Raw genomic sequence first — 57,671 nt, 5'->3', positions numbered from 1 at the left:
TCGCCGTTGACCAGCAGGTTGGTGGGCTCTTCGTCAGGAACTGCTTCAACAGTCAGATTGATGTCCGCTTCAGTCTCAACATAGCCGTCGCTCACAGTGTAGGTCAGGGTCAGTTCGCCGGTAACGCCTTCGTCAGGAGTAAAGGTCCAGGAGCCTTCGCCGTCGCTTTCCAGTTCGCCGTCAAGACCTTCGGCGCTCACAGAGACTACGCTCAGCGGGTCGGTGTCCGCATCACTGGCATTGGCCAGCAGTTCATCTTCGGTGAAGGTGATGGAGCCGCCTTCCTCAACGGTGTAGGTTCCGTCTGCAACTGTCGGAGCTGCGTTCGGATCAATGCTGATGACATCTTCACTGGTGGTGTCTGTAGTGACCGTAACGTCGGTGTCAGTGGTGGTCGCGGTTTCTCCGAAGACGACCTGTTCGCTGCCGTCCTCAAAGACGTTGGTGGTAACCGGAGTCGTTTCGGTTGTGGTGGTCTCGGTCGTGGTGGTCTCGGTGTCCGTAGTAGTCGTAGTGGTGGTGACAAAGTCGCCGGTCTCAACGTCACGGACGGTGTCACTGGTCACGGTGGTGTCCACGCCGGTGACTGCGCTATCCGTTGTGACAGTGGTTTCCACGCTGTCTTCAGTGGTGCTGCTGACCAGATCGGTCATGTCATCGTTGACAGTCAGGCTGATGACCGCGGGATCGGATTCCACGAAGCCATCGGTCACGGTGTAGGTCAGCTCGACTTCGCCGTTCCAGTCTTCGGCCGGAGCGTATGTCCAAGTGCCATCCTCATTGTCAGTAAGCACGCCATTCAGATCTGTGCCGCTGACAGATGCCACGCTCAAGGTGTCGTCGTCAGCATCGGCAGCGCCTGCCAGCAGGGTGGCTGCGGTGATGGTGAAGACGGTGTCTTCGGTGAAACTGCCGGACTTGGCTTCTGCCGTCGGGATAGCATTAGGATCGACGGTGATGACATCTTCACTGGTGGTGTCGGTGGTGACCGTTACATCGGTATCTGTCGTTGTCACGGTTTCGCCAAAGAGGACCTGTTCGCCGCCGTCCTCAAAGACGTTGGTGGTGATCGGGGTGGTATCGGTTGTGGTGGTTTCGGTCGTGGTGGTCTCGGTGTCCGTAGTGGTCGTAGTGGTCGTGACAAAGTCGCCGGTCTCAGCGTCACGGACGGTGTCGCTGGCAACGGTGGTGTCCACGTCGGTGACTGCGCTGTCAGTAGTGACAGTGGTTTCTACGACGTCTTCAGTGCTTGTGCTGACCAGGTCGGTCATGTCGTCGCTGACGGTCAGGTTGATGGCCGCGACGGTCTCGGCCGTGCCGTCAGAGACGGTGTAGGCCAGACTGAGATCGCCGTTCCAGTTATCTTCAGGAGTGAAGGTCCATGTGCCGTCTTCATTGTCCACAAGCTCGCCGGGGAGGTTTGTTCCGACTACGGATGTGACGCTAAGGGCGTCGACATCCACGTCGCGTGCGCCTTCAAGGAGCGTGTCTTCGGTGATGGTGAAGGAGGTGTCCTCTGTGAAGGTGAAGGACTGGTCGTCTGCTTCGGGGGTATCGTTGACGGGTTCGACATCAATGGTCACCTGCGCAGTGGCGGTGTCGCCGTCACTGTCGGTAACGGTGTAGTCAATGGTTGCGGTTCCGCTCGCATCAGCTGCCGGGGTAAAGGTGATGTTGCCATCGCTGTCAAAGCCGACCTCGCCTTCAATTTCGCTATCTTCGGCAAGGTTCGCGTCGGTCAGTTCGCCACCGAACAGGCCGGTGTCGGCATCGCCACTGTCAAAGACATTGTAGGTGACAGAGGTGTCTTCAAGCACTTCAGTCAGGGTGATGTCGCTCGCGATCGGCCCGCTGTCGGTCAGGGCAATGGAGAAATCGCCGGTAGCCACGTCGCCGTCGCTGTCAGTCGCTGTAGCGGTGACGTTAACGGTGAACTCTTCGCCTGCCGCCGTATTCACTGCCTCGACCATGGGCGAGTTCTGAGTGAACAGGTAGCCGTCGTCAGTGAGCTCGATGTCCCAACTGCCGTCAGAGGAGACGAGGATATTGTAGTAGCTGTCCCAGTGTGCGCCTTCAGCGGACAGTTCGACAGTACTGCCTTCGCTGTCTGCGCCAAAGTCAGCAGTAATGGTGCCGCTTGCAGTCATTACGCCTGCAGCTTCGACGCCAGTGGCGTCAGTCGTTTCGAGCACCGGCTCGGAGTCGGGTGCCAGAGTAAGGGACACCTGAGAAGTGGCGGTTTCGCCGGTCTCGTCTTCGATCGTGTATTCGATCACGACGGTTCCTTCCTCTCCAGGAGTCGGGGTGTAAGTGATGTTGCCTTCGGTTTCGAACTCAAGATTACCATCATGAGGCTCATCGGTTTCGACGATTTCCGCCTCGACCATTTCGGCCTCGACAAGAGTTGTCCCGTCGGGTTCGTCAGCGAGGACGTTGATGGTTACCGGTTGATTCTCGCCAGCTTCGCTCTGCTCAACAACGACAGGCTCGGCAGGGGGAGTTGCCGTGTCGTCGACGGGGGCGTCATCGCCAGTGGGGGTGTCCTCGGACTGATCGTTCTGTGCGCCGAATTGTACGCCTTCTCCTTCGTTGGAGTCGGTTTCATTGCCGTACGGATCGTAGGTCACGCTAACAACAGGATCGAACTCTTCGGCTTCGCCAGTGCCTGCACCGGGACCAACGCCCGGGCCGGCTGCGGTTTCCAGTTCGAGGAGGGCTTCGATTTCTTCTTCGCTGAGTTCGAATTCCTCCTCGTCGAACTCTTCTTCGTCACTGTCCTCCTCGGCGTACTCCATTCCAACGCCGGGCTGGTATTCGCCAGTCTGGTTGTCGATAGTTTCGTAGAAGTCAGGGGGAATGACATCCTGCGGGGTGCCGGGCTCACGGGGAGAGTCGCCCAGGATGGTCAGCGGAGCTGCCTGAACGATGGACTGGATGAAGTTGGAGGGCATTTCGTCGGGTGCGATCAGACTTCCGTCGAAGTCGACACCGGAGAACATGCCGGCCTTGTCGATGACGATCTGGTTGAAGGCGTTGCCAATGAGTACGGTGTGACCTTCGCCGAGCTGGTCGACACCGATGAATTCACGGCCCTGGTCAACCTGAATCATGACCTCGGTGCCGCGGATACCAATGGTAGCCAACGGCGTGCTCAGGTTAAACCCTTCAGGATTCGCCTTGACAATTTCACCGGAAACGACACGCATGACTCCCTTGACCATGTGGAAGTCAAGCTGGTTGTCCTCTTCGGTAAAGACGTAGTCGTCCAGTCGGACGGCTGAATCCTCACCCTGACCAAGGACAGTGTCGTCGGAGAACTTGATTTCGACGTTACTGTCGGATTCTGTGATGATTTCTTCGCCTTCAAAAACAGGCGAGCCTTCCGTCAGCAGGCGCTGATCTGCGCCATTTACGGCCCATACCGAACCAGTCATGGAAATAACGCTTCCAATCTGTTCGCCTTGTATCGTGGTATCAGCCATGATGCCACCTCCCCCAGGCTATAAACTGGTATATTCTTCCTATTAATAGAGTAGTCACTATATGGCCACTAGCAAGACGATTGTTCGGAAAATAACGGGAAAGGGCTTGACAAAAATAATCAATAATTATGGTTAATTATTTGTTATAATTACTACACTTTGAAGAGGGGAATAGCGAAATAATTGGTTTAAAATGATTATTGTTCGGCGTTATGTTTTGCGGGGCATAATTATGGTGTAAACCAGGGGTGGCGTATTTTGCTGCACTTTGGTATAAAAGACTCACGATCATCGTTGTTTGTGGGTTAAACCTCTTCTGGAGATACACTGCGTGACCCCGACCGGACTTCCTCAGGACATACCGCTCGAATCAGTGCTTGATTCTGTGCCGGAAGGTATCTTTACCGTTGACCTGGATTGGAACATTACGTTCTTCAATCAGGCTGCGGCTGAGATTACTGGTGTGCCGTCAGGCGAGGCGGTAGGCCAAAAGTGCTGGGAAGTGTTGGCTTCTAACGTATGCGATGGTGGATGCCCCATGCAGCCATGCCTGAAAGAGGAGCAGGCTGTGGTGGGCAAGTCCGGATTTGTCCTGCGGGCAGACGGTGAAAAGGTCCCCATCGGGATTAGTTCGTCACCGCTGCGTGACAAGAGCGGCAAGATTGTCGGCGGGGTGGAGAGCTTTCGTGATCTGTCGTCAATTCACCAGCTTATGCAGAAAGTGGAAGAACGATATTCGGTGGAGGACATCCGGACCAATAATCCGCACATGATCAAGACCCTCCAGATCCTGCCTCCCATTGCCCAGTCCACCTCCACTGTTCTGCTGCTCGGCGAGTCCGGTACGGGTAAGGAATTGTTCGCCCGCGCCATCCACAATCTTTCTTTGCGCAAAGACGAACCGTTTATCGCGGTGAACTGCGGCGCACTCCCCGGAAATCTGCTGGAATCAGAGCTCTTTGGTTATAAGGCCGGAGCCTTTACTGATGCCAAAAAAGACAAGCCGGGCCGAATTGAACTGGCGCAGGGCGGTACTCTCTTCCTGGATGAAGTGGGTGATATGCCTTTGCCGCTTCAGGTCAAGCTTCTGCGTGTGTTGCAGGAGAAAGTGTACGAGCCTTTGGGCGGCGTAGAGCCGCAGCATGCCGATGTTCGCTTTGTTGCCGCTACCAACCGCGATCTTGAGGAAATGGTCCATAAGGGCGAATTCCGGCAGGACCTTTATTTCCGGCTGAATGTTGTCCGTATGGACATCCCTCCCTTGCGCGAGCGTACCGAAGATGTCCCGCTTCTTATCAATCATTTCATACGGATGCAGAATAATCTCAAGGGGAAATCCGTGCGTACGGTTTCCGAGAACGTGAACCGTATCCTCTTGAGTTATGATTATCCCGGTAATGTGCGCGAGTTAGAGAATATTATTGAATACGCCTTCATCCTTTGCGCAGGGGAAATGATCGAGACCAGCCACCTGCCGAGCCATTTGCAGCCCGGTAAGGATGAGTCTGAGCCGGAATGTGGTCCGGGCGCCATCAAGCTCAAATCCGGCATGGCAGGGCACAAACATCAGGCTGTGCTCATGGCTTTGGAACGTCATAATGGCAATAAAAGCGCGGCGGCGCGTGAGCTTGGTATTTCACGTGATACGGTTCGGCGCATATTGCAGCGAAGTGCAGCAAAATAATGCAATTGAGGTGCACAAAGTGCAGCAAAATGCGTCGAAAATAACGAATTTTAGCGGTATGAAATTGCGACAACTTGTCGTAATAAATGGATAAACAAATGTTTGGAACGGACTGTGCGTATACAAGTGTGTCGCCTGTCCGTGAAATTGAATCGGCCTAGGAAGCAAACTCAGGAATTATGGATATCTGTATTGCTGGCTATCAAAACCGGGTGGCGACCCTGCTGGAAACAGCAACGGAATTGAGGTTGTACACGCTCGAAGAAAGGGATGTGGTCCGCAGCGGCATGACGGCCATGCCGGTGGCAGGCGCCGCCGCCCTTCCGAGCTACCTCAAGGCCATGGGTGTCGAAATCGTCATCTGCGGCGGCCTGGGAAAGGCCGTTAAAGACGGGTTTGAAGCCATGGGCATACAGGTCATCCCCTGGGTTAAAGGTCCGATTGAAAGCGTTCTCTCCGCTTATCTAGAAGACCGCATGGACTCGATGATCATGCCCGGTCGCAGAGGATAGTCTCTCCGCACGATACGATTCCCGACCCCTCGTTGAAGAACGGTTCGTCATTTCGGCGAACACGCAACCCAAGGGGGTGTTATGGGTAAATCCAACTGGGATTGGGAGGTCGGCCAAAAGACGGTCGTCGAGTCTCTTTCCCCAATGCAAGGGCATGGCTGGCAGGAAGAGCCGTACGTCTCTGACGACGGTGAAAAGCTGGCCGCTATCGTCCAGGTAGACGAAGGTGAATTTTCCATCCGCGTTAATGATGGCGTTTGGGAAAATACCTTCGAAAAAATCTGGTATCCGCGATTTTCTCCCGACGGCAGACTTACCGCACTGTGTCAGCAGGACATGGAGTGGGGTATGGCCGTGGAAGGCGAAATGGTTGGCGAAACAACCGATTACGTCTGGGATACCAAGTTCAGTGAAGACGGCTCCGTCATAGCTAACATGCACAAGGGCATGGAGCAGTACGGCGTAGCCATCAACGGCGAGCCGTGGGAAGAGCTCTTCGAAAATGTCAACCAGTATGCGATCACTCCTGACGGTAAGCACTCCGTTGGCGTGGCGCAGGTCGAGTCTCTCGGACAGGCTGACATCGAAGGGTTCAAGAAGGGCGTCTACACGGTCGTCGTCGATGGTAAGCGTTGGCCGGGCAAGTACCTCAACGTATGGGCTCCGACTTTCGACAAGACCGGGCTTCGCGTGGCCGCACAGGTCCGCACCGCAGTACACGACTACACCATCGCCGTAGACGACCAGCCGTGGAACGAAATCTTCAACCAGGTATGGGAACCAGTCTTCCATCCCAGCGGCCAGTACGTGGTCGCTCCGGTCCGTGTTGCGGGCAAGTGGGGCGTGGCACGCGACGGCGCAATGGCATGGAAGCCCCGTTATCTGCAGTGTCTGAATCTGACCTACTCTCAAGACGGCGAAAAGTTGTGGGCCATCGTTGCCACCAGCTACGGGCAGTTCACCGCCTGTTGTAACGACGCTCCCTGGGGTGAAACCTGGCCTGTCGTCACCGACCTCGTGGTCAGCCCCGACGGCAACCGCGCAGCAGTCCTCGCCAACAAGGCCAACGCCGATTTCCGTATCGTGGTTGACGGTACTCCCTGGTCCGGCATCTACGACATGGCGTGGCCAGCTACGTTCTCCGCAGACAGCAAGAACGTCGCAGCCATGGTCGAGCAGGGTGGTCGCTACAAGATTCTGGTCAACGGCAAGGAATTCAGCCGCGACTTCGATCGCTGCTGGTCCCCGATCTTCAGCGAAGACGGCACCAAGATCCTTATCCGTGCCCTCGAAAACAACAGCTATGTCCGCATCGTGGCGGATGTGGCCCAATTCTAGGCGGAGGGAGACGCTATGATCGAATTGTATAATCTCGTCAGCGGTCCTTTGGCCTGGGTTGCCTGGGGTATCTTCATCATCGGTTCCATCTACCGACTGGTGACCATGTATTCTCTGGCAAAGGCCAAGGACGGTTCCTCCCTCGCGTACATGAGCCTGCCTTTTGGCCTGCGCTCCATCTTCAACTGGATGATCCCGTTTAACACTCAGGGCTGGAAGTCTGATCCGCTCATGACCGTGGCCACCTTTGCCTTCCACATCGGCTTCCTGCTGGTCGCCGTGTTCCTGGGCGCACATGTGGTTCTCTGGGATACCGCCTTCGGCATCGAAATCCCGAGCCTGCCCACGCAGGTCGGCGACATCATCAGCTTCATCGTCATCGCTGGCTGTCTGGTTTTCGCCTACCGCCGTCTGGCTCTGCCCCACGTCAAGGGCGTTACCAAGACCAAGGACTGGTTCGCACTCATCCTCGTGGCTGCTCCGTTCATCACTGGCGTACTGGCCTACCACCAGGTTGGTCCGGTGCTCCTGATGACGATCCTGCACATCCTTGCAGGCGAAATCCTGCTCGCGCTGATCCCGTTCACGCGCCTGAGCCATGCTTTGTTCGTCCTCTTCACCAGGGCGTACATGGGTTCCGAGTTCGGTGGCGTTCGCAACGCCAGGGACTGGTAGGCCACAACATTCACTAACGCGAGGTACGAACAATGAGTCGCATAGCTGACAGAATAGTATCAGATCCCGGGCTCGAGAACGGAGTCGCCGGCCTGACTACGGAGAAGATCCAATCCGTTGTCACCCGGATGCTCAAGGGCGAAACCGGGGCAAAACTCAAGGCATATCAGGAGACGTGCATGCGTTGTGGCCTGTGCTCACAGGCATGTCACTTCTACCTGTCTCACGACAACGATCCGAGCTACTCCCCGGTCAACAAGGCCACGGAGACCATGTATGAGCTCATGGACAAGAAGGGCAAGGTGGAGCCCCAGCGCATCTACGAGATGGCGCAGATGGCCTTCACCGAGTGCAACCTGTGCAAGCGTTGCGCCCACTACTGCCCCATCGGCGTGGACACCGGTTACATCATGTCCATGGTCCGTCGCATCTGCTACCTGCTGGACGTTGTTCCGCAGTACATCCGCGACACCTCCCACTCTCATGCTTCCACCATGAATCAGATGTGGGTCAAGGACGACGAGTGGATCGACTCCCTGCAGTGGCAGGAAGACGAAGCCCGCGACGAGTTCCCGGGCCTGCGCATCCCGCTCGATAAGGAAGGCGCGGACGTCTACTACTCGGTTATCGCACCCGAGCCCAAGTTCCGCACCCAGCTCATCTATCAGGCTGCCGCCATCATGCACCATGCGGGAGTGGACTACACCATGCCGTCACACGCTGGTTGGGATAACTCCGACATGTGCATGTTCATCGGTGACTATGAGAACATGGGGCGCCTGAAGCGGGCACACTTTGAATCTGCTCAGAAGCTGCGCGTCAAGCGCATCGTCATGGGCGAGTGTGGTCACGCATTCCGCTCCGTCTACGACATGGGTAACCGCTGGCTTGGCTACAAGGACTGGCCCGTTCCCGTCATCCACGCTGTGGAATTCTACTGGGAGCTCATCCAGCAAGGTAAGCTCAAGATCACCCACAAGTTTGAAAAGCCGGTCACCATTCAGGATCCGTGCAACATCATCCGAGGCAAGGGCCTCATGGATAAGCTGCGCGATGTCGTCCACTTCCTCTGTGAAGAGGTGATCGAAATGACCCCCAACCGCGAGCACAACTACTGTTGCTGCGCCGGTGGCGGCATCATCAACTGCGGTCCGCCGTTCAAGGCCACCCGCATGGAAGGCAACCGAGTAAAGGCCGAACAGCTGGCAGCTACCGGCGTCAAGGATATCATTATTCCTTGCCACAACTGCCACGGCGGTCTGGAAGACATCATCGGTCACTATGATCTTGGAATGCACGGTAAATTCATCGGCGACATTATTTATGAGCTGATGGAAAAGCCGGAAATGTAAGGAGCTTGTGATGAAGAAGAAACAGAAGATTCAGCTCCTGGCCTTCATGGCGATGATTGCCGCCCTGATGGTTGTCTACATGGCACCCGTCGCCTTTTCCCAGGATGACATGACACAGGTACCGGTTGATGCCTTCGGCAAACTGGAGCGACCGCAGGTCGCATTCGAGCACGATGCTCACAATGAAAAAGCCGAACTCGAAGATTGCGTGGTCTGCCACCACAGCAAAACTGACGACGGCAAACGCGACATGGAGAACTCCAGCGAAGGCGAGACCTGTGAATCCTGCCACGCTGTGAAACGCTCCGACGGCGGCACCCCGCTGATGCGCGCTTACCACCGTCAGTGCATCGATTGCCACAAGAAGTCCCTCAAGGGACCCGTGGCCTGCGGCGAATGCCATAAGAAGTAACCAAGGGGAAGATGATGAACACCACGCTGCTCGCACGAAACGGAATGCTGCTCAATGATTTGGAGCAGGAAGTGGCTCGTCCGCTGTCCGTGCTCGCGGGCAGGATTCGACTGGGCGAAGGATATTCACTGCGGTCATTCTACGAAATGATGCAGCGCTATCCCCAGTTCCAGGAGATCAGTGTGTTCATCCCACCCTTCATGGAAGAATGTGCAGGATGTCCTGATTCAGGTTGCGAAAATGAGGGTTTGACGCACCTGGAACTGGTCAAGCGGGTAGAGATGGTTGGATTTCCGGGCGAGCCCCGTTTCAATTTTCTCTGCTCCTTGACTGGTTGGCACAACGATTCTGAGCAGGAGCTCAGAAGCTTCCAACTTCACCAGATGCTCGATACGCCCATCCGGTTGGGCATGTTGAAGCACTCTGTGTTTGGCGACACCGTGAACATGATGGAGTTCGATACGGATTACAGTCTGTTCGAGTTCATTGAGGGGATTTCCTGGCAACTCGGTTTCCAGCGTTATCCTGAACATTGCAGCATAAAAGGATAGGATTATGTTTGACAATATCTTGTTTGCGACCAGTGGTTCTCCGGTATGTGACAGCCCGGCCAAGATCGCTTTTGACCTTGCCGAGCGCGAAGATGCGGAACTGTTACTCTTCCACGTTCTCGGCGTCCCGTCCCGCGGGTTCAGCGTCGAGGTTACCGATGTCCGCACCGGTGATCGTGAAGATCTGGGCGAGGATTATGAAGCCTGGGTCCGTGAAGAGCTCAGCAACACCTACGACAATCAGCTCAAGCTGTACGGCGAAAAGACCCGTATCATGACCACGGTCGGTGTACCGTCCACCGAGATTCTCCGCCTTGCCCGCAAGGAAAGCACGGATATGATCGTCATGGGCGCCAACACCCGTCCTGAAGAGGGTGGCGGACGTTACCGCGCCATCATGGGCAACACCATGATGACCGTAGCCAAGCGTGCCCGCTGTCCGGTCCTGATCGTCAATCGTCCGTGCAACACCTGTTGGAACCTTTTCTCCAGCATCGTGTACTGCACCGACTTCTCCAAGGCCGCAGATTACGCCTTCACCTTTGCGTTGAAGGTCGCCAAGGACATCGGATGTCCTCTGCATATCTTCCATTCCGTGAATATCAATGCGCTGGGCGGCAAGCCTACGCAGGAAGAGATCGAGCAGGAAATCGCCGCAGCCAAGAAGAAGATCGAAGAAAAGTACCTTTCCCAGGTTGGCGACTTCAACATGGTCGAAGTGGACGTGCGTGAAGGCGCTCCCCACGTCGAGATTCTGAAGTACGCTCGCGAGAAGGAAGGCGATCTCATCGTTATGGCGCACCACTCCAAGGACGTGCCCGCTGAAGAAGCTGAGATCGGTACCACTCTGGAAGAGGTTGTATTGCGCTCCGCCTGTCCGGTGGCCAGTGTCAATCATCCCGACTGGATTGTCGACTAACCAAGCAGCGGTATGCCCATGACTGAAGCCACCAAGAAAGTCCTGGTAGTGGACGACGAGATGAACATGCGGCTCTTTCTCAAGACGCTGCTCGAGACCAGCGGTTACGAGCCTCACCTGGCTCGTAACGCCCGCGAGGGACTCGAGCTCGCCTGGGAACTGAAGCCGGACCTGATCGTACTCGACGTCATGATGCCGGGAGAGGGTGGGCTGGTTATGTATCAGGGGCTGCAGGAAGATGAGGAACTGAAGAAGGTGCCGGTCATCATGCTCTCCGCAGTGGGGGCCGACACCTTCAGCCATGCCCTGAAAATTATGGGTGTGGGACATGCCTCGTATCCGGACCCCTTTGCATACGTCCAGAAGCCGCCCGTTCCGGACGAGATCAAGAAGATCATCGACCATGCGTTGGCGTGAATCGAAGTGACGGTGGAACTACCATTTGAACTGTAATTGTGTTAATGAACTGTGGGGTTTTCCCAACCGGCGTCGGGCAGGGGCCCGTTAGCCAACAATAGAGTAGACCGAGGGGGTCGATACATGTCTCGCAAAATTCTCATCATCGACGACGATCCGTACATCGTCAAATATCTCGTTGATATCCTTCAGGACGACGGGTTCGAAACCTGCACCGCATCCAATGTGGAGGAGGCCATCGGTCTGCTCAAGCAGGAAAAGCCCGATCTCGTCACCCTGGATCTTGAAATGCCCAATGAGTGGGGCCCGCGCTTCTATCGCAAGATGGTGCAGGACCCCGAATACAAGGACACTCCCGTCATCGTGGTCAGCGGCCTTTCCGGCATTCATCTGGCCATCAAGAACGCTGTGGCGTCCTTCAAAAAGCCCTTCAATCCCAAGGAACTCCTCGAAGCAATTCGCAACACCCTGGAGTCCTAGGGAACAGTCAAATCGGTCATTGGTGGCGTGCCCCCGTCGCCAATGACCACGTTGGGTAGTTCTCTTCCTTTCTACTGCCCAGCATTCCTTAAGAAGGCCTGGCCTTCATTCCGTGATCGCCCCTCAAAAGAAAGCGGAATGGAGTCCTGGCCTTTTGGGTTGTGCAGGCTCCTCGGTTTGCGATAGCGGCATATCTGTGGCGTTGCCGGGCGCAATTGAATGCTCGACGTAGCGCTGCTACGCCTGTGCTTCAATTGTGCCCGTCGCCTTGCAGCTATACCACTCTCGCAAACCTCACGATGGTAGTTTGGGTGGCGTCTTGGAGCGTAATACGATCTGGCTGTTCTTATTGACTAACTTTCGCCGAAGGCGACAATGGGATTCCAAAGGGTATAGCCCTTTGGCCGCCGGAGGCGAAATCACCCGTCAATCCCGCCGAAGGCGGTTTCCCCATCTGATTTGCCATATTTTCAAGGGCCTAAATTCTCGCCTATCCCTCTACTATTGTACAAAGTCGAACAAGTGGTATACTGTGCGCGCGTCTTAATTACGAATTTCATGTCCCGGCCCCTTTTTTTATTCTAGTCGACTGGCTGGGACTCACATCATAGATCACAGGTTTTTATCATGGAAAACGACAACAATCCTGAATCCGTGAACGAGGAAGCGGTCAACGATTCCTTATTCCCGGATATGACCTTCGAGGCACTGCCCGAAGAGTTGAAAAATGCGTGCGGACGTGCTGGCTGGGACAAACTCATGCCCGTGCAGCAGAAGGCGATTCCCTATCTGCTCAATGACCGCGACGTCATGGTTCAGGCCCGCACAGGCTCCGGCAAGACCGGGGCATTCGTGCTGCCGCTGCTTGACAAACTCGATCCCGAGTCCCGCGACTGTCAGGCACTGGTCATGGTCCCCACCCGCGAACTGGCCCAGCAGGTAGCGCAGGAAGCGCGCATGCTGGCTGGTGACGCCGGTATCAATGTAGTGGCCGTATACGGTGGCGTTGGCTACCAGCAGCAGTTAGACGCCTTCCGCGAGGGTGCGCAACTGGTTGTTGGTACCCCCGGCCGTATTCTTGACCATCTGGTTCGCCGCAGTTTGAATCTTGGTTCTTTGAAGGTACTCCTCTTTGACGAGGCTGACCGCATGCTTTCCGTTGGCTTCTACCCCGATATGGTAGAAGTGAAACGCTACCTGCCCCGTAAGATTAATGGGGCATACATGTTCTCCGCAACTTTTCCCCAGTCCGTGCTGCGACTGGCAAAAGAGTTCATGTACGAGCCGGAATTTCTGAGCCTCTCCAGTGACGAGACCAATGTTACCTCTATCGCGCATCAATTTGTCGAGGTCGAGGCCATGGGTAAGGAGCGCAAGCTCATCAAGCTCATTGAGCTGGAGAATCCTTCTTCTGCCGTCATTTTTTCCAACACCAAGCGCAATGTGGAATTCATCGCCGCGCTGCTCTCCCAGTTCGGCTTTGATGCCGAGGGTCTGACTTCTGACTTGACGCAGAACAAGCGTGAGAAGCTCATGGCCCGCATCAAGGAAGGCAAACTGCGCTTCCTGGTAGCCACTGATGTTGCTGCGCGCGGTATTGATATTCCCGAGCTGTCTCACGTCTTCATGATGGAGCCACCGGAAGATCCTGAATCCTATGTGCACCGTGCTGGCCGTACAGGCCGCGCTGGCGCATCCGGTGTCGCCATTACGCTGGTGGACGTCATCCAGAAGATGGAGCTGGAGCGTATCGCTTCCCGCTTCAAGATCAAGTTCGAGGAAATCAAGAACCCCACCGATGAAGACGTTGCCGCCATCATCGATGAGCGCCTGACCGCGCTGCTGGAAAAGCAGTTCCGCAAGCTCAAGCCGCTGGAGCGTGAACGTGCTTCCCGCTTCCTGCCGCTGGTGAAAAAGTTTGCTGAAGACGATGAATCCATGGGCCTCCTCGCCATGCTGTTGGATGAAATTTACCAGAACACCCTGCATGGCAAGCCGGTCGAACCGGTGGTGAAGCAGGAACAGCCCGCACAACCCAAGCAGGGTAAGCCCAAGCAGAAGCGTTCTCGTGGCCGCAAGCCCGGCAATGGTGAGGGGCAGGGACGTCGTTCCGGCAACGGTGGTGGTCCCAAAAAGGAACAGCCCAAGCGGGAATCCAAACCTGAAGCTCGTTCCGAGAAGCCCAAACGCGAAAAGCGTGACGAGCCCCGTCAGGAGCGCAAGGAATCTGCTCCCCGTCAGGAGAAGCCTTCGCAGGCCGCATCCGAAGAGGGCGATAGCAAATCCCGTCCGCGTCGTCGTAGACGTCGTCGTCCACGCCGCCGCTAGCAGGCATGCCAGAAAACAATCTCATAATGGGACTGGCCGCAGGTTACCACTACGGTGATGTGCGGCCTTTTCTCGCGTCTTTGGATCAGTGCGGCTATCAGGGTGACTGCGTTATGTTCGTGACTCGCACCACGCGTGATATTGACCGCATGGAAGCCCACGGCATCAAGGTGATACCGGGCGTTCGGCCAGACAATATGAAACATGTGTCCCAGAACGCTTATCGTTACTTCCGCTATGCAGATTTTCTGCGCGAAGCCGACCATACCTATGACCGCATTCTGATTGCCGATGTGCGTGACGTGGTGTTCCAGCGTCATCCCTTTGAATTCGATTGGCTCCCCGGTCTCAACTGTGCGTTGGAAGACAAGAGCCGGACAATCGGCCGTTGTCCGTACAACCGCCGCTGGGTGGAGATGCATCAGGGCGAAGAGGTCTTGCAGTCGTTGTTCGACAAGCAGGTATCCTGCTCCGGCACCACGGTTGGCGATCACGAATCCATGGTGCAGTATCTGGACACCATGCTCTCCCGTCTGTGGCCGTTTGAACAGCGGGAAAACATGGCCGGATACGATCAGGGCGTACACAACACCATCGTCCACAACAACGAGGTGCCCGGTGTCCGTTTCGTGGATAACTCCGGCCCTATCATGACTCTCGGCATGACCGAGAGTGATCCTGAGTTGGATGATGAAGGGTACGTGCTCAACGAAAGCGGAGAGCGCGCGCACATTGTTCACCAGTATGACCGCAAGCCGGAGCTCTTCAAGATGATCCGGCAGCGGTACGCATAGACTCCCCAACTTTTTTAGGTCATCATCCCATCATGAACGACACTCGTCCGCATATTGAACAGCCTGCCGTGCTGCCCATGTCCCGTAAGGAGATGGATAAGCTCGGTTGGGACGCCATCGACATCCTGCTCGTCACTGGTGACGGGTACGTGGATCACCCTTCTTTCGGCGCAGCCCTGTTGGGCCGCTGGCTGGTGCACCACGGTTTTCGCGTGGGCATCTGCGCACAGCCGCGCTGGGATCGTCCCGACGATGTGACGCGCATGGGTCGTCCGACCTTGTTCGCGGGTGTTACCGCCGGGTCGCTGGATTCCATGCTGGCCCATTACACGGCATTTCGTAAGAAGCGGAGTGACGATGCCTATACGCCGGGTGGTATGGCGGGGAGCCGTCCCAATCGAGCCTGCATCGCATACACCAATGTGGTGCAGCGGGCCTTTCCCGGTCTGCCTGTGATGCTGGGTGGCATCGAGGCGTCCCTACGACGGATTTCCCATTATGATTTCTGGTCCGACTCCATCCGTCGATCCGTGCTGCTGGACTCCAAGGCCATGGCCATTACGTACGGTATGGCCGAGAATTCCATCGTGGCGTTGGCCAATGCCATCCGCGATGCCGAGGATCGCTCCATCAAGGCGCTTCGCCCCACACTGGTGTCCATCCCCGGTGTGGTGGTGGCGGGAGCGCGCAAGGATATTCCCGAAGATGCTGATGTGATTGAGTTCCCTTCCCACGAGGAAGTGGTGGCTGATCCGCAGGCACTGATCAAGGCCACGCTGCTCATGGAGCAGCAGGTACATCAGAATAAACAGGTGGCCGTGCAGGAGTGCGGCGGCAGGGCGGTCATTCTGACTCCCCCTGGCGAGCCGTTGGATTCAGACGGTCTGGACGAATTGGCAGCTTTGCCGTTCTCCCGGTTGCCGCATCCGTCCTACAAGGAGCGCATTCCTGCTGCGGATATGATCAAGACCTCCATCAATGCTCACCGCGGTTGTGCCGGAGGCTGCTCCTTCTGCACGCTGGCTCTGCATCAGGGGCGGCGGATTCGCTCTCGCAGCAAGGAATCTATCCTGCAGGAAGCGGAGCGTATTACCGAGGTAAAAGGCTGGACCGGGTCCATCAGTGATGTGGGCGGCCCCAGTGCCAATATGTGGGGTGCTCATTGTGCTTCAGATCAATCAAAGTGTAAACGTTCCAGTTGTTTAACGCCTGCCATTTGTAAACACTACAAGGTTGCGCAAAAAGACTTCGTTAACCTGCTTCGAAGCATTACGGACCTTCAATCCGTAAAGCATGTGCGCGTGGCTTCTGGCTGGCGAATCGATCTGGCGTTGCAGGATATGTCGTCCTTGTCCTGCCTCATCCGTGAGTTTGTGGGCGGTCAGGCCAAGGTGGCCCCTGAGCATCAGGTGGACCATGTCCTGAAACTGATGCGCAAACCCAAGTTCAATGCGTTTGAGAAGTTTCTCGATTTGTTCGGCAGGGAGTCGCAAAAGGCTGGCAAGAAGCAGTTCGTGATTCCTTATCTTATGAGTGCCTTCCCCGGTTGTACCGATGATGACATGCGTGAACTGGGCGACTGGCTTCGCTCGCAGGGATGGAAACCGGAGCAGGTGCAGTGCTTCATCCCATTGCCCGGTACGGCTGCAGCAGCCATGTTCCACGCCGAGACCGATCTGGAAGGTAATTCCATCTATGTTGCCAAGTCCGATGCAGACCGCCTTCGTCAGCATGGCATCCTGATGCCCACTCGTGGTCGTCCGCCCAAGGTCAAGAAGGGAGGCGGCTCGCAGAAGCATAAGTCTGATTCTCGGAAGCCACATGAAAAGGGTCGAAAAGGTGGGCCCTCTCAAGGGGGGAAAGGTCGAAAGCAGGCAAACTCCAAAAGAGGCAAGCATCCCCGCTCTCGTGGTAAATAGCCATACGCCTGTGTTATTATCGACAATAACCTTGGTGGGTTAATCCAAGTATAAGTTGCAGTATTGTAACATTGAATTGTTACAATTGTCGTGAACTCGTGTCTAAAGTGTCGCGTCTCATTTAGCTACACTTTAACACTTGGGTTGCCCACATGTTGAAATTCGGATTTCAAAGCAAGCTGACTATCGCCTCCCTGCTGATCGTCCTCCTGACCATCGCCTGCATGTCTGGCGTCAACTTCTATAATTCTCGCAGTGAATACCTCGACAACGGTGTGGCTGCTTTGGAAGACGTCTCTTCCACATTGGCCGAAACCGTGGCCATGCAGGATCGGCTCGCCCGTCGCAAGATCGGTTCGGATCTGAATATCTTCAGCCGCGTCATGGGCATCAGCGGCCTCCCCATGTTCGAGATGCTCTATGATGTGGACATGACCATCAAGAATCAGGTCTCTGGCGCATCGGAAGACGTCACCATTCCCGCCTTCAAGCTCGGCTCGAAATATTTGCACGAAAGTTCCAAGCTGGTGGACTCCATGGCTGAAACGGCCGAAGTGCTGTCCTCTGTCCTCCAACTCAATAATGAACGTCTTGTTCGTGTATCCACCACCATCAAAAATGGTGCAGATGAGCCTTTGCAGGGAGTATTTATCCCAGCTGACCATCCTGCCTACGCCGCCATTCATGCAGGAGAGCGGTTCGAGGGTATCGCCAATCTGGAGGGCGGCTGGTACGTAGTCGCCTATCAGGCCATTCGTGACTTCGACGAGAACGTCATGGGCGCACTGGAAGTGGCTCGGCCGGTAATTTCTACTGATTTCTCCAAGTTCATTCAGGAGGTAAATGTAGGAGGCAAGGGCTATTCCTATGTTGTTAAGGCTAATGGTGAATTTCCGGTGGCCCCGAAAGACGCTGCCGCCGCAGATGCTCTCAGGGCACTCATTGCGCAGGATAATGACCTGAAATCGATGGGAGGCACCGTCAATCTGGCTGTCGGTGATGATGAGGTCTGGTCCCGAGTGGTCTACTTCGAGCCGTGGGATGCTTATCTCGTGACAAGCGTGAACAGTTCGGAGCTGTTGGCCGGAGTTGATCGTCGCATCCTCATGGGCGCATTGACCTCCAGCGTGCTGCCACTGGTACTTGCCCTTATCATTATCTGGTTTGTCAGCCGTCAGTTGGTGGCCCCCATGAACAAGCTGGCGAGCACAGCCGATACCGTGAGCCAGGGTAATTTTGAATGTGATTTTTCCTACGGTGTCAATGACGCCATCGGCCGCACCATGGCCTCGGTTCAGGACATGGTTCGTGAAATGAAGAAACAGCTCGGTTTCAGCCGGGGTGTGCTGGACGGCGTCACCATCCCTTGTGCGGTGGTTGATCTGGACAACTGCATTACCCATTTCAACAGTGCTGCTGCCAAAATGCTCGGTAAGCGCAAAGAGTTTATCAATTACTATGGCCTGACGCTCAATGAGGTCATCTATCATGACCCCAAGCGCAAGACGCTGACGCAGGTCGCCATGAAGAAGCGCGAGCAGGTGGAATGGGAGATTGAGCTGACTCGCGATATCGACAATAAGACCGTCATCCTGCATGTGGTGTCCACGCCGATTTATGATCTGGATAATGAACTCATCGGTGCCATCACTATTTGGGTGGATCTCACTGAGGAGCGCAGACAGAAGGAAGCGGTCGAGGCCAAGAATGTGCTTATCGAGCAGGCCGCCCGCGATGCCAACGACATCGCCCGTGCCGTAACCGATTCCGCCATGGGATTGGCTGATCAGATCAAAAGTGCCAGCGACGGTGCCATGGAACAGCGCAACCGTTCCATGGAGGCTTCGTCTGCCGTGGATGCCATGGCGAACACGGTTGCTGAAGTGGCCAACAGCGCTTCGACCACTGCTCGCATGTCCGAAGAGACCAGCGAGTTGGCCCGCTCCGGTGCGGAGATTGTGGATCGTTCGGTGGTCATGATTCGGGACGTTCACGAACAGTCCGAAGGGCTACGCAAGCAGATGGACGAATTGGGTGAGCACGCAAAGGGTATCGGCGCCATCATGGGCGTGATTACCGATATCGCAGACCAGACAAACCTGCTGGCCCTGAATGCCGCCATCGAAGCAGCCCGCGCTGGTGAGGCTGGACGCGGCTTTGCCGTTGTTGCCGACGAGGTGCGCAAGTTGGCAGAGAAAACCATGGACGCCACCCATGAGGTCGGTGACTATATTCGATCCATTCAGCAGTCCGCAGCCAGTAATATTGAAAGCAATGACAAGGCCAACAAAGCGTTGGATGAATGCCGCGAGATGATTGAGCAGTCGGGTGATTCCCTCCATTCCATCGTGGCCAAGGCAGACGAGGCTGCCTCTCAGGTACAGGATATTGCCGCCGCAGCCGAAGAACAGTCCGCAGCCAGTGAGCGCATCAGTGAAGCCACGGATTCGGTCAACCGGATTGCGGGCGAGACTGCAGATGCCATGCAGGAGGCCGAAGCGGCCATCCATGATCTGAATAATCTTGCTCAGGGATTGCGTGAAGCTATAGATAAGATGCAGGCCTAGAACGAGGCTTGTAAATCTCTATTTCATACTGAAATGGTTCGGTTTTTGCCGGATCATATCGAAATCATGAGCGTTGACTTTGCCTACTGGTTTGGTATGTATTTGCCTCGGCTGTAAGTGGTTTTCGTAGAAAATCCTGTTATCACAAGTCGGAGGCCAATCTGCCATGAATCAGCTCCCCATTCTGCTCGTTGACGACGAACAGGGGATTCGTACGGTCCTGTCCATAACCCTCGAAGAGAATGGGCACCGTGTGGATACGGCTGCCGATGTGGATTCCGCCCTCGAGATTTTTCGCGAAAAGCGTCACCCCATAGTCATCACCGACATCAAGATGCCCGGCAAGAGCGGCATCGACCTGCTTAGGCTCGTCAAAAAGGAATCCCCGGAGACCGAGGTCATCATGATCACCGGTCATGGCGATATGGAACTGGCGGTCCAGAGCCTCCAGAACAAGGCCTTTGATTTCATCAGCAAGCCCATTAATGATGACGTCCTGTATTTTGCCCTGCAACGGGCGCAGGAGCGCATCTTCATGTCTCGAGAGCTGGAAGCACATACGCGCAATCTTGAGGAGTTGGTGGATATCAAGTCCGCCCAGCTTGTCGAGGCAGAGCGAAAAGTGGCTGCCTGCCAGCTGTTTGAAGGGCTGACCTCCAGTCTTGATTCATTTGCCCATAATCTGGACAATCTCAATGTATTCAACCAGATGCCGTTGTTCGTGTCCATTCATAACGTGGATATGGACGTGGTGACCGTGAACGAGCACTACCGCAAGAAGCTCGGTAATCTGGTCGGACGTGACAGCTGGTCGATGTTCGAAGGGTTGGAGCTTGGTCCTCGCGACTGTCCGGTGGCTCAGACTCTCAAGACCGGGGAACCATACAAGGGCAATTACGTGGTGCGATGCGTCAATGACAACCTCCATGGCGTGCTGGTCAACACCATCCCCATCATGGCCACCGACAGCGGTGTAGAGCTGGTGCTCGAGTTCATGGTGGACCTCAATGAGGCCGAAGAGTTGCGCGAGGAACTGCGGACCACCCGCCACAAGTTTGAGCAGCTTTTTGACCAGTCCCCTTGTTATCTCACTGTGCAGGACCGGGATTACGTCATCGAGTCGGCCAATGATCGCTACAAGCGACATTTTGGCGACTTCGGCGGGTGCAAATGTTTTGAGAAGCTCATGCACCGTCAGCATGTGTGCAAGGAATGTCCGCTGGAAAAGACGTTTCAGGATGGCGAATCCCACCAGATGGAGACCGTGATCACGGACCGAAAGGGCGGCAAGGTCAACGTACTCATCTGGAGTGCGCCCATTCGCGATGCCTCGGGCGAGATCGTTCAGGCGATCGAAATGATCACGGACATCACTCAGATTCGCCGTTTGCAGGATCGTCTGACTTCCCTCGGCTTGCTGCTTGGCACCACGGCCCATGGTATCAAGGGACTGCTCACCGGCATTGATGGTGCCATCTATCGCCTCGGCTCCGGTATTGAGAAAGAGAATTTCGAACGTATCGAGGACGGCTTCAACGACTTGCAGTTCCTGACGGACCGCGTGAAGCAGACCGTGCTCGACATCCTCTATTACGCCAAGAAGCGCGAACTCAACTGGAAGGAGATCGATGCAGGACAGTTTACGCTGGACCTCTATTCCTCCTTTGCGGCCAAGGCCAAGATGCAGGATATCACCCTCGATCTGGACATGGGCGCCGTGCTCGGCACGTTCCAGGTGGACAAGTCCATCCTTGCTTCGGCTCTCGGCAACATCATCGAGAACGCCATTGATGCCTGTGCAGCCCAACCCGGTGATCGCCGCGTTACCCTCAAGGTTACAGGCAACAAGGAAGCGGTCGTTTTCCGCGTCACTGACGAAGGTGTCGGTATGGATGCGGAGACCCGCGACAAGCTCTTTACCCTGTTCTTCTCCTCCAAAGGCAGCTCCGGTACCGGTATCGGATTGTTTGTTGCCAACGAGATTGTCGGTCAGCATGGTGGCATGATCGTGGTGGAGAGTGAGCCGGGCGAAGGCTCGGTCTTTACGGTCACGATCCCGAGAGTGATCAAGGTTGAGTTGTAAGGCGTCTTGTTTTGAAAATAAGAAAGGCCGTCCTGAGTGGACGGCCTTTTTCTTTGTCTCTACCAACGACGTCGGTCCCATTCGTATTCCAGATTTCGTTGGAATCCTTCGCTGCGGGCCTTGTTCATGACCTTGTGGATTTTGTCAGGCGTCAGGTCTGGCTTCTTTTTGCAGTAGCTGGCCCACCATTTGACGTTTTGGACCGTTGGAGCATTGAACGGGTCGCTGTATCGTTGGAGCATGTCATATCCGGCGTCGCGCTCCTCCAGCTGAATGAGGGTCAGGCCGAGATAGTATGTCGCATCGGGGTTGGTCGGGTATTTGGCAAGGGTGGCCTCAAAGGTTTTTCGCGCGGCAGGAAAATCGCGGGTGAGGAACTGATTAAGACCCTTCTTGTTGTTGGAGTAGGCCTCACCGTTGCCGGAATAGAGAAAATCGCCATAAGCGCTGAAGGCTACGCCTACGCCGGAGCGGTTGCCCACGCCGATGGTGCCGCCTACAAAATGACATCCAGCGATGGCGAAGATAAGAAATAATAATGGTAAACGTCGTCCCACGGATTGACCCCCGGAGGCATTTGCATTAGGCCGCTTGTTCAAGGCTGGAGTACGCGACTTCGGCGAACCGAATTTTGTCTTCCCGTCCATTTTTCTTTACAGTGATCACCAGCGGCAAATGACCTGCATGGGGCTGACAGTACATGATTAGATTTTTCACCGCCACCTTGGGTTGCAAGATCAACCAATACGAGACCCAAGCCATTGGCGAGGCATGGGCGCGCGACGGCGGCCAGGAGGCCGTTGAGGTCAAGAGTGTTCAGGAGGCGAACCTGATCCTGGTCAACTCCTGCGCCGTGACCGCCAATGCCGTGGCTGACCTGCGCCAGGCCGTGCGCCGCTACCATCGCGACAATCCCGATGCCGAGATAATCATCACCGGGTGCGCTGCCCAGATTCAGCCCAAGGAACTGGCCGAGCTTCCCGGCGTCGTCCGTGTCGTACCACAGGACGAAAAGGCCAAGTTGCTGGAAGGGCCGGAATCGGATGATACCCCCGAGACTGAGGGTAAAGACGACAAGCCAGCCTTTGCGCCGTTCTCCATCTCCGGCTATGGCCGTGCCCGCGCCGTGGTCAAGGTGCAGGACGGCTGTTCCCACAATTGCACCTACTGCATCATCCCGCTCACGCGCGGCAAGTCCATCAGTCGTCCCATGGACGAAGTGGTGGAAGAGGTTGGCCGTCTGCTGGCCGCCGGTTTCCGCGAGTTCATTCTCAGCGGCATCAATCTTCGGCATTTTGGTCGGGGGCTGACTGAAAAGGTGGACTTCTGGGATCTCGTTCAGCGACTGGAATCAGAATTTTCCCTCGGTTGGGCCGGACGGGCAAGATTTCGTATCTCCTCTGTGGAGCCGGGCCAGCTGGATGACAAGGCATTCGAGACATTGGCTGCCTCCCGCATGGTCTGCCCCCAACTCCATCTTTCCTTGCAGAGCGGTGACCCGGATGTGCTGCGTGCCATGGGCCGTGGGCACTATTCGCCGGAGAACGCCGTGTCCTTCATGGAGCGTCTGTCCACAATCTGGCCGACCATCGGTCTTGGGGCGGACATCATCACCGGGTTCCCAGGCGAGACAGAGGAACAGTTCGAGAACACCATGGACTTGTGCCGTCGCCTGCCCCTGACTTATGGTCACGTATTTCCCTATTCCGAGCGGCCCGGCACCCGGGCAGAGACGCTCAAGAACGTTGTCTCGGTGCCTGTGCGCAAGGAGCGCGCCGCACGGCTTCGCAAGCTGGTCAACGAGAAGAAGAAGGCGTTTCAGGCTGAACTGCTGAAGCGCGACAGCATCGATGTGCTGGTGCAGGATGAAGTCGGACGTGGGGTGAGCGAATTTTACGCCGCGTGTCGTTTCGACAGCCTGCCAGACGGAGCCGATCCGCGCATGATTGTACGCGCCAAGCCTGTGGGACAGGAGAAAGGCGTCATTCTGGTGGAGCCGCTGGAGGTGATGCGATGAGCACGCCTGTCTCCCCTGATCCGGGGCTGCTGATCATCTCCATTCTGAGTGCTCGCTGGGACGAGTGCTGGCCTGCGCTCCATCGTGATCTGGAAGCCGAGTTCGGTCCCATGGACGAGGTGTCCGATCTGTTCCCGTTCGATTTTTCCGATTATTACAACGCGGAGTTAGGATCGCCCATTACGCGGCGTCTGGTGGCGTTCAAACTGCTTCGGCCGCTGGACGAGCTGGCCGATATCAAGCTGTTCACCAACAGTCTGGAACTCCGCTATGGCGAGGACGACAGCCGGATGTTCAATCTCGATCCGGGATTCGTCACGCTCCAGAATCTGGTGCTGGCCACTGGCAAACGCTCCGGCCATAGAATTTATCTGAAAGGCGGCATCTGGGCAGATCTGACCCTGATGTGGCAGAAGAAGCAGTGGGTGGATTTCCCCTGGACCTTCCCTGATTATGCCGACCTGGATATGAAGACCCGGCTGACAAAACTTCGTCAGTCGTATAAAACCAAGCTCAACAACCCGTATACGTCAAATGGTTGAACAATACGCGGGTAGAAAGAAGGAATAATATATGCCTGTTAGCATGACCGGCTTCGGCCGACACGAAACAAATGAGGACGCCTGGACCCATGTATGGGAGATCAAGAGCGTCAATGGCCGTTTTCTTGATGTGAAATGGCGCATGCCCGGTTACCTCCGCAGCCTGGAAAACGGCTGGGAAAAAGTGGTCCGCACCTATGCCTCTCGCGGCAGGGTTGATGTGTCCCTGAACCTTGAAGTGCTGGACGCCGGTATCATGGGTGTCACCTTCAACGAGACCATGGCAAACGCCATGCTCGGGCAGATGCAGAAGCTTGCAGAGAGCCGCGGTGAGGCTTTCGAAGTCGATTACAACAAGCTCCTCTCCATGTCCTCCCTGTGGCGTGACAACGGCAGCGAGCCTGATCCGGGTCTGGCTGAGAGCCTGACCAAGGGCCTCGAAGCCGCTCTCAAGGATTGGGTGAACGCCCGCTCCGTGGAAGGCGACGCCATGGTGGCCGACCTGCTTTCCCGTCTGGAAACGCTGCATGACCTTACCGACAAGATCAGCGAACGCATCCCGGATATTCTGGAAGAGAAGAAAGCTGGCCTGCGTCAGCGCATCATCGACATGCTGGAATCCGCCGGAGCCGAGTTCTCCGAAGACCGCATGCTTCAGGAAGTGGCTCACCTGACTGACAAGCTCGACGTCTCCGAAGAACTGACCCGTCTGGCCGCTCATCTGGAACGTCTGGAAGAAGTGCTCACCACCAAGGGTGATGCGGGCAAGAAGCTCGACTTCCTGCTGCAGGAGACCTTCCGCGAGATCAACACCTGCGGCAACAAGGCGCAGGACACCACGGTCAGCCGACTGGTGGTGGATTTCAAGGCCGAGTTGGAGCGTTGCCGCGAACAGGTTCAGAACATCGAGTAGCATCCACCCGGGGGTGAATCATGCAGAAACAGGGGTTGCTCAACGTCGGTTTCGGTAATTTCGTGGTTATGAGCAGGGTGGTTTCCATCGCCCTGCCTTCCAGTGCGCCCATGCGCCGCCTGAGGGAAGATGCTCGTCAGGAGGGTCGTCTCATCGACGCTACTCAGGGCCGCAAGACCCGCGCGATTATCGTCACCGACTCAAATCATGTTATATTGTCCGCCATCCAGGCCGAAACCATTGGCCAGCGATTCAGCGCGGAAGAGGGGGAATAAATGTCTGACACCGTGTCCCGTCTAGGGCAGGTACTCGTGGTGTGCGCTCCCAGCGGCACCGGCAAAAGCACACTGATCAGCAAGCTGAGGGAAGAGTTCCCCAATTTCGGTTTTTCCGTATCCTACACCACTCGTGCTCCTCGCGGTGACGAGCAGAATGGTCGTGAATACAACTTCGTCTCGCGTGAGACCTTCGTAGCCATGCGCAGCCAAGGTGAGTTCTGCGAATGGGCCGAGGTCCACGGCAATCTTTACGGCACGGCCACTGCGCCGGTGAACAAGATGCTGGACGAAGGTAAGGACGTTCTCTTCGACATTGACGTACAGGGCGCCAAGCAGCTTAAGAAGACCTTCTACAAGGGAAATTTCATCTTCCTGCTGCCGCCGTCCCGTGAAGAATTGACCCGTCGTCTGGTGGGCCGCGGGACCGACTCCGAAGAATCCATTGCCAAACGTCTGGCCAATGCCCAGGGTGAGATCGCCCAGGCTGATTTCTTTGATTACTGGATCGTCAACGAGGATCTGGAACAGGCATATCAGGAGTTCCGCGCCGTATTTATGGCAGGTGCCCTGAAGCCGGAACTGCGTACTGACGTGGAAGCAACCATCCTCAAGGAGTGGGAAGACTAATGGCCGAACTGGTTGTTGCACTCGATTTCAAGGACGCCAAGTCTGCACTCTCCATGGCCGAGTCCCTCAAGGGTACAGCTACGTGGATGAAGGTGGGACTGGAGCTGTTTACCGCCGAAGGCCCTACTGTTGTCAAAGGGCTCAAGGAGATGGGGTTCAAGGTCTTCTTGGACCTGAAATTCTTTGATATTCCCAACACCGTGCAGGGAGCTATCCGCTCTGCCGCGCGCCTTGGTGTGGACATGGTAAACATCCACGCGCTGGGTGGTGAACGCATGGCAAAGGCTGCCATGGCCGGGTGCGCCGAAGGCGTGGAACCGGGAGAGGAACCGCCTCTGGTTTTGGCCGTAACCATGCTCACCAGCATGGCCGCAGGGGACCTTCCTGTGGACGGCGCACCGGAGCCTTCTGAGATGGCCCTTGACCTTGCTGTAAAAGCCAAGCAATATGGCCTAAATGGAGTGGTTTGTTCGGGGCTCGAGGCAGAACGCATAAAAGCTGCCTGTGGTTCCGACTTCATCGCCCTGACTCCCGGCATCCGTCCTGCGGACAGTGCTGGCGATGATCAGCGAAGGGTGGTCACTCCGGCGCAGGCTGTCAGGAATGGTTCAGGTTTCCTGGTGGTTGGCAGACCCATTACCGGTGCATCTTCTCCGGCAGAGGCTGCCCGTGCCATACTTGCGGAGATGGATTCAGCATAGCAAGGGGAGCTGATGGCTGAGCAGGAAGCCAAGCAGGCCGAGGGCCACGAGATCGTCAGGGACGGAGCGGAAAAGATCAAAGGTATCTTTTCCACACAATCCGTTGCCAAGGTCGGTACCGGTACCACGCAGCGCCGTACTATCCAGAAGACATACTGGAGCGGCGAAGAGCTTGATGACGGCCGTATTGAAGTTCAGCCGCTCAACCGCAATTATATTCCCTCTGGCCCCAAGCGCGCCATTGATCGCGAAGAATTCCTGTCCAAGTACAGTCCGGAACCCGAGTTCTACATGAGCACCGTCTTCCCTGCCATCAAGCAGGTGGACGAGGCTATCGTGCGCGGTGAAAAGCATCGTGAGCGCGGGGCGGCCTACAGCGCCGAGTTTGAGTTCAAACAGGCCACGGCCGTGGATGAAGAGAACGTCCGTGCCAATTTCGGGCTTGGGCTCACCTATCTGGACCGGGGAGATCAGGTCAAAGCCAACGATATCTTCGAGCGTATTGTCGACCTCGAAGCCGCCTTCGAGAAAGAGCACAAGCACCTGTTCAATGACTTCGGCATCAACATGCGAAAGAACAGGATGTTCGAGCAGGCATTGCAATATTATCTGCGCGCAGAAGAACTCGTTGCGGACGACGAACACCTTTTTCACAACATTGCCCGTTGCTACTACGAAAAGGGCGATGTACAAGGGTGTAAGAAGTATCTCAAGAAGAGCCTTCAGGTGAATCCGAACCTCAAGGAAAGCAAAATGTTCTGGGCTTATCTCAAGAGCAAGGGACATGTCGCTGAGAATGAGGATATTGGAACGAATGTAGATGCTGAAACCAGCGCCAAACCCAAGGGTGATGCTGAAAGTAAACCGAACGGTGACGCTAAAGCCAAGCCAGAGGGTGAGACCAACGGAAAGTCGAATGACAAGGTTCCGGATGCGGAAGAGAAGAAACCGTCCGGGCCAACTGTACTGAATCTGGACTGATGACCGCGTAATCATTCGGGGCCGACAGAGACCGCAAGATGAGCTGGGAGTGCACATGAACAGGGAAAAGACACAGGATTTCCTCAACGAGCTACCCCGCATGCGGGAAGACCTCCCTTTTTCTCCGGCAGTGCTCAAGGAGCTATTTGTTCAGACCGGAGTCAATTCCATGTCGTCGCTCGAACAAGTGGGCGATACACTGACACACGATCAAGGGCTTGCGACTCGTATTCTGAGTCTTGCCAATTCCGCCTATTATGGCCTGCAGGCTGATGTAAAATCCGTACAGCGAGCCGCTGCCGTTCTCGGTATGGCGGAGATTCGCAATATCGTGCTTGCGCTGGGTGTGAATGGCCTGACCAAGAATTACGACATGCCCGAAGATTTTGATCTGACAGAATACTGGCGTCATCAGTTTCTGGTGGCCATGATTGCCAAGGAGCTTTCCCGTATGCGGGAAGTTGGCAAGCCGGACAATATGTTCACTGTTGGATTGCTTCATGACATCGGCAAGCTCATCACAGCCATGCGCCGTCCCGACGATTGGGTTGCCATTCAGGAACTGGCAGAAAGTGACAACTTGACCCCCGCCGAAGCTGAGGACGAGTACTGGGGACTGGACCACGCCATTGTTGGTGCGCTGGTGCTCAAGTCCTGGGATTTGCCCGCCGATCTGGTGGAGCCCGTCAATTGGCACCACGCTCCGGACCTTTCTCCGGAACACTCCAACGAGGCGACCATCGTCTGTCTCGCGGATACTGCTGCCATTGCCGTGGAGAATCCGGAAGGACCCTTTGTTGCGCGTGTGGAAATCATGTGCGAAGAAATGGAAATGGACGCTGAAGAAGTTCTGGAAACTGCCGAGGAATTGTTGGAATCCGAAGACGTCGAGCAGTTCATCCGGCATCTTTCATAATACGATTAGGATATATTTTGCCCTGCATTTGGAAAGCTCGCGGCGAGTCCAAGCCGCCAGCTTCGGCATCCGATATTGCCGAAGCACTGTCTGTGTCCCCGCTTATCGTGGATATTCTCTGGAATCGTGGACTGACCTCCCTTGAGGAGATGGATCAGTTCCTGAGCCCGGGGCTGCGTCATCTGGCCAGCCCGGATGAAGTGCCGGGTCTGACTGACGCCGCAAAGACCCTCGCGGATGCTCTGGCCGAAGGGCGTAAGCTGGCAGTTTGGGGCGACTATGATGTGGATGGCATCACTTCCTCCACCCTTGTCATTGAATTTTTTGCAGGCCGCGGCATTGAGATCCTTCACCACCTGCCCAACCGCATGGAAGAAGGGTATGGCATGAACGTACCCGGCGTGGAGCGACTCCATGCAGAGGGCGCTGGTGTCCTGCTGACCGTTGACTGCGGTATTTCCGACAACGAGGCTGTAGCCCGTGCTCGCGAGCTGGGAATGACTGTCGTGGTCTCCGACCACCATCTTCCCGGCGATGATCTGCCGGATGCTCACGCCATATGTAATCCCCGTTTGGGCGAGGGGGGGCCGTACGACGATGTAGCCGGTGTCGGTGTGGCATGGCTGCTCATGGCCGGGCTTAACAAACTGATGCCTGGCAATCCGGTGGATATGCGCTCCCTGCTCGATCTGGTGGCGCTCGGCACCATCGCTGATGTGGTCCGCCTTACGGGCATGAACCGCGTCCTCGTCAAAAACGGGCTGCTGTTCATCAAAGAGGCCAAACGTCCCGGCATGGCCGCCCTGAAGGTCGTCAGCGACTATGAACGCGGTGCAGAGCTCGGTGCCGGGCAGATTGGTTTCAACCTCGCGCCGCGCATCAATGCCGCTGGTCGTATGGGCGATCCTGGGAAGGCGCTCAAGTTGTTGCTTTCCAAGTCCTTTGACGATGCCATGCCCTATGCCGAGGAACTGAACTCCATCAACATGGAGCGCCGTCGTCAGGAACAGGAGATCGCGGATCAGGCTTTTGCGCAAGCCGAGAGCATGAAGGATCAGGCGGGGCTGGTGCTGTACGGCGAAGACTGGCATCCCGGTATCATCGGCATCGTGGCTTCCAGAGTGGTGGAGAAGTACTACCGTCCCACACTCATTCTTTGTCGAACAGAAGATGGCGAGCTCATCAAAGGATCTGGCCGCAGTATTTCCGAATTTGATTTGCATGAAAGTCTCAAGAATATCAGTACGATTTTGAACGGCTTCGGTGGCCATAAGCAGGCGGCAGGGCTTTCTATTCTTCCTGAAAATCTTGATGCGTTGCGTGAGCAGTTCAACGAGCAGGTTATTGATAAACTTGGTCCTGAGCCGCTGACTCCCACGTTGAAACTGGACAAGGAATTGCCGTTCGCGGATATCTCCAACACCTTGCTCAATGAGCTGGAAATGCTCCAGCCATTCGGCATGGGTAACCCCGAGCCGGTATTTGCTTCGGCCCCGGTTACCGTGGCTGAGCATCGCACCTTTGGTCGTGAGCGCGAACATGTGAAGCTGGTGTTGGCCGATGATGTGACCGGAGCGAGATTGCCCGGCAAGGCGTGGCGCATGGCCGAGAAGTTGGGCCGTGAAATTGAGGGGCGGGTCATGCGGTTTGCCTTCACCCCCAAGATCGATCGTTTTCGGGGCGTGCCCAAGATCGATCTGCGTATCCGGGACTGGAATTTCTAGCCGATAAGACTCTGAAAGGATCTACATATGACCAAGAAGACAGTCTCTCTCGTTCTCGGTAGTGGCGGCGCCCGAGGGCTGGCCCATATCGGCGTTATCCACTGGCTGGAGGAACACGGCTATGAGATCGCCTCCATTTCAGGTTGTTCCATGGGCGCACTGGTCGGAGGTATCTACGCCATCGGCAAACTTGAGGAGTTTGAGCGGTGGGTACGGGCTGTGACCAAGTCGGACATGATCAAGCTGCTGGACTTATCTCTCGGCGCAGATGGTATTTTCAAAGGTGACAGAATCATCGATACGCTGCGGGATATGGTGGGCGATAGTCGTATTGAAGATTTGCCCATCGCCTATACGGCTGTGGCAGCCAATATCTCCCGCGCCAAGGAAGTGTGGTTCGATGAAGGGCCAATGTTTGATGCCATCAGAGCATCCATTTCCATGCCGGTCTTCTTTAACTCGTTCAAATACAACGGTCAGAACCTCGTGGATGGTGGCATTCTCAATCCGGTACCCATTGCGCCTACATTCAGCGATCATACTGATGTGACCATTGCCGTAAACCTGACTGGCAAACCCATGAAGAATCCTGAGGCAGTGTTTGAGGCTGAGCCGTTGCAGGAAGTGTCGCCTCTTTCCGGCGTGGTCTCCGAGTTTATCAATAAGATTCGCAGCACCATTCAGCCCGAATCCATGACCGTCGGTACTTTTGATATCGTAGCTCAGTCCTTTGAGACCATGCAGGGAACTATCGCGCGGCAGAAAATTGCGGCGTACCCTCCAGACCATGTCTTGGAAGTGCCCAAGAACCTGTGCACCATCCTCGAGTTCGACAAAGCTTCACCACTCATCAGGTACGGCTATGAACTGGCCGAAAAATGTCTCAGCGGAGCTATTGAGTAGAATCTATCTATTCACACTCCCGCGATAAAAGTCGAAAGCCTTTCCGGATGAACCAAGCGTAGTGCAAGTTCATCCGGAAAGGCTTTCGGCTTTTATGACAATGGGCCTTTTTAAGGCCAAACTCTGGGAATCGACATGACGACGATGCAGGCACCAATGGCCGTCTTCACCGTGAAGCCCAAGGCTTTGCCAACAAAGGCTCCCTTGGCGGCGAGCATGGCTTCGTCACGAGACCTGCCGGGCATCTCTGCAATGAGACAACCGAAATAGGCACCACCCAAGGCGCCGAAGAGCGCCCCCAAGCCTAGGAAAAAGGGCGCGCCAAAAATGGCTCCGGCAATGGCGCCTATGATGCCGCCGATGTTGCCACGCGTGGATGCGCCGTATTTACCTGCGTATCGGGCCTGAAGAAAGAATTCGAGCACTTCTGCAATGCCAGCCACTACCGCGAGGATGATGACGTAATTCCACGTCATTGATTCGGGATAGATGTACTTCCAGAGAGCGATGAGCGCGAGCGCGACCCAGTTGGCGGGCATGGAGAAAAGCTGGAGCACCTGAGAAAAGGCGAGACCAAGAATGAGCAATACCGCCCAGAGATAAACCAAGTACTCCATTGAAGTCTCCGTTGGCTATTTGTCGCGGTTGTCAATCACGCGCACAGCCTTGCCTTCGGCCTTGGGAATGGAGTCATGCTGGCAGAGTTCCACGCGCGGGGTGATGAGAATTTCATTGCAGAGGTTTTTGGCGATCTTCTTCTGGAGACCCTGCAGAGCGCGCATGTCTTCCACGAAGTAATCTTCCTTGATCTCCACCTTGACCTTGAGCTGATCGCTGACCCCTTCGGTGACGAGCTCGATGAGGTAGTTCTGACCAACTTCGGGCATGGCCATGAGGCACTGCTCGATCTGCATGGGATAAATATTGACGCCCTTGAGGATCATCATGTCATCGGCACGACCTGCAATACGGTCGATGCGGCGATGAGTACGGCCACATTCACACTTGCCGGGAACGAAACGGGTCAGGTCACGGGTGCGGTAGCGAATGATGGGCATGCCTTCACGGGTAATGGTGGTCATGACCAGTTCGCCGATCTCGCCTTCGGCAACATGCTCGCCGGTTTCGGGGTTGATGATCTCAACGATGTAAGCATCTTCCCAGATATGCATGCCCTTCTGGTGCACACATTCGAAGGCGACGCCGGGACCGTTCATCTCGGACAGACCGTAGGAGTTGTATGCCTTGATGTGCATCATCTCTTCGATCTTGCGGCGAGCTTCCTCAGTGTGAGGCTCGGCGCCGATGAGGGCGATCTTCCAGGGCATATCCTTGGTGTCGAAACCTTCCTCCTGCACCTTCTGCGCGAAGTAGAGGGCGAAAGAGGGGATAATGTGCAGGACCGAGACGTTGAAGTCGCGGATGAGCTTGATCTGACGCTTGGTGTTACCTGCGCCAGCGGGCACGGTGAGCATACCGAGACGTTCGGAACCGTAGTGGATTCCGAGACCGCCAGTGAAGAGGCCGTAACCGGACATGTTCTGAAGAACGTCCGAGCGGCGGCAACCACAGCAGAACATGGATCGGGCCATGAGGTCGGCCCAGGTGTCCAGGTCCTTCTGGGTATAGAAAACTGCAGTGGGAGTACCAGTGGTACCGGAAGAGGCATGAAGGCGGACAAAGTCATCAAGGGAGCGAGCAAGCATGCCATACGGATACTGGCTGCGCAGGTCGTCCTTGGTGGTAAAGGGCAACTTCTTGATGTCATCGACAGACTTGAAATCTTCCGGGTTTACACCGGAAAGGCGTGCCTCATAAAAAGGCGATTTCTTGGCGTTGACGATGGTGTCCTTGAGGCGCTCGAGTTGGAGTTCTTCCAACGCGGCGCGGTCCATAGCCTCGACGGGATCGTAGTACTTGGTCATGCTGCGCGAATGGGTAGAAGTTACATCCCTTCGGGTAGTTCCGAGGGATACGGAGTCACATCCATGTTCTCGAACAGGGTGTACTCCTTCTTGAAGAAGAGTTCGCACTTGCCTACCGGGCCGTTACGCTGTTTGGCGATGATGATTTCCGCATGATTTTTCAGCGGGTTATCTTCGGCTTTGTTATAGGCTGCGTCGCGATAGAGGAAGATGATGATATCCGCGTCCTGCTCGATGGCGCCGGACTCACGAAGGTCGGACATCATGGGCCGCTTGTCGGTACGTTCTTCAACCTTACGGTTGAGCTGCGACAGGGCGATGACCGGGACGTTGAGTTCCTTGGCCAGAGCTTTGAGGCTTCGGGAAATCTCGGAGATTTCCTGTTCGCGGGAGTCGACACGACCACTGGCACGCATGAGCTGGAGGTAGTCGATGATGATCAGGCCCAGATTGTGCTCTGCCTTGAGGCGGCGGCAACGGGCCTGGAGCTCCAGAGTGGAGAGCGCCGGGGTGTCGTCAATGAAAATGGGTGCCTGGGAAAGCACATCGCCCGCCTGATAAAGCTTTTGCCAGTCCGCGTCGTCCAGATAACCGGTACGCAGATTCTGCAGGCCTACCTGCGCCTGAACGGCGAGGAGACGGGTCATGAGCTGTTCCATACTCATTTCGAGCGAAAATACGACCGTAGGGGCCTCTGAGCGGACTGCGCCGCGCAGAGCCACGTTCAGGGCAAAGGCGGTCTTACCCATGGAAGGACGGCCTGCCATGATGATGAGGTCCGAGTTCTGGAGACCGGCGGTCATGTTGTCGAAGTCGTGGTAGTGGGTGGCGATACCCGTGATGGATGACTTCTGCTCGAATTTTTTGGTCAGGTCTTCGAAGACGCGATCCAACAGGCGCTTGGAATCAAGCTGGTTGCCTGTTGATTGAGACTGGGCGATGTTGAAGATTTCCTTCTCGGATTCGCCGAGCAACTGATCCACGTCACCAGCTTCGTAGCAGTTGGTGATGATCTTGCTGGATGCGTCGATGAGCTTGCGCAGGATGGACTTGTCGCGGACGATCTTGGCGTGGTGCATGGCGTTAGCCGAGCTGACCACGGAGTCTGCCAGTTCAAACAGATAGACCGGTCCACCCACAACTTCCAGATTGCCTGTGACTTCGAGCTGGTCCTTGACGGTAACCAGATCGATGGGCTTCTGCTTGTTGTAGAGGTCGATGAAGCTCTGAAAAATAGTGCGGTGCGCAGGCGAATAGAAATCGTCTGCGTCAACCATGTCCACGAGTTCATGGAACATGGTGGAGGACTGGAACACGCCGCCTATGACAGCTTGTTCGGCCTCCAGATTCTGGGGGGGAACTTTACGTACGAGATCGGAGGAGGCCCTACCGAGGGCCTCCTCCGAATTGGAATCGAATTGGCCTCGATTAGGCCTCTGCGGTTGCGGCGTCTTCGGATTCGGCATCGGTGGCTACGACTTCCTCAGTCGCCTCTGCAGGCTCGGTTGCGGTTTCTTCAGGCAGTTCTTCGATCGGGCCGCCGTGACGGGCGACGGTGAGGTTCAGCACACCACGAACGTCCGGGTGCAGCTTGATCTCGATCTCGAACTCGCCCAGAGAACGGATGGGCTCGGCCAGCAGGATCTTGCGGCGATCGATTTCGATGCCGGCAGCTTCCATGGCGTCGCCGATGTTAGCAGTGGTGACAGAGCCGTACAGCTTGTCGCCATCGCCAACGCGGACTTCGATCTCAACCGGAGTGGAAGCGATCTTTTCAGCCATGCCCTCAGCCTGAGTGCGAAGGGAATCAGCCTGTTCCTGCAGCTTGCGGCGTTCCAGCTCGAAAGCCTTCAGGTTAGCTTTGGTAGCCGGCTTGGCCATGCCCTGAGGAATCAGGTAGTTGCGGCCGAAACCAGGCTTGACAGTAACGATGTCACCGAGACGACCCAGAGAGTCGACATCTGCGCGAAGGATAAGTTTCATTTCGTCATCCTCCCCTTAGATGTTGCTACGCTTTTTCACATCAGTGCTGTGAACAGTGGTGTAGAACAGCAGTGCCATCTGACGAGCGCGCTTGATTTCGTTGGTCAGGCGACGCTGGTGCTTAGCACAGGTGCCGGTGATGCGGCGGGCAATGATCTTGCCACGCTCGGTCACGAAATCACGAAGGATATCGGGGCGCTTATAATCCATGGGAAGCTCTTTATCTGCGCAGAAGCGGCAGAACTTCTTCCGAGGGGTGAACTTTTTGCGGAATGCCATGGTGAAACCTCCTAGGCAGCCAGTTTGACGGTCATGAACTTGAAGATGCCGTCGGTGATGCGGATGTTGCGTTCCAGTTCGGCCACCAGCGCACCGGGGGCTTCGAAGACCAGACGAACGTAGTAGCCGCGGGTCTGCTTCTCGACGGGGTAGGCCAGCTGGCGCATGCCCCAATCATCGGTCTCAACCATTTTGCCGCCTTCACGGTCCACGATGCCGGTGAGGAGGTCCAGGATTTCTTTCCTGTTTTCCTCAGCCAACTCGGGAGACAGAAGAACGAGCGTCTCGTAATTGTTAGCCATTTTATGTAACTCCTTTTGGTCATTGGCCCCCTCCAACAACGGAGAGAGCAAGGCAAGAGGGGGTTTATTAGTTGTAATCGGTGCGTCTGTCAAGTCGCGCACCTCCCCTCAAGAACATCTAATCCTTTTGATCATCTTTATCGAGCGGCGTCCAGCCGCCAGCTGCGGGGCCTCAGCACCCGCCTCCTCCCATCTTGCGACGGATGAAGTTGCCTGCCACTACGCCGAGCAGAATCAGGCCGATGAGTTGCAACCATTCGATCATAAGAACCTTCCAGATTAAACTTCGAGCTCACTCCCGGTAAGGAGGGCGTAAGCTTCCATGTACTTGGCGCGGGTCTGAGCCGCGATATCTTCAGGCACGTTAGGTGCCGGAGGCTGCTTGTTGAAGCCGATATCCACAAGCCAGTCGCGGAAGTACTGCTTGTCGAAGCTGGGCTGTGACTGGCCGGGCTTGTAGCCTTCCATGGGCCAGAAGCGGGAGGAATCCGGGGTCAGTACTTCATCGATGAGGATGATTTCGCCATCCAGCATGCCGAATTCGAATTTGGTGTCAGCGATGAGGATGCCGCGTTCCTTGGCGTAATCGCGGGCGCGGGTGTAGATGTCGAGGGTGAGTTTCTCCACCTTGCGCATCATCTCCTCACCGATGAGATCGGCAGCCTGATCCAGAGTGATGTTCTCATCGTGGTCGCCGAGGTCTGCTTTGGTGGACGGGGTGAACAGCGCCTTTTCGAGCATCTCGGATTCTTGCAGATTCTCGGGGAGCTTATGGCCGCAGACTTCACCGGTCTTCTGGTAATCATTCCAACCGGAGCCTGTAATGAAGCCGCGCACGATGCACTCGATGGGCAGGGGCTGGGCTTTCTTGACCAGCACGGAGCGGTCCTGCAGTTCTTCTTTGTATTTGTGAAGCGGCTCAGGGTAATCATCGACGTTGGTAGCGATGATGTGATTGGGCACCAGATCCTTCATCATATCCATCCAGAACAGGGTGATCTGATTCAGCACCTTGCCCTTGTCTTCGATGGGATCAGGCATGACCACGTCAAATGCCGAGATGCGGTCGGTGGTGACGAGCAGGAGTTTGTCGTCGTCGATCTCGTAGATGTCGCGGACTTTACCCTTGGATATAAGCTTGTATTCAGTAATGTTGGTTTCCAGTACAGCCATTTCTCTCTCCCTTCTTAGGTAGGCTGATTAGATATGGACCCGAGAGTAACACATTTGGGGCGAATTCCAATACGCCTTTTAAGGTGTCTTCCCGGCATGAGCCTCTGCATTGCAAAAGCAGCCTATGTATAATGTATTATTTGTTCCGGCATTCCACGCTACGGGCGTGGGCTTCCAGACCTTCCAGTCTTGCCAGACGGGCAATCTTGTCGCCGTGCTCGGCAACATAGTTCGGGCTAGCAGCAATTACGCTGGATTTTTTACAGAAATTCTGAACAGACAAAGCCGAGGAGAATCGTACTGTACGCAAGGTGGGCAGTACGTGATTCGGTCCGGCAAAGTAGTCACCGACAGGCTCGGGGGAGTTGTGTCCCATGAAGATCGCACCGGCGTGGCGAATCTTTCCGAGAATGGCCCACGGATCGTCGACGGACAGTTCAAGGTGCTCTGCTGCCAGCTGGTTGATAATCTCAATACCGGCTTCCATGTCAGGAGTGATGATGATGGCACCCCAGTCTGCAAGAGACTTGGCTGCGATTTCACTACGCGGCAGAGCTGCGCACTGGGTAGCGAGTTCCTCTTTTACCTTGGCGGCCAGTTTGGAGTCGTGGGTCACCAGCAGGGAAGCTGCGAGAGGGTCGTGTTCTGCCTGAGACAGCATGTCTGCTGCAAGCCATGCGGGATTGGCTGATTCATCGGCAAGGATGGCGATCTCGGAAGGACCGGCGACCATGTCGATGCCCACCTGCCCGATGAGCTGGGATTTTGCCGTGGCAACAAAGATGTTGCCCGGACCAGCCAGCACATCGCACGGAGCGATGGACTGGGTGCCGTAAGCCAGTGCTCCGATGGCCCAGGCAGAACCGGCGAGATAGATCTCGTCGAGTCCGAGGAGAGCGGCGGTGGCCAAAATATACGGATTAAGGGTGCCATCCTTGCGTGGAGGCGAGGTGACAGCGATGGACGGAACGCCTGCAACCTGTGCAGGGATCGCGTTCATGATCAGGCTGGAAATAAGTGGAGTTTCGCCACCCTGTCCGCCGGGAACATAGAGTCCTACACGATCAACAGGGCGAACCATCTGTCCAAGGATGGTACCGTCTTCAGCGGTGGTCCACCAGGACTTTTCCTTCTGATTGTTATGGAAGGAACGGATGCGTTCGATGGCCTCTTCAAGGATGGCTACGTCGGTATCCGGGATATCCTTGAGTGCTGCGGAAATAGCCTCGGTGGGAACGCGAAGCATGTCGGCAGTGAAGCCTTCACAGTCGAATTTGGCCGTGTATTCGGCCAGCGCTTCATCGCCGCGGTTTTTCACATTGTCCAGAATGTCGCGGACGATGGTATCAACTTTGGTGTCCGGATCTTTGCGCTGTTCCAACCACTCTTCAATAGCTGTCCAGTCGTCCAGATCGGCGTATTTCAATTCTCTACAGGGCATGGTGACCTCGATAGACAGGTTCGGGTGTTCTCTCTTCATGCGGCAGAATCAGTCTCTGCCAAGGTGGAAATCTATAGCCGACTGCTTTTCAAAAGTCGAGCAAGACCGGAGACCCTTGGCCAGACAAAGAAAGAGGGCCAGGGTTTGCACTCCCTGGCCCTCGGCGTTACTTGGGTAATTTAGCTAAGTAGCTAAGTAGTCTAAGTTAGACTTAGAACTTGTAAACGATACCGGTGGAAACCTTCCAAGCGTCGCCGCCCTTGTAGTCAGCGCCCCAGACAGCTTCGTCAGCGTCGAGGTTCACGTAACCGAGGTCGAGAGTCATGGTCAGTTCGTCGTACAGCTTGTAAGCGGTGTTGAAGTCAACTTCCCACAGAGAATCCTTCTCGGTCAGGGAGTTGCCGTAGTCCCAAGAGTTGCCGCTGATGCCGGTGTCGTTGATGTTCTTGTCGTTGGTACCCTGAGCGTACACGATGTGAGCGGTGTGGGTCAGACCTTCGGTGAAGGACTGGATGTCCTTGAGGGACAGAGCCAGGGCCCAGAAGCCCATGTATTCGTTACGATCAGCCAGGGTGCCGTCAAGCAGGGTGTCGCCACCGAAGAAGAAGGAACCGATAGCCCAGTTGGAGGCAGCCAGAACAGGCATACGCTCGGAGGACAGGTCGTTAGAGCCGTTTCCGTCTTCACCGGAGGTGTAAACGAAGGTCAGTTCGGGGGTCATGAAGTCGAAGCCTTTGTATTCAACAGCGGCGTCGAACAGCCAACCGGAACGTTCGTTAGCTTCGATATCGGAAGCAACCTTACCGTAGTTGAGGTCAGCTTTCACTACGAAGGGATCGAAGAGATCCATGGTGAAGGCAGCGCCCAGCCAGTAAGCGTTGTCGAAGGAATCGCCAGTGCCGTCGGTAGCGTTGATAGCGCGCAGGCCATCAGGGGTGTCGGCAGCTTTCACGCCGGAACCGATGGGAGCGTACATACCGAAGGGCTGGAAGGTGAAACCGTCGAAGGACATGGGCAGAGCAGCAACGTAAGCGTCGATGTAACCCTTGTGTTCTTCGTTAGCGGATTCCTGAGCACGGGTGTAACCTACGAGGTAGGAAACGTTGTCGGTGATAGGACCGGAGACAACAGCAGCAGCTGCTTCTTCGTCCAGGATGTAGGAGCCGCCGCCGATAGCTGCGGGCAGAGCAACGCCCTGGTAACCAACGCGAACGTGCACGTCAGTGTCAGGGTAGTTGAAATCGATGTAAGCCTGTTTCACCTGGATGGTGTTACGGGTACCACCAGTGGTAGCGGAGTTGCCATCACCAGCGCCGATAGCGAGGGCGCCCTGGCCCCATTCCTGAGTACCGTAAGCGGTGTACAGGACAGCTTTCAGGTTTTCGTTAGCAACGAAGTCGAAGATGGTGCGAGCACGCTGGGAGACTTCGAAGTTATCGTTTTTGGCTTCGGCGTTAGTAGCGCCGTTGTCATTGAAGCCCCAGTTGGACTGCCAGATAGCTTCAACGGCCCAAGCGCCGGAAGCTTTGATGTCTGCTGCGGAAGCAGCAGCAGCGCTGAGCACGAAGGCGCACAGAACTGCGAGCATGATCATACGTTTCATGATAGATCTTCCTTTTGTTTGCAATTGACCACAAGTAAACGCCATAACTGAGAACCTCTTTACCCTAGGTTGAACCTTCTTGGCAAGCGAATTCAGATAAAAAAGGAAAGAAAGTAAAAATTTTTTTACCGTTCAAAAAATTATACCAAGAAGGTTGTTGAGAACAAATAAATACTCGTTAATATTGACTTTTATAGATTTTGAAAATTAAGTGAGTTCTGGAGGACGATGCTGTATAGTCAGTCCGTCAGTAATTTTGTCGAAAAAAAGACACATAGCTATGAGTGATAAGTTCAAATTTTTTGCCGCCGATTATCCGGATTCCCCTGGCGTATATTTAATGAAGAATGGGCGAGGGCGGATTATCTATGTGGGCAAGGCCAAACGCCTTCGTCGCAGACTCGCGTCGTACTTTCAGAAGAATACCGGTCACACGCCCAAGACAAAGGCGTTGGTGGCCAATGTCCGCACAGTGGACATCCTTCTCACAGCTACGGAAAAAGAGGCGTTGTTGTTGGAGAATGGGCTGATCAAGAAACATCGGCCTCGTTACAATGTCGTTCTCAAAGATGATAAGCAGTACGTTCTTTTCCGGCTGGATAAGAAGTCAGAATTCCCGCGGTTGTCGGTAACACGGAAGGTTGTGCGGGATGGCTCTGTCTATTTTGGTCCCTTTACTTCGGCTGCGGCAGCCCGTGCTACACGGAAGCTGTTGGCCAAAGTCTTTCCTCTTCGCAAATGTACTGATCATGCCTTTCGCAACAGGGTACGCCCCTGTCTCTATCATGACATCCATCAGTGTTTCGCTCCATGCGTTAAGGATGTTGATAAGAAAATGTATATGGATCAGGTCCGTCGCGTTGAGATGCTGCTTTCTGGCAAATCCGGTGATTTGATTGCTCGGCTGGAGAAGAAGATGGCGGCAGCCTCACAGGAGATGGAGTTTGAGAAGGCGGCTGAGTACCGCGATCAGATCCGTGCGGTGAAGAAGACTGTTGAAGGGCAGGTTGCTGTCATTCATGACAACCGAGACCGGGACATTCTTGGGCTGGGCGAGAATGAAAACGGCCTTGGGCTTGGATTGTTGTTTGTTCGCCAGGGGCGACTTCTCGATCAAAAGCAATTCTTCTGGCCAGGGCTGACCCTTGATGAGGGGCCGGAGGTCATCGAGAGTTTTCTTTTACAGTTCTATGGGGCGGGCCGTTACATCCCATCGGTGCTTATTGCTCCTCATGAATTGGAGGATGAGACTCTTTCCGAGGTGTTGGCTGAACGCCGTGGTGGTGCGGTGCGAATAACGATTCCCCATACGACACAGGAAAAGCAACTTCTGGACATCGCTCGCACTGTGGCGCGTCAGGCCAAGGAACGTAAGGATACCATTTCTGTCCGCCTGCAAAAGGTACTCAAGTTGGCTGAAGAGCCATTGCGAATCGAGTGTGTTGATGCATCGCACCTTGGTGGCACTGGCATGAGAGTTGGTCAGGTGGTTTTTGAAGAAGGGCGTCGCAACAAAGAGGCCTCGCGAGTTTATTCTTTCCCGGAGCTGGAAGGGACTAGCGATGACTATGCAGCCTTGGCTTCATGGGCTAAGCGACGGGTTGAATCCGGTCCGCCGTGGCCTGATTTGGTATTGATTGACGGTGGTCGCGGACAGCTCTCCGCCGTGGAGGGTGCGCTGTCTGAATGTGTGGATGAGATGTGTTGGGAGCTGGCATCCATCGCCAAAGGGCCAAGTCGGCGTGCTGGAGAATTGGAGGATCTAATCTTCCGTCCCGGCCGAAAGAATCCCATGCCCCTCAAAGGTGGTAGTGCGGAGTTGCTCTTTTTACAGAAGGTTCGCGATACGGCCCACAATTTTGTCTTGGGACGACAGCGGAAAGCTCGGAAAAAAGCAGTGCTCAGTAGTGAGTTGACTTCACTTCCCGGTATTGGGCCCAAAACCGCTCGCACCTTATGGGATAAGTTTGGTTCTCTAGACGCCATGCTGGAAGCGGATATATCGGACATCCGTTCATTGCCCGGTGTCGGCAAGAAAAAGGATGAGCAGATTCACTCAGCCCTACTGGGACTGAAAAAAGCGCGTTCTTCTTAAATCTCGGTCGGCTTGCCGATCTCGACTTCCACCATCTCCGTGTCTGGAGCCAGCAGCGTGAGTTGTTCGGCCATGGATTCAGTACTCTTGTCCAGAATGCCCCATGTGCCCCAGTGGTGAGGGACGACCTTCTTGCACTTGAGCAACTTGCAGGCATAGGCCGCCTGCTGGGCATCCATGGTGAAGCGTCCACCGGTGGGCAACATGGCGATGTCGATGTCGTGAAAGGCGCCGAATAGTTCCATGTCGCCAAAGAGGCCTGTGTCACCTGAATCGTATATGCAGGTGCCGTCTGGCAGGGTGATGATATATCCTGCTGCAGTGCCGGTGGTGGAAGAATGCATTGCCTGGACCATCTTGACCTTGATGCCGAGCCGCTCGACAGTGCCGCCAATGTTCATGGGCACGCCCAGGTGCTCGGGCAGGCCCAGCGCGAGAAGGCCTTGGATAATATCGAACATGGCCACCACTTCTGCATCATGCTTGATGGCAAGCTCAAGAGTCTGGCCAATGTGGTCGTTGTGGTCGTGGGTGACAAGGATCAGGTCGCAGGCGTCTATTTCCTTATATGTAGTGGGCGCTGCCGGATTGCCTACGAAGAAAGGATCGATGAAAACGTTGGTGTCTCCTGCCTTGAGCCGGAAATTCGAGTGGCCGAACCAAGTGATTTCCATTGCTCCTCCTATTCACCCCAGCGTTTAAAAAGATTGTGGGGGATGTCCAGTTGATCGAGCACCTTGCCAGCCAGATGGTCAGCGAGGTCTTCGATGGTTTTCGGGCGATGATAAAAGCCCGGGCTTGCCGGTAATATGACAGCCCCAGCCTGATTGGCCGTGAGCATATTCTGTATATGGATGGAATTGAGCGGTGCTTCGCGCGGTACGATGATGAGTGGCTTGCGTTCCTTGAGTGCGACATCCGCGGAGCGGTGAATCAGGTTGTGCCCGAACCCGGTGGCCACGGCGGAAAGAGTGGCCATGGAGCATGGGCAAATAATCATTCCGCTGTGCTGCCAGGAACCGCTGGCAGGAGGGGCGGCAATGTTGTCCGGCGCATGAACTGCATAAGCGCCGTCCATGAGCGCATCCAGGGGGATATCGGTTTCCATGGCAAGTACTTTGGTGGCGGCATCGGAAATAATGACGTGCAACTCCACGTCGTCCCTGTGACCTAACGCCTTGACCAACGATACGGCATACAGGGAGCCACTTGCACCAGAAACTGCCAGAATGATACGTTTTTTATCCATTAATCCCCCGAAGTGAGTTCAATCAGATATGGAGCCTGATTTTCAGACGCACTTCCTCTAAATATATTTTGAACATTATAGACTTTTTTTAGACTTTTTTGCAAGCGAAATCCCTATGCCCTTAGAAAAGGTATATATTTAATGAAATGCATCTATTCCCATTCTCACTCCTTTCATATAACCTTGACAAAGAAGTAGCCGAAGTATAGCTACATCTGTCTCCCGAATTGGCTTTTGTCAGTTTGGCAGGTTGTTTGAAATAAGTACGAGCGCTAGGCGCAAGCGACCAGCAGGACCGCCGCGTATTTTAATACGCAAGGGGCTGATGATCGCGCAGCAACGACGCGATCGGGCTTATTTCAAACAACCTGCGGGCTATTAGCTCAGTTGGATAGAGTGCTTGCCTCCGGAGCAAGAGGTCACAAGTTCGAATCTTGTATAGCCCGCCACAGGAAAACGAAAAGACCCAAGGTTTTGCCTTGGGTCTTTTTTGTTGTTCTTTACAAAGGAAATGAACCTGTGTTTAAGATAAGTTGCAAATTCATCTTATGTCTAACAATCCCAAGGGGGAGCCATGCGTAGACTGACTGTGTTTCTCATTGCAACTGTATTGATGCTGGCCGTTGTGTCTCAGGCATCGGCAGCCACGCCGGAACAGTTCAAACCGATCCGCATTGTGGATAACATTCTTGCTTTCGTCGATATCGAGGGTGATGCCTTTACTGCGGAAGAGGTGCGGGAAAAGGCGTTGGAAGCCTTTGCCAAGAACATGCGTGGCATGGAAGTCAATGACGGCGCATATGTGAATAATTATCCGGCGGCAGGCTACAAGCTGGAGAACGTGGGCTATATCATCATTAAAGTGATGTCCATGCGTACTGAGGCGGGCCTGAATGTATATCACTATCACTTCGAGTTCGGCATCCCGCCAAGACAAGTCTACTGGGATACCGCTACGATGGGAGTTGCTCCTACCAGTCGTGCTCTGAAGAAAGAGGTTTTCGAGGATGTCGATGAGGTGATGCAGGCCTTTGCCAAGGAGTTCTTCAAGCTTCGGGGTGAGTAGTCAGCAGAACGCCCATGTCCCAATGCCCAGATAAAAGGCCCGCCAATTGGCGGGCCTTTTCATTGCAGTGGTTAGGGTTGGGACTCTTCGCTTGTCTCAGGTTTGGGCATGTAGGGGATGTATTTTTTGTCCTGATCCATAATGTGAGAAGTGAGCCAACGACTGAGGAATACAAAAATCTGTGAGAGATTGGTTTTCTCAAACTGTTTCTTCTTGAATTCGAGCACTTCATTGTTGAATTTGGCGTGCTGGAACTTGTGTGCCTGTAGATCGGGGACCCCGCATTCTGCCATCATTTTTTCTTCAGTGGCAAAGTGCGTAATGGCGTAATCCTGCATCTTGTCGAGGAGTTCACCCATTCGATGCTCATCGTGTCGCTGTACTGCTTCGTATGCGGCATTGAGGAGGTCGATCAGAATTCTGTGCTGTTCATCAAGTTCTTCCACGCCCACGGCCATGGATTCATCCCATTCCATCAAGGTCATTGTTGCCTCCAGTGTGGTTGGTGGTATGGGTAGTTTAACCCAAACTCGAATAGCAGTAAATTTTCAGGTTACATTATTATTCAGGATGTGAACCATCTTAAACGGTTATGTTGTGGCTGGGTGAAAATACCCCATCTGGAAGTCTGATTGGATGATAAATTATAATACCAAGGGACTTGAGGATGTGGTTGGCTGCAAACTGAGCAAATACCCGTTTTTGGAGGTTTATGATGCGTAATTTGTCAACCATGTCAAACAGTTGTGTTCAGTGTGTATACCACAGGAATGGTTGCATCCTGAATCGCAAAAGGCCATGGAATGCCCGGAGTTGTGATGATTACAGACCGTACTGCCTAGTATGTAGTTATCCCAAAGTTTTCTGTAACACGTGCCGCAATATTGGTTTCAAGAGTCTGAAGCCGTTAGAAATGGACATGAAGCAGAGCTTCAGTGTGAATCCCCTGAATTTCGATTGCGTATGGCACCCGCCTCAGCAGGTGCAATTGTAACCACGTTTGCAGAATCGGTTCCCGCACATCCCAGATTATCCGCTTAACTTTTCCTCGCTTTACGTCTAGATTGTCACGCCAGAAAAGCAAAGGGAACCACAAATGGGATACACAAATACTCGGCAGTGCCTCGACGCTCTTGAGGCCAAGGGAGACCTCGTTCGCATCGACAAGGTAGTTGATGCCAATATCGAGATCGGCGCGATTCAGCGCAGGGTTTTCCAGGCCAAGGGACCAGCGCTCCTTTTCACCAACGTGAAAGGGTGCCGCTTCCCCATGGCTGCGAACATCTACGGCACGAAGGAGCGAATGCGCTTCATTTTTCGCGACACCATCGCCATGGTCGAGCGGTTGATGAAGCTCAAGCTTACGCCCATGGAATTTCTCAAGCGTCCATGGGAATACTTGGGTGCGCCCAAAACTGCCTGGCATACTTTGCCTAAAAAAGTATCGAGCGGGCCGATCATGGAAAACGAGACCGTGGTTTCGAGCCTGCCGCAACTCATTTCCTGGCCCATGGACGGTGGCGGGTATGTCACCCTGCCGCAGGTCTATTCCGAGAGCCCGGATATGCCCGGTTTTGCCGGGTCCAATCTCGGCATGTATCGTGTCCAGTTGACTGGTAACGATTTCATCCCGGATGAGGAAGTAGGCCTGCATTATCAGATTCATCGAGGTATCGGACACCATCATGCGCAGGCCATTGCCAATGGCGAACCGTTGAAGGTGAACATTTTCGTGGGCGGTGCGCCTTCCATGGCCCTTGCCGCCATGATGCCTCTGCCCGAAGGCATGCCGGAACTGTTCTTCGCTGGCGCCATGGCCGGACACCGGATTCCCATGGTTATGCGCGAGGACGGGCTGCCTGTCCCGGCCGAAGCGGATTTCTGCATCTGCGGCTCGGTGCTGCCGGATGTGGAAAAGCCCGAAGGACCGTTTGGCGACCATCTTGGTTACTACAGCCTGGCGCACGACTTCCCGGTCCTCAAAGTGGATAAGGTCTACCATCGCAACGACGCGGTCTGGCCGTTCACGACAGTGGGACGTCCGCCTCAGGAAGACACCATGTTCGGTGATTTTGTCCACGAACTCACAGCCGACCTGGTTCCTGCGGTCTTCTCCGGTGTGCATGAAGTTCACGCCGTTGACGCGGCAGGCGTGCATCCGCTCCTGCTTGCCGTGGGCAGCGAACGCTACGTGCCGTACGCCAAGGAACGTCAGCCGCAGGAGTTGCTGACCAATGCCATGGCGCTTCTTGGCAACACCCAGACTTCGTTGTCCAAGTATGTGCTGATTGCCGCCCGCGAGGACATGGAGCCGGGCGGTTCCTGTCACGATATTCCGGGCTTCTTCCGCCACCTGCTGGAACGCGTGGACCTGACCCGTGATCTGCATTTCATCACCCGGACCACCATCGATACTCTTGATTATTCGGGCATCAGTCTGAATCAGGGGTCCAAGCTGGTTTGGGCCGTAGCCGGTTCGGTCAAACGCAAACTTTCCGTCGAGATGCCGTCCGGCCTTGATCTGCCGCGTGGCTTCCGTGATCCGCAAATCATGGCGCCGGGCATTCTTGTCATCAAGGGGCCCAAGCATCGTCGCAAGCGTGATCAGCAGGATCCGGCCATGGAACGTCTCGGGCCGATCCTTGCCAAGGCCAAGGGTATCGAAGGTTTCCCCATGGTCGTGGTGGTCGACGATGCCGAGTTCACGGCCAAGAATTGGGATAACTTCCTTTGGGTGACCTTCACCCGCTCCGATCCCGCAACCGATATGTACGGCGTCAACGGCTTCACCCATGCCAAGCACTGGGGAGCCGAGACCGCTGTCATCATCGATGCCCGCCTCAAGACCTACCATGCACCTCCGCTGGAGGATGACCCAGAGGTCGAGAAGCGTGTGGATGAGCTGGGGGCGCCCGGCGGACCGCTGCACGGTATTATTTAACGTAACAAGGGCTGCTCCGGATGGGGCGGCCCTTTTCTTTTGGCGTCAATCATTTGCCAAATGGATTGTATGATTAGGTGAAATGGGGTAGTTGGGCTGGTCAATGGAGATTGAATTATGGATGAGAAAGTACTGCGTGATTTGAAGTTGGCTTTTGCCTGCGACTTGTATGAGACCATCAAGGCGGCGCGTAAGCATCGGGATGAATCGGTCTTTCGCCACACCATGGCTGATGAGGATGGTCAGATGGTGTTTGCCTCGGTTTTCCCCAAAAAGGAAATTATGGAATTCCCGGATATGACCGAGGAGTTCGTGGCCAAACTGAAGACCTTCAACCTGCTGGGCGTTGTCACTGACGGTGAGAGCGGACTTGATATGTTCCTGTTGGGGGGATCCAACAAGCCGTTTACCTCGCTGACGGATACCAAAGGCGTCATGAAATGCCTGGAAGACGATGCGCTGGTGGCATTCCTTCAATTGTATTTCAAGGCCAAGGGCGTGATGATCGACTTCACGGTCATGACCCATGACGAGTTCCTCAAGGCTGTGGAAAGTGAAGTGTTCAAGAATACCTCGTTCTCACAGATGCAGGAAGCCGGAGATTTCCTCAAGATGATGGAAAACTAGGCTGGAAAACAGCGTGAAAAAAAGGCCGCTCCCAAAAGGAGCGGCCTTTTTTATTGGTATATCAATAAGAGTTAGGCTTCGGTTTCCATGGCTCGCTTCAAAGCCATTTCAAGCATGGCAGTGTGAAGACGGATAGAGATGTTTTCGCTCTGATCCACGTTTTCAATGAGTTCACGGAGCTTGTCCACGGATTCGAGACACGCGGTGATGACCATTTCCTCGGCTTCCAGCTTGCACTGGCGGATCATTTCAAAAACGTTCTCAAGCTTGTGTGCAAGTTCCTCGATGTTTTGGAGCTTGAGCAGGTTTGCTCCTGCCTTGACCGAGTGGGCGTCGCGAAAGATGGAGTTCACCAGATTGGGCTCGCAGCTTTTGAGCTGTTCAAGCCGCAAAAGACCCGATTCGATAGAATCGAGTCTTTCAGTTGTCTCTTCCAGGTAGACTTCGAGTACCTCGTCTCCGAACAAATTTATTAACCTTCTATCAGTTTGAGAGCTTCTTCAGGAATTCTGTGGAGGTCAGGCTTGGATATCTGCAAATTGGCACCAACCGATTCGCCCTTATGCCTCAGCTCCTTTGTGATGATGGACGAGTACAGGATAACCGGTAGTTTTTGCAAGACCGAATCTTCCTTAATATTCTTTGTCAGGCTAAATCCGTCCATAAGCGGCATTTCAATATCGGAAAGTACTATGTCGACGAATTCTGTAATGTCCTTACCTTCGGATTCGGCTTGTTCCTTGAGGGCCATGATCTTGTTCAGTGCTTCCTGACCGTTATTTGTGATAATGGGCTTGAGGTTTGCCTCGGTCAGGTTCTGCTTGAGCATGGTTCGAATGGTTTGGGAGTCGTCTGCCACCAGTACTTTGTACTGTGTTTCGGAGATAGTCATCTCTTCATCCATCTCTGGTTCGATCTGGGTGAGGATGGTTTCAAGGTCAAGCAGCTGGATGAAATGGTCGCCCTTGTCTACAAGGCCGACGATGGCGTCGGTAGACTGGGAAATAACGCTGGTGGGCGGAATGACTTCGCCCCAACCTACACGGTGAATTTCGGTAACGCCTGAAACAAGGAAGCCGGTGACGGACTTGGAAAACTCGGTGACGATGACAATATCGCGCTCGGTCTTGGGCATGTTGAGTTCCAGCCAGACGGAAAGGTCGAGCACTGGCAGAATCAGGTCGCGCAGAGGGATGGTTCCCATGAAAGATGGGTGGGGCGCAGATTCGGGCGGCTCCAGATTGGGAGTTTCTATGACCTGCATGACCTTGGCAACGTTGATGCCGAAGTAATTCTTGGCTTCTTTACCGTTTTCCAGCGTCTCGATGATGTAGAATTCCAGGATTTCCAGCTCGTTGGTACCAGTCTCCAGCAAAATACCGGTATCGATTGCGCTCTTATTCATTTTTTACCTCATTCCACGGTTCGTGTACGGGTCCCCATGACCCGACTTCTAAGTATATACAGCGGTGAAAAGTTTATGTCCACGATATTGGGTTGTTAACGAGATATTTATAATACGTTGTATGGAAGAGAGGATGATTCGGTTCTTCTTGACTCCTTGTTGTGAGCCATGCACAAGGGGAACATGTGGGAAAGTTTTTAAATACCCTATTGGAGTGAAGAATGAGCGACAATGTTAATGTTGACCCGTCTGATATTCGTTTCAAAGTGGAAACAAAGCTGCATGAAGCAGCGACCAAACTGATTCCCTGGTTCCTTTCCGATATGCCGGAATACTACTTCCGTACGCATACCGAGGAAGAGCAACTCAAACACGTCATGGCCCTTGTCTCGGGCATGGTTCGCGACGAAAAACAGTCCATGGCTCTGCACAGTCCTTGTGGCACCATGGTCACGCACATTACTCCGGGCGGAGACATGAAAGCCCTTGCCGGAGTGCTGCGTGAGTATTTGGATAGGGATATCCAGATTGCCCGTATTTATTCCAGCAGGGATGATTCCATCCGGCTGGACACCTTCATATTCGGCCCCCAGCCCAAGTGCGCGGGCGGCACTAACCTGCAAAACGCCTTGAATATGGCTCGTGAAGGCGTGGTGAAAGTTGACTCGGAAGACATGGAGGCCTTTGAGCATTTTCTGTCTTCCGCCAGTGAAGATTATGTTGAAAAATTCGAGTCGGGAAGGGCGCTGCGTCACTTCAAGGCCTGTGGCTGCGTTGAGAATCACGAAAAGGTGCAGGTGTTGTTGGAGAAGAATGTGCACCCCGGATTCGACAGAATCTCCATAGCCATGGAAAACCCGCCGCGAAAAGGCCTTCTGCTCAGAGTGGTCAATATCTTTGCCCGGGAAGAAATTCCGGTTGATCGAGCCTATTCCGATGAGTTTGACCGAGGTGAGAAGTCGACCATTGCGGTCATGAGTTTCTATCTTGATCGTTCTCGTATCGACTTGCAGGAAGACTCCGAGCAGTGGCGTCGCCTCAAGCGTCAGTTCGAGCTGACCAAATGGTTTGCCTTTCACGGTTTGGAAGCGTTGGCCGACGAAGAAGGCTGGGAGCTGGGGCAGGTCATGCTCATGCAGGCTGGATGCGAGTTCGCCCACCAGTTCCTGGTGAGCGAGGATCTGCATGCCTACTCGTCTGGGCGGATTACCTACTCTGTGCTGAAGCACAGGGAGATTGCACAAAAACTGATGGATTACTTCGATGCCCGCTTCAATCCTGATTTCAAAGGTGACCGCGAAGCGGCCCGCAAGGAACGCAGGGCCATCGTGCGCAAGGCGATCAGCAATGTTGGCAACGATGTCCATCGACGCATTTTGCTCTATATATATCGTTTCTTCCGATATACCCTGCGGACCAACTACTACCTGCCGGACAAGATAGGGCTGAGCTTCCGCATTGACCCATTGATTCTTGCCCCTATGCCTAAGGACAAAAGGCCGTTTGGAATATACTGCTTCCACGGCCCGTACAGCTTCGCCTTCCAGGTGAGGTATCGTGACATGGCCCGTGGTGGCGTTCGTGTTGTTCGCACCTGGTCTCAGGATCACTTTGAATTGGAGTCCAACAGGCTGTTCGACGAAGTCACCAAGCTGGCGAGTGCGCAGCAGTTCAAGAACAAGGATATCCCCGAAGGTGGCTCCAAGGCCGTTATCCTCCTCGGCCCCGAGGCGGATATCGATCTGGCCGTGAAGTCCATGGTTGATTCCTTCCTTGATCTGTTGATTATTCCTGAAGGGACTGATGGATTCGTCCAGCCCGGCATCGTGGATTACCTTGGTCGTGAAGAGGTGATCTTCCTTGGTCCGGACGAGAATATAACCCCGGATCATATCAACTGGATCGTGGCCCGGGCCGCCAAGCGCAAGTACAAGTGGCCCAGCGCGTTCATGAGCTCCAAGCCGGGTGCAGGTATTGCCCACAAGGAATATGGCGTCACCAGTGAAGGTGTCATTGTCTTTGCCGATGAGCTGCTCAAGACATTAGGGATCGATCCCTTGAACGAGCCCTTCACCGTAAAAATTACGGGCGGCCCAGCGGGCGATGTTGCCTCCAATGTCATCAAGATTCTGGTGCGTGAATACGGCGAGAATGCCCGTATAGTGGCTATGACAGATGGTCATGGCGCTGCGTACGATCCGGATGGCATGGATCATGGAGAACTGATGCGTCTTATCGATAACGCACTCAAGACGTCTCACTTCGACAAGGCCAAGCTCAAGGGCGAAGGTGCGTTCGTGGTATCCACGGATGATCCGGACGGCACTCGCATCCGCAATGAACTGCATAATACGGCTGTTGCTGACATCTTCATCCCGTCTGGCGGCAGGCCGGATACCATCAATATGTCCAACTGGAAGAACTTCCTGCAGGCCGACGGCACTCCGTCCGCAAGAGGGCTGGTGGAAGGCGCGAATATCTTCATCTCTGCCGATGCCCGTGCCGAGATGGAAAAGGTAGGCGTTCTGGCTGTGCCCGGCCCGTCTGCCAACAAGACTGGCGTCATCTGCTCCTCTTACGAGATTCTTGCTGGGCTTATTCTGACAGAAGATGAGTTCCTTGAAATCAAGAAGGATTACGTTGCCCAACTGCTCGATATCCTGCGTATGCGTGCCCGAAGTGAAGCGCGTGTGCTCATGCGAGAGTTTAAGCTGGCTGGTGGCACGCGAACCATCACCGAGCTTTCCTACGAGCTGTCCGAATCCATCAATACGCTGGCTGACAGGGTCGCGAAAGTGTTGGAGGAAAGCGTTGAAAAGGTGGCGGATGATCCCAGGCTCGTTGAGGCCATGCTCTCCTATTGCCCAGCCATTTTGGTGGAAAAGTATCGTGATAGAGTTATTAATGATATACCTCGTCGTCACCAACTTGCGCTGATCGCATCTTTTGTTTCTGCCAAGATGCTGTATCAGGAGGGCATGGGATGGGCTGATAATCTGGTGGCGGTCCGCGATGTGCGCGATGTCATCTTCGGCTATCTTGAAGAAGAGAAGGAGCTGGCTGCTCTTATGGCTGAAGTCCGCGCTGCTGGTTTGGAGCACGCAGACAAGCTGGAAGAGATTCTCGAGTTCGCCGGGCGCAAGCATCTCATGCTGAATAAGCTGGGGCTTGGATGATATTATTAAAAAAGTAGTTGATTCCAGCGGCTGAAGTGATTATAGGAATCATTACCAAATCGAAAATAACCGCAAGGAGAGTATTATGAGTGAGAGAAATGGAGCCTGCACCTTCCAGGGTAACCCCCTGACGCTGGTGGGCGCTGAAGTAAAGGTCGGTGATGTAGCCCCTGAGTTCAACCTGGTCGCAAACGATCTGTCCCCAGCCACCCTTGCTGACTACAAGGACAAGGTCGTCGTAATCGCTGCCGTGCCGTCTTTGGACACCCCGGTCTGCGACATGGAGACCCGCCGCTTCAACAACGAAGCTGCCGCTCTCGGTGACGACGTCGTTATTCTGGCCGTTTCCATGGATCTGCCCTTTGCCCAGGCCCGCTGGTGCGGCGCTGCAGGCGTTGAGGCCGTAAAGACCCTGTCCGACCACAAGGATGCTTCCTTCGGTGAAGGGTGGGGCGCTCTGATCAAGGAACTTCGCCTCTTGACCCGCGCCGTGTTCGTAGTGGGCAAGGATGGCAAGGTTGCCTACGCCGAGTATCTCAAGGAGATCACCGAGGAACCGAATTACGACGCCGCTCTGGCTGCCGTTAAGGAACTCGTTTAATAACCGACTGAAATAGTATGCAATAAGCCGCTTCCTGTCGTAGGAAGCGGCTTATTTGTTGATATAGCTTGACTCGTGCATGGTTCAACGGTAGATTTATTACACCTGAGCAAGTACTCATGTGAGGTAGATATGTCGAATATTGCATGTAGTGATACTGATAAGCACTCGGAGAACGTGGCAAAGGTCAAAGCCCGTATGCTCTCCGAACGAGACTTCCTGTTTATGGCAGAGTTGTTCAAAGCGCTGGGTGATTACACTCGCGTTCGAATTTTGTACGCCCTGTCCATCAATGAATTGTGCGTGTGCGCCTTGGCCGAGGTGTTGGACATGTCTCAGTCTGCCATCTCTCATCAGCTCCGTCTGCTTCGTGCGGCCAAGCTGGTGCGCTATCGCAAGGAAGGCAAGAACGTTTTCTACGCTCTGGATGACGACCATGTTCGTAATCTGGTCACCCAGGGACTGGACCATATTCGTGAGGGGAGCTAATCCTCCCCTCCCTTTTTTTTACTATTTTATATGAATAGATATTCAATTATAACATATATTGATATTGAAAGGATGATATAAATGGAACTCCTGACAAACATCATTGTCGAATCTTGGCATGTGCTGGTGGAGGCCGGCCCTTATGTGCTTTTTGGCTTTTTTGTAGCGGGCCTTCTCAAAGCTTTTGTGTCCGATTCCTTTTTGGCAAAACATCTTGGGGGCCGGTCTGTCTGGTCCGTTATCAAGGCCGCAGTTATTGGCGTGCCTCTGCCGTTATGCTCATGCGGCGTGCTGCCCGCGGCGCTCGGCCTGCGTAAGCAGGGGGCAAGCAAGGGCGCGACGACCGCATTCATGATCTCTACGCCCGAGACCGGGGTGGACTCCATGGCTGTGACCTATGCGCTCATTGACCCCATCATGACTGTGGTTCGGCCTGTTGCTGCGTCCATTACAGCCATATTCGCCGGGGTATTGGTCAATGCATTTCCAGAAAAGGAACCAACCTCCGCGCCGCTGGAAAGTTTAATGGCAAATGTTCATGACCATGGACATGAAGGATGCGGCTGTTCTGATGGCCGCTGCGACATCGACGGTAATCGCACCTTCATGGGCAAGTTCATGGACGGAATGCATTACGCCTTTGGCGAAATGATCGGCGATATCGGTCGGTGGCTCATGCTTGGCGTACTCATTGCGGGTGTCATTTCTGCTGTTATTCCGCAGGATGCCCTGAATGAATATGTTGGCACAGGCTTCCTGTCTTATCTCGTCATGTTGGTGGTGGCCTTACCGCTGTACGTTTGTGCTACGGCTTCAACGCCCATAGCCGCGTCGCTGTTGCTAAAGGGGCTTTCTCCGGGGGCTGCTCTGGTTTTCCTTCTGGCCGGCCCGGCGACCAATGGTGCCACCATTACGGTCATGCTCAAGACGCTCGGCAAGCGGGCCGCATTTCTCTACGTAGCGGCTATCGTGATTTGTTCGTTGGGCTTGGCCTTTGTGGTCGACCAGCTGTACATCGCTCTTGGTCTCGATATCCGCGCCGTGGTCTCTGAAGTTGGTGAGACCCTGCCGCATTGGGTTGGCGTCGCCAGCGGGCTTATTCTCGCGGCGTTGGTGGCAAAGAGCTTCTTGCGATCTGAAGGTGGTGGTTGAAGCTAGACATGCCCGTCTGGATGACGGGCAAATAGTTGTAATCTTTATTACCGCGAATAATGGCGGGCCGAAATAACCTTCGGCCCGCCTTTTCTTTCATTCGGGGGCGTGCTACATAATCGCCAACAAAAATAGGGAGATTTCAGGATGAAAAAGATAGTGCTCGCCATGGCGCTCATGTTGCTCTTTTCTATGTCGGCCCATGCCGAAAATACCAAGATTCGATTCGGTATTTTGCCGGTGCTCGATACGCTGCCGCTGCAAGTGGCCGTGCAGGATGGTCTGTTCATAGGGCAGGGGCTTGATGTCGAGTTGGTCCGCTTTGCCTCTGCGCTGGAGAGGGACACCGCGCTGCAGGCCGGGCAGCTGGATGGTTACTTTGGCGACCTGATCGCGGCCTGCATGTTGGTGAACAAGAACGTGCCGATGTACGTGGCGCTGACATCCTGGCGAACCACTCCCGGCTTCCCCATGTTTGGCATTGCCCAGTCTCCCGCAAAGAAGGGTGCCATGCTCGGTGCCATGCAGGGAGCCAGTCTTGGCCTTTCCAAATCTACGATCATGGAATTTCTGGCTGACAAGATCAGCGACAGTCTTGGCATTGGCCATCAATATTTCGAGCAGATCGAAATTAAGAAAATGCCCATTCGTTTGCAGATGTTGCTTACCGATCAAGTAGACTGCGCCTTGCTGCCTGAACCGCTGCTCAGTCTGGCCAAGTTCAAGGGCGGCGGCGTACTCGTGACCGCGGAAAAGTTGAATATCCCGCTTACCGTACTCTCTCTGCACCGCAAGTTTTTCCTCGATGGAGCAGATACCTACATTCGTTTCATTACGGCCTATAAGGAAGCCGTTAAGCGTCTTCGTAATGATCCCGAGAAGTATCGTCAGCTCATGGCTGAAACTTGCCGGATTCCCGGCCCGCTGGTGGCGGAGTTCCCCATCTACCCCTATCCCATGCCTTCTTTGCCTACGACAGCAGAGCTGGATGAAGTGCAGGAATGGATGGTGGAGAAGGGCATGCTGAAACGCCGTTTGCCACACGAACTGATGCTTTCCCCCATCATCCCCTAGTCGATGCTCAAGGCAGATAATCTGGCAAAGAACTATGGTGGCGAGGCCGTTCTGAGAGATGTCTCCTTCACGCTTGATCGTGAGGAGACTCTTGCTGTTGTCGGTCCGTCTGGGTGCGGTAAAACCACGCTGCTGTATCTCCTGAGCGGCTTGACCCATCCGGATACGGGACAGGCATTGTTGGACGGCAATCCGATCACCGAGCCTTCTCCGGATATCTCCATCATTCTTCAGGACTATGGTTTGCTGCCGTGGAGGACGATCATCGACAACGTCGCCCTTGGTCTCAAGGTGCGTGGTGTTGGCCGGGCCGAACGACTGGAGCGGGCGCAGGCTCAACTGGCCGAAGTGGGCATCGTTGGCCGTGACAATGATTTTCCTGCCAACCTGAGCGGTGGCGAGCAGCAGCGCGTGGCCATTGCCCGTGCATTTGTTTCCTGTCCGCGCCTCATGCTGCTCGACGAGCCTTTTTCTTCTCTGGATGCCCTGACGCGTGAGCGGTTGCAGCGTGCGCTGCTCGAAGCGTGGCAGGTGCGCCGCATCCCCTACGTGCTGGTTACTCACTCGTTGGAGGAGGCCGTGGTGCTCGGTAAAAAGATCATGGTCATGTCGGGGCGTCCGGCCCGTCCGGTCAAGGTCTTTGACAACCCCGGCTTCGGCAATGAGGCCATTCGTGATACACCCGAGTGCTTTGAGCTGCTCAAGGAACTGCGGCACACGGTGGAGGCGTTATGGTAGGCTGGGCCAAAACCACTCTTCGATACATCGCGGTCATCGCGTTTATCGGTATCATGTGGAAGCTGGCGGCCGTGGCGCTCGGCGGCGTGATACTGCCGCACCCGGAAGAGGCCTTCCGCATCTTCTTTTTCGCCATGGGCACCGAGCTGTTCTGGGAGCATTTTTTCGTCAGCGCTTACCGCGCGGTAGCTGGTATGGCCTTGGCGTGGTTCGTGGCGTTCCCGTTGGGATTGGTCATGGGCAGCGTCAAGAGTGTGGACGATCTGTTGGCCCCATTCATTTTTCTTACGTATCCGGTGCCCAAGATTGTGCTGCTTCCCATCTTTTTGCTCCTGCTTGGGTTGGGGGATGCGGCCAAGATAGCCATGATCGCACTGATTCTCGGCTACCAGATTTTAGTGACCACTCGGGATGGTGTTAAATCCATCCATCCGAAATATTATGATTCTGTTCTCTCGCTGGGTGGCTCTCATTTTGACGTGCTGCGTGAGGTGTTGCTGCCCGCAGCCCTGCCGCATGGCTTCACGGCCTTGCGTCTTGGCACCGGCGTGGCGGTGGCCGTGCTCTTCTTTGTGGAATCCTTTGCCACTACTAGAGGGCTGGGCTATATGATTATGGACGCCTGGGGCGCAATGGACTACCTGACCATGTTCACCGGCATCCTAGGCATGTCCATGATGGGCGCAGCATTGTATGAGATCGCCAACCTTTTGGAGCGGCGACTGTGTAAGTGGATGTTTTTGAGGGGTAAATAGTGAGATCCTGTTTTTGTATTTTATCGATATGTATATTTGTTATGGTTGGCTGTGTTCCGAAGAAGGCTGTCACTAGTGAAGTATCAGATTGGAATAGTCACACTGTTGGCCCATTCAAATTTGAGTTGGCCAAGAAGTTTGAAAAACTTGGGACAACGCCGGAACTCATTCGAGTAAAACAAAGGTTGAACTTTCGTGTAGATGCGACGGTATTTGCGGATTCGACAAGTCCTTCAAGGGTGTATGAAGGGGTTATGGTGAGCCTCGGAAGAGGGGGGCCTGGCCTTAACTTACGTGTTGTCAGAAAAGGTTCCAAGCAATGGCTTGGTGATTTGCAGTATGTTTATCGTGTATATATCCAACGGTCTGACGATCCTGCTTTGAAAGGAATTGAAAGGCTTTATCGTTCAGGTGGTTATAAACAGAAGGCAGAAAAGTACGTTGTACTTGAGTTTATCCGAGGCTCCGGCTCTGAAGCCAGA

The 57,671-nt window shown here is 54.7% G+C and carries 53 protein-coding genes and 1 tRNA gene (2 of these 54 cut by a window edge); 38 read left to right on the top strand and 16 right to left on the bottom strand.

Annotation, left to right across the window (positions count from 1 at the left end; all coding sequences use genetic code 11):
- Window positions 1–3,482 carry the 5' portion of a cadherin-like domain-containing protein gene (locus HFN16_RS00570; protein WP_168888847.1) on the bottom strand. 1,357 nt of this gene lie to the left of the window's left edge, so 3,482 of the gene's 4,839 nt are visible here — the first part of the coding sequence; its start codon is at window positions 3,480–3,482; its stop codon lies beyond the left edge, outside the window.
- 331 nt (window positions 3,483–3,813) lie between these two features.
- On the opposite strand from HFN16_RS00570, the gene HFN16_RS00565 reads away from it, so the two are divergent.
- The 15 genes from HFN16_RS00565 (at window position 3,814) to HFN16_RS00495 (ending at window position 21,513) form a co-directional block, all read left to right on the top strand.
- A complete protein-coding gene (locus HFN16_RS00565) occupies window positions 3,814–5,166 on the top strand; it encodes a sigma 54-interacting transcriptional regulator (protein WP_168888846.1) in 1,353 nt (450 codons plus the stop codon).
- 179 nt (window positions 5,167–5,345) lie between these two features.
- Window positions 5,346–5,678, top strand: coding sequence for a NifB/NifX family molybdenum-iron cluster-binding protein (locus tag HFN16_RS00560; protein WP_168888845.1), 333 nt, complete (start codon window positions 5,346–5,348; stop codon window positions 5,676–5,678).
- Between the two features lie 81 nt (window positions 5,679–5,759).
- Window positions 5,760–7,016, top strand: coding sequence for an electron transfer complex subunit TmcD (gene tmcD, locus HFN16_RS00555; protein WP_168888844.1), 1,257 nt, complete (start codon window positions 5,760–5,762; stop codon window positions 7,014–7,016).
- A 15-nt stretch (window positions 7,017–7,031) separates the two neighbouring features.
- Complete coding sequence (tmcC, locus tag HFN16_RS00550) at window positions 7,032–7,691, top strand: TmcC family electron transfer complex membrane anchor subunit (protein ID WP_168888843.1); 660 nt, start codon at window positions 7,032–7,034, stop codon at window positions 7,689–7,691.
- 32 nt (window positions 7,692–7,723) lie between these two features.
- A complete protein-coding gene (gene tmcB / locus HFN16_RS00545; RefSeq protein ID WP_168888842.1) occupies window positions 7,724–9,043 on the top strand; it encodes an electron transfer complex ferredoxin TmcB in 1,320 nt (439 codons plus the stop codon).
- A gap of 10 nt (window positions 9,044–9,053) precedes the next feature.
- A complete protein-coding gene (gene tmcA, locus HFN16_RS00540; RefSeq protein ID WP_168888841.1) occupies window positions 9,054–9,455 on the top strand; it encodes an acidic tetraheme cytochrome c3 TmcA in 402 nt (133 codons plus the stop codon).
- 14 nt (window positions 9,456–9,469) lie between these two features.
- Window positions 9,470–10,006, top strand: coding sequence for a hypothetical protein (locus HFN16_RS00535; protein WP_168892208.1), 537 nt, complete (start codon window positions 9,470–9,472; stop codon window positions 10,004–10,006).
- Between the two features lie 4 nt (window positions 10,007–10,010).
- The gene (locus HFN16_RS00530) at window positions 10,011–10,925 is read left to right on the top strand and encodes a universal stress protein (protein ID WP_168888840.1); all 915 of its coding nucleotides are present in this window, start codon (window positions 10,011–10,013) and stop codon (window positions 10,923–10,925) included.
- 12 nt (window positions 10,926–10,937) lie between these two features.
- Window positions 10,938–11,342: a response regulator gene (locus tag HFN16_RS00525; RefSeq protein WP_247648390.1), complete on the top strand. Its 405-nt coding sequence runs from the start codon at window positions 10,938–10,940 to the stop codon at window positions 11,340–11,342.
- Window positions 11,343–11,465: 123 nt separating this feature from the next.
- Window positions 11,466–11,822: a DVU0259 family response regulator domain-containing protein gene (divK, locus tag HFN16_RS00520; protein WP_168888839.1), complete on the top strand. Its 357-nt coding sequence runs from the start codon at window positions 11,466–11,468 to the stop codon at window positions 11,820–11,822.
- A gap of 627 nt (window positions 11,823–12,449) precedes the next feature.
- Window positions 12,450–14,150 carry a DEAD/DEAH box helicase gene (locus HFN16_RS00515; RefSeq protein ID WP_168888838.1) on the top strand — a complete coding sequence of 567 codons (1,701 nt, stop codon included), beginning with the start codon at window positions 12,450–12,452 and terminating at the stop codon, window positions 14,148–14,150.
- A gap of 5 nt (window positions 14,151–14,155) precedes the next feature.
- A complete protein-coding gene (locus tag HFN16_RS00510) occupies window positions 14,156–14,944 on the top strand; it encodes a hypothetical protein (RefSeq protein WP_168888837.1) in 789 nt (262 codons plus the stop codon).
- 32 nt (window positions 14,945–14,976) lie between these two features.
- The gene (locus HFN16_RS00505; RefSeq protein WP_168888836.1) at window positions 14,977–16,863 is read left to right on the top strand and encodes a YgiQ family radical SAM protein; all 1,887 of its coding nucleotides are present in this window, start codon (window positions 14,977–14,979) and stop codon (window positions 16,861–16,863) included.
- A 152-nt stretch (window positions 16,864–17,015) separates the two neighbouring features.
- Window positions 17,016–19,430, top strand: coding sequence for a methyl-accepting chemotaxis protein (locus HFN16_RS00500; protein ID WP_168888835.1), 2,415 nt, complete (start codon window positions 17,016–17,018; stop codon window positions 19,428–19,430).
- Between the two features lie 166 nt (window positions 19,431–19,596).
- The gene (locus HFN16_RS00495; protein ID WP_168888834.1) at window positions 19,597–21,513 is read left to right on the top strand and encodes a response regulator; all 1,917 of its coding nucleotides are present in this window, start codon (window positions 19,597–19,599) and stop codon (window positions 21,511–21,513) included.
- Window positions 21,514–21,572: 59 nt separating this feature from the next.
- Here HFN16_RS00495 and HFN16_RS00490 read toward each other — a convergent pair whose 3' ends face one another.
- A complete protein-coding gene (locus HFN16_RS00490; protein ID WP_168888833.1) occupies window positions 21,573–22,070 on the bottom strand; it encodes a hypothetical protein in 498 nt (165 codons plus the stop codon).
- A gap of 143 nt (window positions 22,071–22,213) precedes the next feature.
- Here HFN16_RS00490 and mtaB point away from each other — a divergent pair, with 143 nt between their 5' ends.
- The 10 genes from mtaB to HFN16_RS00440 are packed head-to-tail and all read left to right on the top strand — an operon-like array spanning window position 22,214 to window position 31,115.
- A complete protein-coding gene (gene mtaB, locus HFN16_RS00485) occupies window positions 22,214–23,530 on the top strand; it encodes a tRNA (N(6)-L-threonylcarbamoyladenosine(37)-C(2))-methylthiotransferase MtaB (protein WP_168888832.1) in 1,317 nt (438 codons plus the stop codon).
- Window positions 23,527–24,072, top strand: a complete 546-nt coding sequence (locus HFN16_RS00480) for a DUF4416 family protein (RefSeq protein ID WP_168888831.1) — start codon at window positions 23,527–23,529, stop codon at window positions 24,070–24,072. The genes mtaB and HFN16_RS00480 overlap by 4 nt, the downstream gene beginning before the upstream one ends.
- Window positions 24,073–24,103: 31 nt before the next feature.
- Window positions 24,104–24,985 carry a YicC/YloC family endoribonuclease gene (locus HFN16_RS00475; protein ID WP_168888830.1) on the top strand — a complete coding sequence of 294 codons (882 nt, stop codon included), beginning with the start codon at window positions 24,104–24,106 and terminating at the stop codon, window positions 24,983–24,985.
- A gap of 20 nt (window positions 24,986–25,005) precedes the next feature.
- Window positions 25,006–25,260 carry a DUF370 domain-containing protein gene (locus HFN16_RS00470; protein WP_168888829.1) on the top strand — a complete coding sequence of 85 codons (255 nt, stop codon included), beginning with the start codon at window positions 25,006–25,008 and terminating at the stop codon, window positions 25,258–25,260.
- The gene (gmk, locus tag HFN16_RS00465) at window positions 25,261–25,890 is read left to right on the top strand and encodes a guanylate kinase (RefSeq protein WP_168888828.1); all 630 of its coding nucleotides are present in this window, start codon (window positions 25,261–25,263) and stop codon (window positions 25,888–25,890) included. It abuts the gene before it with no gap.
- Window positions 25,890–26,591, top strand: a complete 702-nt coding sequence (pyrF, locus tag HFN16_RS00460; RefSeq protein ID WP_168888827.1) for an orotidine-5'-phosphate decarboxylase — start codon at window positions 25,890–25,892, stop codon at window positions 26,589–26,591. Before gmk ends, pyrF begins: the two co-directional genes overlap by 1 nt.
- Before the next feature lie 12 nt (window positions 26,592–26,603).
- Window positions 26,604–27,572 (top strand): tetratricopeptide repeat protein, encoded by a 969-nt coding sequence (locus tag HFN16_RS00455; protein WP_168888826.1) that lies wholly within the window; start codon window positions 26,604–26,606, stop codon window positions 27,570–27,572.
- Between the two features lie 55 nt (window positions 27,573–27,627).
- Window positions 27,628–28,488 carry an HDOD domain-containing protein gene (locus HFN16_RS00450; RefSeq protein WP_168888825.1) on the top strand — a complete coding sequence of 287 codons (861 nt, stop codon included), beginning with the start codon at window positions 27,628–27,630 and terminating at the stop codon, window positions 28,486–28,488.
- A gap of 17 nt (window positions 28,489–28,505) precedes the next feature.
- On the top strand, window positions 28,506–30,212 hold the full coding sequence (recJ, locus tag HFN16_RS00445) for a single-stranded-DNA-specific exonuclease RecJ (protein WP_168888824.1): 1,707 nt from the start codon (window positions 28,506–28,508) through the stop codon (window positions 30,210–30,212).
- 27 nt (window positions 30,213–30,239) lie between these two features.
- A complete protein-coding gene (locus HFN16_RS00440) occupies window positions 30,240–31,115 on the top strand; it encodes a patatin-like phospholipase family protein (RefSeq protein WP_168888823.1) in 876 nt (291 codons plus the stop codon).
- A gap of 110 nt (window positions 31,116–31,225) precedes the next feature.
- Here HFN16_RS00440 and HFN16_RS00435 read toward each other — a convergent pair whose 3' ends face one another.
- The 9 genes from HFN16_RS00435 to HFN16_RS00395 form a co-directional block, all read right to left on the bottom strand.
- On the bottom strand, window positions 31,226–31,723 hold the full coding sequence (locus HFN16_RS00435) for a DUF456 domain-containing protein (RefSeq protein ID WP_210772251.1): 498 nt from the start codon (window positions 31,721–31,723) through the stop codon (window positions 31,226–31,228).
- Between the two features lie 24 nt (window positions 31,724–31,747).
- Window positions 31,748–33,040 carry a phenylacetate--CoA ligase gene (locus HFN16_RS00430; protein ID WP_168888821.1) on the bottom strand — a complete coding sequence of 431 codons (1,293 nt, stop codon included), beginning with the start codon at window positions 33,038–33,040 and terminating at the stop codon, window positions 31,748–31,750.
- Between the two features lie 20 nt (window positions 33,041–33,060).
- Complete coding sequence (gene dnaB / locus HFN16_RS00425; protein WP_168888820.1) at window positions 33,061–34,506, bottom strand: replicative DNA helicase; 1,446 nt, start codon at window positions 34,504–34,506, stop codon at window positions 33,061–33,063.
- Complete coding sequence (gene rplI / locus HFN16_RS00420; protein ID WP_168888819.1) at window positions 34,469–35,023, bottom strand: 50S ribosomal protein L9; 555 nt, start codon at window positions 35,021–35,023, stop codon at window positions 34,469–34,471. The genes dnaB and rplI overlap by 38 nt, the downstream gene beginning before the upstream one ends.
- Window positions 35,024–35,038: 15 nt before the next feature.
- On the bottom strand, window positions 35,039–35,302 hold the full coding sequence (rpsR, locus tag HFN16_RS00415; protein WP_168888818.1) for a 30S ribosomal protein S18: 264 nt from the start codon (window positions 35,300–35,302) through the stop codon (window positions 35,039–35,041).
- Window positions 35,303–35,313: 11 nt separating this feature from the next.
- Entirely contained in the window at window positions 35,314–35,604 is a 291-nt protein-coding gene (rpsF, locus tag HFN16_RS00410) for a 30S ribosomal protein S6 (RefSeq protein WP_168888817.1), read from the bottom strand.
- Between the two features lie 279 nt (window positions 35,605–35,883).
- A complete protein-coding gene (locus HFN16_RS00405; protein ID WP_168888816.1) occupies window positions 35,884–36,777 on the bottom strand; it encodes a phosphoribosylaminoimidazolesuccinocarboxamide synthase in 894 nt (297 codons plus the stop codon).
- 136 nt (window positions 36,778–36,913) lie between these two features.
- Window positions 36,914–38,218, bottom strand: a complete 1,305-nt coding sequence (hisD, locus tag HFN16_RS00400) for a histidinol dehydrogenase (protein WP_168892206.1) — start codon at window positions 38,216–38,218, stop codon at window positions 36,914–36,916.
- A 211-nt stretch (window positions 38,219–38,429) separates the two neighbouring features.
- Entirely contained in the window at window positions 38,430–39,821 is a 1,392-nt protein-coding gene (locus tag HFN16_RS00395) for an outer membrane homotrimeric porin (protein ID WP_168888815.1), read from the bottom strand.
- A gap of 280 nt (window positions 39,822–40,101) precedes the next feature.
- Here HFN16_RS00395 and uvrC point away from each other — a divergent pair, with 280 nt between their 5' ends.
- Window positions 40,102–41,916: an excinuclease ABC subunit UvrC gene (gene uvrC / locus HFN16_RS00390; RefSeq protein WP_168888814.1), complete on the top strand. Its 1,815-nt coding sequence runs from the start codon at window positions 40,102–40,104 to the stop codon at window positions 41,914–41,916.
- Here the strand turns inward: uvrC and HFN16_RS00385 are convergent.
- Complete coding sequence (locus HFN16_RS00385; RefSeq protein ID WP_168888813.1) at window positions 41,913–42,590, bottom strand: metal-dependent hydrolase; 678 nt, start codon at window positions 42,588–42,590, stop codon at window positions 41,913–41,915. The genes uvrC and HFN16_RS00385 overlap by 4 nt on opposite strands.
- 8 nt (window positions 42,591–42,598) lie before the next feature.
- Entirely contained in the window at window positions 42,599–43,165 is a 567-nt protein-coding gene (locus HFN16_RS00380) for a UbiX family flavin prenyltransferase (RefSeq protein ID WP_168888812.1), read from the bottom strand.
- A 372-nt stretch (window positions 43,166–43,537) separates the two neighbouring features.
- Between HFN16_RS00380 and HFN16_RS00375 the strand changes: the two genes are divergently transcribed.
- Both HFN16_RS00375 and HFN16_RS00370 read left to right on the top strand, forming a co-directional pair.
- Window positions 43,538–43,614, top strand: a tRNA-Arg gene (locus HFN16_RS00375).
- Window positions 43,615–43,739: 125 nt separating this feature from the next.
- Complete coding sequence (locus HFN16_RS00370) at window positions 43,740–44,231, top strand: hypothetical protein (protein ID WP_168888811.1); 492 nt, start codon at window positions 43,740–43,742, stop codon at window positions 44,229–44,231.
- Window positions 44,232–44,302: 71 nt separating this feature from the next.
- Here the strand turns inward: HFN16_RS00370 and HFN16_RS00365 are convergent, their stop codons facing one another.
- Complete coding sequence (locus tag HFN16_RS00365; protein WP_168888810.1) at window positions 44,303–44,716, bottom strand: bacteriohemerythrin; 414 nt, start codon at window positions 44,714–44,716, stop codon at window positions 44,303–44,305.
- A 611-nt stretch (window positions 44,717–45,327) separates the two neighbouring features.
- On the opposite strand from HFN16_RS00365, the gene HFN16_RS00360 reads away from it, so the two are divergent.
- Both HFN16_RS00360 and HFN16_RS00355 read left to right on the top strand, forming a co-directional pair.
- Entirely contained in the window at window positions 45,328–47,172 is a 1,845-nt protein-coding gene (locus HFN16_RS00360) for a UbiD family decarboxylase (protein ID WP_168888809.1), read from the top strand.
- A gap of 117 nt (window positions 47,173–47,289) precedes the next feature.
- Window positions 47,290–47,799, top strand: coding sequence for a hypothetical protein (locus HFN16_RS00355; RefSeq protein ID WP_168888808.1), 510 nt, complete (start codon window positions 47,290–47,292; stop codon window positions 47,797–47,799).
- A 71-nt stretch (window positions 47,800–47,870) separates the two neighbouring features.
- Here HFN16_RS00355 and HFN16_RS00350 read toward each other — a convergent pair whose 3' ends face one another.
- Entirely contained in the window at window positions 47,871–48,266 is a 396-nt protein-coding gene (locus tag HFN16_RS00350) for an Hpt domain-containing protein (protein WP_348771064.1), read from the bottom strand.
- Between the two features lie 5 nt (window positions 48,267–48,271).
- Entirely contained in the window at window positions 48,272–49,204 is a 933-nt protein-coding gene (locus tag HFN16_RS00345; protein ID WP_168888807.1) for a chemotaxis protein, read from the bottom strand.
- A gap of 221 nt (window positions 49,205–49,425) precedes the next feature.
- Here HFN16_RS00345 and HFN16_RS00340 point away from each other — a divergent pair, with 221 nt between their 5' ends.
- From HFN16_RS00340 to HFN16_RS00305, 8 genes are all read left to right on the top strand, one after another.
- Entirely contained in the window at window positions 49,426–52,380 is a 2,955-nt protein-coding gene (locus tag HFN16_RS00340) for an NAD-glutamate dehydrogenase domain-containing protein (protein ID WP_168888806.1), read from the top strand.
- 85 nt (window positions 52,381–52,465) lie between these two features.
- The gene (tpx, locus tag HFN16_RS00335; protein WP_168888805.1) at window positions 52,466–52,981 is read left to right on the top strand and encodes a thiol peroxidase; all 516 of its coding nucleotides are present in this window, start codon (window positions 52,466–52,468) and stop codon (window positions 52,979–52,981) included.
- 132 nt (window positions 52,982–53,113) lie between these two features.
- On the top strand, window positions 53,114–53,470 hold the full coding sequence (locus HFN16_RS00330) for a metalloregulator ArsR/SmtB family transcription factor (protein ID WP_168888804.1): 357 nt from the start codon (window positions 53,114–53,116) through the stop codon (window positions 53,468–53,470).
- A gap of 81 nt (window positions 53,471–53,551) precedes the next feature.
- On the top strand, window positions 53,552–54,622 hold the full coding sequence (locus tag HFN16_RS00325; RefSeq protein ID WP_168888803.1) for an SO_0444 family Cu/Zn efflux transporter: 1,071 nt from the start codon (window positions 53,552–53,554) through the stop codon (window positions 54,620–54,622).
- Between the two features lie 147 nt (window positions 54,623–54,769).
- Window positions 54,770–55,696 carry an ABC transporter substrate-binding protein gene (locus tag HFN16_RS00320; protein ID WP_168888802.1) on the top strand — a complete coding sequence of 309 codons (927 nt, stop codon included), beginning with the start codon at window positions 54,770–54,772 and terminating at the stop codon, window positions 55,694–55,696.
- 3 nt (window positions 55,697–55,699) lie between these two features.
- A complete protein-coding gene (locus HFN16_RS00315; RefSeq protein WP_168888801.1) occupies window positions 55,700–56,434 on the top strand; it encodes an ABC transporter ATP-binding protein in 735 nt (244 codons plus the stop codon).
- Window positions 56,428–57,189: an ABC transporter permease subunit gene (locus HFN16_RS00310; RefSeq protein WP_168888800.1), complete on the top strand. Its 762-nt coding sequence runs from the start codon at window positions 56,428–56,430 to the stop codon at window positions 57,187–57,189. Before HFN16_RS00315 ends, HFN16_RS00310 begins: the two co-directional genes overlap by 7 nt.
- A 41-nt stretch (window positions 57,190–57,230) precedes the next feature.
- Window positions 57,231–57,671, top strand: partial view of a hypothetical protein gene (locus HFN16_RS00305; RefSeq protein WP_168888799.1) — the 5' portion only. It continues 111 nt past the right edge of the window; the window shows 441 of its 552 coding nt (coding positions 1–441); its start codon is at window positions 57,231–57,233; the stop codon falls past the right edge of the window.

The organism is Pseudodesulfovibrio sp. zrk46, assembly GCF_012516435.1.
In the GTDB taxonomy this organism is placed as follows: Bacteria; Desulfobacterota; Desulfovibrionia; order Desulfovibrionales; family Desulfovibrionaceae; genus Pseudodesulfovibrio.
The sequence above is the reverse complement of the archived record's forward strand: the minus strand, read 5'-3'. Positions and strand labels throughout refer to the sequence as shown.

Excerpts from the sequence above, each read along its gene's own strand:
- HFN16_RS00345 (WP_168888807.1), bottom strand. The coding sequence starts at position 49,204 with ATGAATAAGAGCGCAATCGATACCGGTATTTTGCTGGAGACTGGTACC.
- HFN16_RS00470 (WP_168888829.1), top strand. The coding sequence starts at position 25,006 with ATGCAGAAACAGGGGTTGCTCAACGTCGGTTTCGGTAATTTCGTGGTT.
- uvrC (WP_168888814.1), top strand. The coding sequence starts at position 40,102 with ATGAGTGATAAGTTCAAATTTTTTGCCGCCGATTATCCGGATTCCCCT.
- HFN16_RS00475 (WP_168888830.1), top strand. The coding sequence starts at position 24,104 with ATGCCTGTTAGCATGACCGGCTTCGGCCGACACGAAACAAATGAGGAC.
- divK (WP_168888839.1), top strand. The coding sequence starts at position 11,466 with ATGTCTCGCAAAATTCTCATCATCGACGACGATCCGTACATCGTCAAA.
- HFN16_RS00480 (WP_168888831.1), top strand. The coding sequence starts at position 23,527 with ATGAGCACGCCTGTCTCCCCTGATCCGGGGCTGCTGATCATCTCCATT.
- HFN16_RS00385 (WP_168888813.1), bottom strand. The coding sequence starts at position 42,590 with ATGGAAATCACTTGGTTCGGCCACTCGAATTTCCGGCTCAAGGCAGGA.
- HFN16_RS00430 (WP_168888821.1), bottom strand. The coding sequence starts at position 33,040 with ATGACCAAGTACTACGATCCCGTCGAGGCTATGGACCGCGCCGCGTTG.
- mtaB (WP_168888832.1), top strand. The coding sequence starts at position 22,214 with ATGATTAGATTTTTCACCGCCACCTTGGGTTGCAAGATCAACCAATAC.
- HFN16_RS00365 (WP_168888810.1), bottom strand. The coding sequence starts at position 44,716 with ATGACCTTGATGGAATGGGATGAATCCATGGCCGTGGGCGTGGAAGAA.
- tmcD (WP_168888844.1), top strand. The coding sequence starts at position 5,760 with ATGGGTAAATCCAACTGGGATTGGGAGGTCGGCCAAAAGACGGTCGTC.
- HFN16_RS00330 (WP_168888804.1), top strand. The coding sequence starts at position 53,114 with ATGTCGAATATTGCATGTAGTGATACTGATAAGCACTCGGAGAACGTG.
- HFN16_RS00340 (WP_168888806.1), top strand. The coding sequence starts at position 49,426 with ATGAGCGACAATGTTAATGTTGACCCGTCTGATATTCGTTTCAAAGTG.
- rplI (WP_168888819.1), bottom strand. The coding sequence starts at position 35,023 with ATGAAACTTATCCTTCGCGCAGATGTCGACTCTCTGGGTCGTCTCGGT.
- gmk (WP_168888828.1), top strand. The coding sequence starts at position 25,261 with ATGTCTGACACCGTGTCCCGTCTAGGGCAGGTACTCGTGGTGTGCGCT.
- HFN16_RS00395 (WP_168888815.1), bottom strand. The coding sequence starts at position 39,821 with ATGAAACGTATGATCATGCTCGCAGTTCTGTGCGCCTTCGTGCTCAGC.
- tmcC (WP_168888843.1), top strand. The coding sequence starts at position 7,032 with ATGATCGAATTGTATAATCTCGTCAGCGGTCCTTTGGCCTGGGTTGCC.
- pyrF (WP_168888827.1), top strand. The coding sequence starts at position 25,890 with ATGGCCGAACTGGTTGTTGCACTCGATTTCAAGGACGCCAAGTCTGCA.
- HFN16_RS00310 (WP_168888800.1), top strand. The coding sequence starts at position 56,428 with ATGGTAGGCTGGGCCAAAACCACTCTTCGATACATCGCGGTCATCGCG.
- HFN16_RS00525 (WP_247648390.1), top strand. The coding sequence starts at position 10,938 with ATGCCCATGACTGAAGCCACCAAGAAAGTCCTGGTAGTGGACGACGAG.
- HFN16_RS00530 (WP_168888840.1), top strand. The coding sequence starts at position 10,011 with ATGTTTGACAATATCTTGTTTGCGACCAGTGGTTCTCCGGTATGTGAC.
- HFN16_RS00495 (WP_168888834.1), top strand. The coding sequence starts at position 19,597 with ATGAATCAGCTCCCCATTCTGCTCGTTGACGACGAACAGGGGATTCGT.
- HFN16_RS00380 (WP_168888812.1), bottom strand. The coding sequence starts at position 43,165 with ATGGATAAAAAACGTATCATTCTGGCAGTTTCTGGTGCAAGTGGCTCC.
- HFN16_RS00515 (WP_168888838.1), top strand. The coding sequence starts at position 12,450 with ATGGAAAACGACAACAATCCTGAATCCGTGAACGAGGAAGCGGTCAAC.
- HFN16_RS00405 (WP_168888816.1), bottom strand. The coding sequence starts at position 36,777 with ATGGCTGTACTGGAAACCAACATTACTGAATACAAGCTTATATCCAAG.
- HFN16_RS00370 (WP_168888811.1), top strand. The coding sequence starts at position 43,740 with ATGCGTAGACTGACTGTGTTTCTCATTGCAACTGTATTGATGCTGGCC.
- rpsR (WP_168888818.1), bottom strand. The coding sequence starts at position 35,302 with ATGGCATTCCGCAAAAAGTTCACCCCTCGGAAGAAGTTCTGCCGCTTC.
- rpsF (WP_168888817.1), bottom strand. The coding sequence starts at position 35,604 with ATGGCTAACAATTACGAGACGCTCGTTCTTCTGTCTCCCGAGTTGGCT.
- HFN16_RS00360 (WP_168888809.1), top strand. The coding sequence starts at position 45,328 with ATGGGATACACAAATACTCGGCAGTGCCTCGACGCTCTTGAGGCCAAG.
- HFN16_RS00320 (WP_168888802.1), top strand. The coding sequence starts at position 54,770 with ATGAAAAAGATAGTGCTCGCCATGGCGCTCATGTTGCTCTTTTCTATG.
- tmcB (WP_168888842.1), top strand. The coding sequence starts at position 7,724 with ATGAGTCGCATAGCTGACAGAATAGTATCAGATCCCGGGCTCGAGAAC.
- HFN16_RS00500 (WP_168888835.1), top strand. The coding sequence starts at position 17,016 with ATGTTGAAATTCGGATTTCAAAGCAAGCTGACTATCGCCTCCCTGCTG.
- HFN16_RS00450 (WP_168888825.1), top strand. The coding sequence starts at position 27,628 with ATGAACAGGGAAAAGACACAGGATTTCCTCAACGAGCTACCCCGCATG.
- HFN16_RS00535 (WP_168892208.1), top strand. The coding sequence starts at position 9,470 with ATGAACACCACGCTGCTCGCACGAAACGGAATGCTGCTCAATGATTTG.
- HFN16_RS00505 (WP_168888836.1), top strand. The coding sequence starts at position 14,977 with ATGAACGACACTCGTCCGCATATTGAACAGCCTGCCGTGCTGCCCATG.
- HFN16_RS00510 (WP_168888837.1), top strand. The coding sequence starts at position 14,156 with ATGCCAGAAAACAATCTCATAATGGGACTGGCCGCAGGTTACCACTAC.
- HFN16_RS00315 (WP_168888801.1), top strand. The coding sequence starts at position 55,700 with ATGCTCAAGGCAGATAATCTGGCAAAGAACTATGGTGGCGAGGCCGTT.
- tmcA (WP_168888841.1), top strand. The coding sequence starts at position 9,054 with ATGAAGAAGAAACAGAAGATTCAGCTCCTGGCCTTCATGGCGATGATT.
- HFN16_RS00440 (WP_168888823.1), top strand. The coding sequence starts at position 30,240 with ATGACCAAGAAGACAGTCTCTCTCGTTCTCGGTAGTGGCGGCGCCCGA.
- dnaB (WP_168888820.1), bottom strand. The coding sequence starts at position 34,506 with ATGCCGAATCCGAAGACGCCGCAACCGCAGAGGCCTAATCGAGGCCAA.
- tpx (WP_168888805.1), top strand. The coding sequence starts at position 52,466 with ATGAGTGAGAGAAATGGAGCCTGCACCTTCCAGGGTAACCCCCTGACG.
- HFN16_RS00355 (WP_168888808.1), top strand. The coding sequence starts at position 47,290 with ATGGATGAGAAAGTACTGCGTGATTTGAAGTTGGCTTTTGCCTGCGAC.
- HFN16_RS00455 (WP_168888826.1), top strand. The coding sequence starts at position 26,604 with ATGGCTGAGCAGGAAGCCAAGCAGGCCGAGGGCCACGAGATCGTCAGG.
- HFN16_RS00325 (WP_168888803.1), top strand. The coding sequence starts at position 53,552 with ATGGAACTCCTGACAAACATCATTGTCGAATCTTGGCATGTGCTGGTG.
- hisD (WP_168892206.1), bottom strand. The coding sequence starts at position 38,218 with ATGCCCTGTAGAGAATTGAAATACGCCGATCTGGACGACTGGACAGCT.
- HFN16_RS00560 (WP_168888845.1), top strand. The coding sequence starts at position 5,346 with ATGGATATCTGTATTGCTGGCTATCAAAACCGGGTGGCGACCCTGCTG.